Genomic DNA, 56,867 nt, shown 5'->3' with positions numbered 1-56,867 from the left:
CCGCTTCGGCCTGCGCGACGGAGAACTCCGCGCCCAGGCTGCGGGGCAGGTCGGTTCGGCGCATCCCGGCACCCTCGCACATCGCACGGTGGTCGCGCCGAAGTTGTCCACACACGGCGGCGCGACCGGAGCCGCCCGCCGGCGGAACAGGGCTGTTCACTCGGCGCAAATGGCGGGCCCCCGGCATCCTGACCCGCCATTTACGACGAGTGACTTCGGATTCGTCCGTTTCAGTCGTCGTGAATGGCGGGCTTTCGCACAATCAACAGCCATTCACGACGACTGAATGTTCAGATAGACGCTCGACAAGCGTGCAGGACAAGGGCGCGCAGAGTGAGACGCGCGGGGACGGCGCCGTTGCCGCTCCCCCGCGCGCGGTCTGAAAAAGTGGCGGTCTAGTTGGAGCCGTAGATCGGAACGCGGAGCCCGTCGAAGTCGTCCCCGACGAGCACGGCCGTGACGCCCTCGTCTTCGTCGAGGTCCGCCACCGAGGTGATCAGCGCGCGAGGCACCATGTCCATCGTGCAGATCTGGTCGGCCGGCGGGTCGACGAACGTGACCGTCACCTCGGATGGCGCCACGACTTCCGTGGAAGCGACGACGGGAACGCACGTCGAGCTCCCCCAGGTCACGAGCACGAAGGAGTCGTCATCGTCGATCCATCCGGCACTCGGCGCATACTCGGAGGCCGTGTTGGTGGGGTCTAGTCCCTGCACACCGTCGAGGTCGGTGTCGCCCGTGAATCCGTCACCCGCGACCGTGATCTCGAGGTCAACTGCGGGGTCCATGTCCGGGAGCGCATCGACGAGGGTCACGCGAGGGACCATGTCCGTCGTGCACACCTCGTCCGTGTCGGCATCGGCGAGGATTACCGCGAACGTGCCATTGTCTTGCAGCGCGGCATCTTCGACGACCGGGACACAGGTCGATGACCCGTACGTGATGATGCCGATCATCCGGCCGTCGTCGAGCCAGGTCGCGTCGACCTCAACCTCAACCTCAGAGACACTGCCATCGGCGGGTACGGAGCTGCTGCTCCCCGGCGACGCGGGCGTGGCCGTGCATCCCGCGAGTCCGAGGAGCACGACGGCTCCGGCGCCGAGCGCGATGAGTGCTTTGCGAACAGCCACGATGGAACCTCTCCGGGCGGGATGCCTCGTCCCTCATCCTGCGGACGTGCTGTCGTCCGCTCATCCATCCTGACCGATCGCTCCAGACCCACCATGCGAAGACGGTGACAGCGCGATAACGATCACCACTCAAGTCGGTAACGCTCGCGCAACCCGGAACACGGGCACGCCCTCTACTGCAGGGCCGAGGTCAGACGCGCGAGGTTGTCGAGCACCGTCGAGCGGAGGGGCTGCTGCTTCCACTCTTCGAGCGTCAGCTCGCGGCTCAGCGAGCGATAGCGATCCTCGACCGCACGCATCTGATCGGCGAACTCGCTGCCGCGCACCAGCAGCGAGATCTCCATGTTCAGGCCGAACGAGCGCATGTCCATGTTGCTCGAGCCGATCACGGCGGTCTCGTCATCGATCGTCAGGCTCTTGGAGTGCAGGATGAAGGGCTTGCGGTACATCCAAATCTTCACGCCGGCGCGCAGGAGTGCCTCGTAGTAGCTGCGCTGCGCGTGATAGACGATCGCCTGATCGCCCTCTTCACTGACGAAGAGTTCGACCTGCACGCCGCGGTGACACGCGGTCGTCACCGCCAGCAGCAGCGACTCGTCCGGCACGAAATAGGGGCTCACGATGATGACCTTGCGCTCGGCCGCGTAAAGCATGCCGAGGAAGAGGCGCAGGTTGTTCTCGGAATCGAATCCGGGACCGGATGGCACGACCTGCGCATCAAGATCGCCGGGTCCGGTGTCGAGGTTCTCGACGTCGAACTCGGCCGAGAGTTCTTCGTCGGTCTCGCTGTACCAGTCCGAGAGGAATACGGCGTTGACGCTCGCGACGACCGGCCCCTGCAGCCGCACCATCAGATCGACCCAGTGCAGACCGCGGCGAATATTCTTGGGCAGGTTGTAGGTCGAGTCGGTGACGTTCTGCGAGCCCATGAACGCGACATTGTCGTCGACGACCAGAAGCTTGCGGTGGTTGCGGAGGTCAGGACGTTGGTACTTGCCTTTGAACGGCTGCACCGGAAGCATCAGGTGCCACTGTGCACCCATCGCGTCGAGCCGCTTCAGCGTCGCCTTGTAGTTGGGCTTGCCGCGGTTGGCCCAGTGGTCCAGCAGCACGCGCACCGTGATTCCGCGGGCGCACGCCTCTTCCATAGCCCGGAACAGGTTGTCGGTCGCGGCATCCGATTGCAGGATGTAGAACTCGATATGCGCGTAGTGCTCTGCTGCGCGAACGGCATCCGCCATCGCGTCGAGGCTCTCCTGATACTCGGCGATCAGGGTGACCGTATTGTCACCGGCGAGGGGCATTGCTCCGAGGTTGCGGTTCATCGTGACAAGCGAGGTGAACCAGGCCGGAGCATCCGGGCGCAGCGAACCGAACTCGAGGTTTTCCGTCGCGTCGTGGATGTACTCGTTGATCTGCCGCTGCTTGCGACGGCGAACCCGCGGGAGCCGCGGATTACCGATCAGAAAGAAGAGCAGAAGCCCGACGAACGGGATGAAGTAGATGGCCAGCAACCATGCCGTCGCCGCTGTCGGGCGGCGATTGCGCGGGATGACGATGATTGCCCAGATGCGGATGGTCAGGTCGAAAATGAGGATGGCGACCAGCCACCACGTGATGTCGAAATTGAGGACGAGCACCCGTTTCCCTCCGCCGGCTCGTGCTCAGCGTAGCGGGGTGGGTCAGGGTGCCGCGGGACGCGGGTCTTCCGGCGCGGGGGCCATGCCCCGCTTCGCGCGCTCTTCGGCCTCGATCTGGGCGTAGACGCGGCGCTCCGTGCGGTCCATGCGAATGATGCCACGTAGCACGAAGAAGAAGACCACCGAGACGACAAGGGTCGGCAGAATCGACCAGATCAGTGCCGCCCAGTAGCCTTCCACCCCTCCAGGATACGCCCCGAGGGGGCATACCGGACACTCGGACGCTCCCTCCACAGCACGTCCCGGTGCCGGTCGTCCCCCGATTCCGCCTTCCCACCGGCCTCAGGACGGCGTCCAGGCCACGCTGGCCGCATGCCCACCATCATCAAGGCCTCCGACGCCGCAGACTTCCTCGCCCTCGTTCCCGCTCTGGCCGGCTATCGCCCTCGGCAGAGCCTCGCGCTCGTGCTGTTCCGCGGCAAGCGGACGGCGGGCGTCATGCGCTACGACCTGCCGGAGCCCGACGCGGTCGAAGCGATGGCCTCGACCACGATCGGACTCGCCTGCAAGGTCGACCGCATCGACGGCATCGCGATCGTCGTCTACACAGATGCAGGTTTCCGCGACGATGGCTCGGGCCCGATCGCCTGGCAAGATCTCGTCACTGCACTGGAAAAGCGGGCGCATGTCTGTGGCCTGCGAGTCGTAGAGGCTCTCTGCGTTGCGGGCGATGCCTGGGGGTCGTACGCCGACGGCGAGGCGCGACCCCTCTCCGAGGTACGCGAGCGCGAGGCCGATCTGCCCATGTCGGTTCCTGCGGGGGATCAGGGTGCGGGCGCTTTTCTGCCCGAGGTCGATCTGGCCGAGAAGGAGCGGATGGCACGCGCGCTCCTCACGATCGACGATGCGGCCGAGGCCCTGCTGGCAGCACCCTCGAACGTCGAGACGGCCAATGTTCCCTCGCTGGCACGCCTGGATCCGCGCGCGCTCGCGGCGGTCGTTGCCCTGGATGACGTACCTGAACTGTTCGAGGACGCCCTGACCTGGGACCCCGACACCCTGGACGCGTTCTCGGGCGCAGTACTGCTGTGGTGCCTGCGTCGCCCCGCGCTGCGCGATGTGGCACTGCAGCAGTGGGCCGGAGACATCCACGCGGGCGAACTCGCCCTCTTTGCCCAGGTGCGGTGGGAGGCCGGCCACGAGTATCCGGCCGAACTCGGTGCTCGCTTCTGCGGCGACGGTCCGCGGCCCGATTCGGGTCGCTTGCACCGCGCTCGAAATCTGGTGCGCCGCATCGCGGCGGCGGCCCCGCGCGACGCACGGCCGGGGCCCCTGGCCGCGGCGGCGTGGATCAGCTGGGCACTCGGTGGTTCGACGCACGCGGGCTGGTACGCCGAGCGGGCTCTCGAGATCGACCCCGAGCACGGCTTGTCTCAGATCGTGATGACGATGTGCACAGCCTCACATCTGCCAGAGTGGGCGTTCGCCCGCGAGTGAACGCAGTGGGCGTTCGCCCGCGAGTGAACGCAGTGGGCGTTCGCCCGCGAGTGAGTTCTTACTTGACGAGCGGGAACAGGATCGTCTCGCGAATGCCGAGGCCCGTGATGGCCATCAGCAGTCGGTCGATTCCCATGCCCATGCCCCCCGAAGGTGGCATGCCGTGCTCGAGCGCCCGCAGGAAGTCCTCGTCGATGCGCATGGCCTCGACATCTCCTCGCGAAGCGAGAACCGCCTGCTCGACAAAACGCTCGCGCTGGATCACGGGGTCGACGAGTTCGGAGTAGCCGGTGGCCAGCTCGAACCCGCGGATGTATAGGTCCCACTTCTCCACGACACCCTCGATCGAGCGGTGCGCCCGCACGAGCGGGCTCGTGTCGACCGGGAAGTCCATGACGAACGTCGGGCGCTCGAGGCCACCCTTCACGAAGTGGTCCCACAGTTCCTCGACGAGCTTGCCGTGGGTGACATGAGCGGGCTCGTCGACACCGGATGCCGCGGCGAGCGCGAGCAGTTCGTCGACGGATGTCTGGGGTGTGATCGTCTGCGTGCTGGCAGACGAAAGCGACTCGTACATCGAGATGCGGTCCCAGTCGCCGCCCAGGTCGTACTCCGTGCCGTCGGCCCACGTCACGACCGTCGAGCCCGAAACGGCGCGCGCGGCGTTCTGGATGAGCTCCTGTGTCAGGTCGGCGATGCCGTTGTAGTCGGAGTACGACTGGTACGCCTCGAGCATCGCGAACTCGGGACTGTGGGTCGAGTCGGCGCCCTCGTTGCGGAAGTTGCGGTTGATCTCGAACACCCGATCCAGGCCCCCGACGACCGCACGCTTCAGGAACAGTTCGGGCGCGATGCGTAGGAACAGCTCGGTGTCGAAGGCATTCGAGTGGGTCACGAACGGACGAGCCGCCGCACCGCCGTGCTGCACCTGCAGCATCGGCGTCTCGACCTCGAGGAAGTCGTGCTCCGCGAACGTCGCGCGCAGGCTCGCATTGACCGCCGCGCGGGCCCGCACCGTCTGGCGGGCCTGATCGCGCACGATCAGGTCGAGGTAGCGCGCGCGCACGCGGCTCTCCTCGTTGAGCTCGGAGTACATGTTCGGCAGAGGCAGGATCGCCTTCGCCGCGATCTGCCACTCGTCGAGCATGATCGAGAGCTCGCCGCGGCGGCTCGAGATGACCTCGCCCGCGACGAAGACGTGGTCACCCAGGTCGACGAGTTCTTTCCACCGCTGCAGGGACTCCTCGCCGACACCGGCCAGCGAGACCATCGCCTGGATCCGGCTGCCGTCGCCGGCCTGGAGCGTCGCGAAGCAGAGCTTGCCCGTGTTGCGGCTGAAGACGATGCGACCGGCGACCGCGGCGCGCACGCCCGTCGCGGTGTCGGCCTCGAGCTCGCCGTATGCCTCGCGAAGCGCCGCGATCGTGTCGGTCACGGGAACACTGACGGGGTAGGCGCCGCCCGAGGCATCCGTCCGCTCGTCCTGCAGGCGCTCGCGCTTAGCGAGCCGCACCGCCTTCTGTTCGAAGACGTCCTCTTCGGAGGCAGCGTCGGACGGCACGGAAGAATCGGTCATCTGCGGGGGCTCCTCGAAAGTCGACACAAGTCTATCCGCGCGCCCCCGCGCGCCCCGGCCCGCGGGGGCGCCCACGGAACGACACGCGTGTCAGCGGATGTAGACCTCGGCGTTGTCGATGAACCGATGCCCCGCGACCGTCGCGGCGATCAGCACGAGAGCGGTGCCCTGGTGTCCCTCGTCGGCGGGCAGGAAGGTCTCGGGATCAACGACGCTGAGGTACTCGAGCCGGATCCGCTCCTCGCCCATGAGAGACGACTGAGCGGCCGCGATGCACGCGTCGATCCCGCGGTCGGCGTTGGATGCGGCCGCTTCGAGCGCGGCGACGAGCTTGCTCGCCGCCTTGAGGTCGCGCTCCTCGAGCAATCCGATGCGCGTCGAGATGGGCAGGCCGTTATCGTCGCGGACGGTGTCTGCCTCGAGCACCTCGACATCGAGGTACAGATCACGCACCATGCGTCGGACGAGGAAGATGCGCTGCGCGTCGCGGCGACCGTAGACCGCGAAGTCCGGCCCCACGAGATTCAGGAGTTGCGCCTCGACCGTCAGCAGCCCATCGAAGTAGCCCGGGCGCGCCCGTCCCTCGAAGCGCAGGCCGAGGTCACCCGCGGTGACCTTCGTCGTCTGCGACCCGTGCGGCAGGAGTTCTTCGGCGCTCGGCGCGAAGACGATGTCGACTCCGAGAGATTCGAGCAGCGCAGCATCCGCGTCGGGCGTGCGCGGGTAAGCCTCGAAAGCGCTCGTTGTCGCGAAGCGGAGCGGGTTGACGAAGACCGAGACCACCACGATGTCGGCGCGTTCCCGAGCCCGGTGGATGAGGTCGATGTGCCCGTCGTGCAGGGCGCCGATGGTGGAGATGAGTGCGACGGTGGGCGCGGCGGATGTGTCTCGCGCCGCATCCCCCGCCGTCCGCGCTGCGCTTCTGGCTTCTGCCAGTCGGGTGCGCAGCTCGGCGATGGAGCTGATCATCCTTGGATGCTACCCCGGCAGCACATCCGGCTCGTCCAGGCCGTCATCCGGACCGCCGTCGAGGCCGCCGCCCCAGCCGTCGCCCAAACCGTCGCGGCTGACCCATCCGGCATCCCCCGTGCCGCCGCGCACGACGCCATCCCAATCGGGAGTGGTTTCGAGGGTGAGCGCCTGGTCGACCGTCGATCGGACGAGCGCCGACAGGTACCCACCGGGATTGTCGATCCCGATGCCGCGCAACAACGAGGTGGATTGCTGCACGACGGCGCGCGAGAACTCCGTGGCCGTCGCGATCGCCTCGGCATACGCGGGACGATCCGCCTCCGCGACGACGATCGGCTCGCAACCCAACTCGACCGCGAGGGCCTGCGCGATCGGCAGCACGGCCGCGGGTGCCGTGACGGCGGCGTAGCCCGCCTGTAGCTGACGCAGGTCGATGCTCGTGCCCGTGAAGGTGATTGCGGGGTGGACCGCGAGCGGGATGACTCCCTGCTCGACGGCCGGACGGAGGATGTCCGTGCCGAACCGCGCGTCCGTGTGCAGCACGAGTTGGCCCGGCTGCCAGGCCGATACCGCTGCCAGACCCGCGACCAGTTCGGCGAGCTGATCGCTCGGCACCGCGAGGACGACGAGCTCGCTGCGCCGCGCGATCTCGGGCGGATCCAGGTGCGGAACACCCGGCACGATGGCTTCGACCCGGTCCGGGTCGGACCCAGGCGTGATACCCGTCAGCGCGTGCCCGGCCCCGCCGAGCGCGGCACCGATGATCGGGCCGACGCGTCCGGCGCCGATAATCCCGACGCCGAGCCGCCCCGCGCGGTTCACGTCGCCTCCGGCGCCTGGCTGGACGCCGCCTCCGGCGCCTGGTTCACCATCGACTGCGGCTCACCTGTCGACTGCGCATCAGCTGTCGGCTCCGGTGGGTGGTCCGGCGTCTCTGCGACGACCGTTTCCGCCCACCGGTGGCTGCGATCCGCGGTGGAGGCGGCGGATGCTCGAGCCGTGACGTCCGCGAAGGCCGCCAGTGCATCGTCCCGATCGAGGGCGGCGACGGAGCCGTAGACGGGACCGGCGACCGTGTGCGGGCGCAGCGACGCGACGCGCAGCGAGCGATCGAGCGGACCCTGCTGCAGTCCCAAGCTCTGCATGCGGGCCAACGGGAAGATCGCGAGCGAACGCCAGATTTGCCCGCGCCGGAGCAGCAGCGCGTGCGGCGAAACGAGGAATCCGTTACGTCGCCACGACACCGGACGAAGGAACCATGCGCGCCGTGGCGTCTGCGAGAACGGGTCACCCTCACGCGGTCCGAGGATGCCGTCGTCGAAGAGCTGCGACCACTCCGCATCACGGGTCCCCGGCAACACCAGACGCAAGACGCGCTCGGCATCGGCACGGGTGCCGACGGGCAGGACCGTCGTGAACTGGTCGGTCGAGGTGTCGACCGAACTCCGCCCCGTCAGGCGGTTGATCTTGATCAGCCACCACCCGAAGGGGCGCCAGAAGATCGACTGCCGCACCTCGATCGCGTGCACGCGTCCCGGCGGGATGATCTCCGTCACCGTCGTGAAAAGTCCGAACGTGACGCGCAAACCGTGCCGCGTGGGTGCGATCGAGTACCGCAGCGACTTCACGATCTGCGACACCCAGTACGCACCGAAACCGAGGAGCGCGGGCACGATGCCCAGCAGCACCCACGGCGATCCCCAGATCCCGCCGGCGATCGCGACGCCCGTCATCACGAGCAGGGCCACCGTGCTGCCCCCGAGCACCTGCGAGGCGATCAGTCGCCCGGTCGGGATGTGGACGACGCTCTCGGGCTCGCTCGCCGGCCCCTCGGCCCCGGCGATGAGTCCCGTGATTCCCTGGCTGACCGCGCTCGAGACGCCGCGAACGCGGCTTCCGGATGCGGCGGCCCCGGCCGCCTCGGCGAGCTGACGACCCGATGCCAGGCGCAGGATGTCGGCGCGCACGCGCTCGGCGTTGCTCGTCGAGAGGTAGTCGAGCTTGACGTTCGCGTCCGTGCCCGCACCGACGACCTCGAGCTTGGCGAGTCCGACCAGACGCGCGACGAGAGGCCGCGTGAGGTTGACGCCCTGAACCCGGTCGAGGGGTGCGCGGCGTTGCGAGCGAAACAGGATGCCCTGCTTGACCTCGACGTCGTCCTCCGTGATGCGGAAGGTGTGAAACCGCCACGACAGGTAGAAGCCGCCGACGACCAACACGAGCGCACCCAGAACGGCGAGACTCGCCAGAAGCAGGAGCCCGTTGTCGAGCACCCAGTCGACGGGATCACCCGAATTCCACTCACCTCCGTCGGGAAGCTCGGGCAACAGCGAAGGCAGGAAGATCGCGACGAGCCTGTCGCGCAGGTTGGCGATCACGATGCCGATCACCACGACGAGGAAGAGGCCACCCCGGAAGATCGGGGACAGCGGATGCATCCGGTGCCACTCGCCGTCGCTCAGTTCGCTGCGCGCCTCGAACGGCTCACCGGGCACGGGCACATCCGTCACGGCCGCGTCTGTCATGGGCGCAGACACCTCAGGCGTCCCGCCGGGCGCGGCGGGTTCGCTCACAGCCCCGTCCGTCGCGACTCGGCGACCTCGACCAGCAGGTCACGCAGGTGCTCGGCGGTCTTCTGCTCGAGGCCGGGGATCGTCACCCCCGTCGCGGCGGCGGCCGTGACGAACTTGAGTTGCGCGATACCGAACCCGCGATCGAGGGGGCCGTGGGTGATGTCGATCAGCTGCATCCGTCCATACGGCACGGCGACCAGGCGCTGCCACAGGATGCCGCGGCGGAACACCAGGTCGTCTTGCCGCAAGCGATACCCGATCGAGCGTGCCTGGCGGGGGACGATGGCAGTGGTCCAGATCGAGATCACCAAGATGATGCCGCCCGGGATGTAGGCCCAGGTCTGGTTCAGGAACAGCGTCAGAAACAGCATGGCCGCAGCGACGAGGACGATCAGCACGCCGCCAGAGATGAGCTGTACCCAGACGTACTTCGGCGAGATCTGGTGCCATTCGCCGCCGTCCAACTCGAGCCGGCTGGGCGAGCGCGGCTCGACGAGCGCGGTGAAGGTGCCGGAGTTTAGCGAGTCGGAGTCGAGCGCATCTGTATCGCCCTCAGCCACCGGGCTTTCATCGACGCGGATCTCATTAACGGGCGCCGCAGCAAGCGTGCTCTGGGGGGCCAAGGGACCGGCGTCCTCACCAGGGGTGGGTGTCGCCTCCGGCGGCGGGCTCTGGGGGTTCGTCATCGTCGTCCTTCCGGATGATGCACATGTTCTCGGCGACGAGTGCCGCGGCGACGAGGATCACCCCCGCGACGGCGGTGGCAACGACCGCCGTGATCGAGCCTAACGGCGGCGGCACCGGGCGCGTCAGCAGGTAGAGGGCGAGACCGGCGCCGGCTCCGCCGATCGCCGCGCCCACGATGCTCGACGCCTTGGCCAGAATCGCGATCCGCAAAGCGCGGAAGGGATTGACCGGGGGGCCGGATGCGGGCTGCGATCCGGCCGCGACCGCGCCATCGCCGCGCGGGCCCCGGATCGCCCGGCGGATGGGCAACGCCAGCACCACGACGATCGCGCCGAGCAGCAGAAGCATGATCGGCAACGAGATGAACGGGGTGAAAGTCGGACGCCCCGAGACCGTCAGCAGGTGATCGAACAGGAATCCGACGAGCGCGCCGAGCACGGCGGCCGACACCAGGACGAGCGGACTGGTGCGCTTCACGCGCGGTCCCCACCCGAAGCATCCGGATGCGTGTCCGCCGCCTGCGCGCGGAGCCGCTCAACGAGATCGCGCACCGCACCGTAACCCACCAGCACGGCATCGGGATCCGCCTCGAGCCACGGCTCGAGCACGAAGTCCCGCTCGACAGCGCGCGGGTGCGGCAGCGTCAGATTCGGGTCGGCCGACTGCACGTCGCCATAGGCGATCAGGTCGAGGTCGAGAGTGCGGTCGCCCCATTTCTCGTGGCGCTCGCGTCCATGCTCGGCCTCGATGCGGTGCAGCAGCGCCAGGAGGACACTCGGTGCCAGCCGGGTCGAGACGAGAGCGACGGCGTTCAGGTAGGTGGGCGCCGAGGCATCCGGACCATCCGGGCGGAGGGCAACCGTCTCGCGCGTCGGCGACACCCGCACGTGATCGACAAGAGGCAGGCGGGCGATCTCACGCACCGCATCCTCGAGCGTGGTCCCGCGGTCGCCGAGGTTGCTGCCGAGCGCGACGACGGCCACGGTCGTCTCGTTCTCGGGCCGCGCGTCGCGAGGCGGGAGTTCTTCGGCCAGACGGCGGCTCATGAGGTGCTCCGGGGGAAGTCGATCGCGGCTCGTTCGATGCTGACGGAGACGTCCGAGAACTCGGCCTCGATGGGCGCGCTCGGCTTGTGGACGGTCACGCGGACGGACGCTAGCCGCCCATCGGCGAGCACCGCGACCGCGATCCGCTCGGCGAGCGTCTCGATCAGGTTGACCGGCTCGCCCGCGACGATCGCGACGATGGCGTCGGCGACCTCGCCGTAGTGGACGGTGTCGCGTACGTCGTCCGTGCGTGCCGCCTCGGCGGTGCGGAGCTTCAGGACCACATCGATCACGAAGTGCTGACCCCGCTCGCGCTCGAAGTCGAATACCCCATGTCGCCCGAACACCCGCAGACCGGTCAGCGTGATTTCGTCTAGGCCGTCCACGGCGCCCCCTCTCGCCATGCCGCAGCGATCGCGAGGGCATCGCGGGTCGCTGCGACGTTGTGCACGCGCACGCCCCACGCGCCGGCGCGCTCGGCCAGCACGCTGGTCACGGCGGTCGCCGCGTCGCGGCGCTCGATCGAAGGTTCTGCCGCGTCGCGGCGCTCGATCGAAGGTTCTGCCGCGTCGCGGCGCTCGGTCGAGGGTTCGTCATTGGATGCCCCACCCAGCGCCGCGGACAGGAACCGCTTGCGCGACGTGCCGACCAGAACGCGAGGCCCGAGCGCGACGAGGCGGTCAAGGCCCGCGAGCATCGCCCAACTCTGCTCGGGCGTCTTCCCGAAGCCGATACCCGGGTCAAGCACCACGCGCGAAGGCGCAATCCCCGCCTGCGCCGCGTCGCTCAGTCGCTCGGCGAGTTCGGCCGTGACGTCGCGCGCAACATCCGTGTAGGCCGCGTGTGCGTACATGTCGGACGAGGGCCCGCGCCAGTGACCGAGCACGAAGTCTGCGGATGTCTCGGCCACCGCCGCGAGCATTTCGGGATCGGCGAGCCCACCGGAAACATCGTTCACGATCCGGGCGCCCGCCTCGACCGCAGCAACGGCCGTCTCGGCGTTCATCGTGTCGATGCTGACCACGATGCCGCGCCCCGCCAGGGCGGTGACGACCGGCAGAATCCGCCGGATCTCTTCGGCGACGGGCACGCGTTCCGCGCCGGGCCGGGTGGACTCGCCTCCGACGTCGATCACGCCCGCACCGTCGGCGACGAGCTCGAGCGCGTGCGCGATGGCGACCTCGGGGTCGAGGTACTGTCCGCCGTCGCTGAACGAGTCGGGCGTCGCGTTGAGGATGCCCATGATCAGGGTGCCCTCTTTGTCCGCGCCGCTCACGAGCGGACGCCGCCGATCAAGGCGATCAGTTCGGCGCGCGCTGCGGGCTCGGCGAGTTCGCCCCGCGCGGCAACCGTGACGGTCGAGGCATCCGGTTGCCGACCGCCGCGCATGGTGACGCATCCGTGACGCGCATCGAGCACAACGAGAACACCGCGCGCGTCGAGCTCGTTCTGAATCGTGTCGGCGATCTGCTCGCCCAGCCGCTCCTGCACCTGCGGGCGTGCCGCGAGGATGTCGACGACCCGGGGCAGGGCGCCGAGGCCCACGACCGTGTCGCCCGGCAGATAGGCGACGTGCGCCACACCCCGGAAGAGCAGCAGGTGGTGCTCGCACACCGAGCGGAAGGCGATGTCGCGCAGCAATACCGCGCCCGAGGCAACCGTCTCGGGTTCCGGTCCGCGCGCAACCGAGATCGGGTTGCCGAGCGCCTCGGCAGGATCCTGATCCAGCCCTGAGAAGAACTCGGTGTAGGCCTCTGCGACGCGTTGCGGCGTCCGCTTCAGCCCCGGACGATCGGGGTCCTCGCCGATGGCGACCAGCAGTTCACGAACGAGCGCCTCGACGCGCCCGGAGTCGACAGCCATGGGCTACGCCGTAGCCGGGCGTGCCTGACCCGAGGGACGACGATGCGGCTGCTTCTCCGCGACAACCGCCTCGGCCGGCACATCGGCGGCGAGACCCTCGGGAAGCGTCTGCTTCGGAACCTCGACCGGAGGTAGGGCCGACACGGGCCGCTTCTCGCTCGAGAGCCACTGCGGACGTGGGGGTAGGCGACGCACCTCGGTGAAGATCTCGGCCAATTGCAAGTGGTCGAGTGTCTCCTTCTCGAGCAGTTCGAGCGCGAGCTTGTCGAGCACGTCGCGGTTGTCGCTGATGACCTGGTACGCCTCGTTGTGCGCCTGCTCGATGAGGGCGCGCACCTCGGCGTCGACGCGTTCGGCGATCGACTCGGAGTACTCGCGGCCGTGGCCCATGTCGCGGCCCATGAAGACCTCACCGCTCGCGGCGCCGAGCTTGACCGGCCCGAGCTGCATCGTCATGCCGTACTCGGTGACCATCTTGCGGGCGATGTTGGTCGCCTTCTCGATGTCGTTCGACGCACCCGTGGTCGGGTCGTGGAACACGATCTCTTCGGCCACGCGGCCGCCCATCGCATACGTCAGCTGGTCCTGGAGTTCGTTGCGGGTGACCGAGTACTTGTCGTCGAGCGGCAGCACCATCGTGTAGCCGAGGGCCTTGCCGCGCGGCAGGATCGTGACCTTCGTCACGGGGTCGGTGTGGTTCATCGCCGCGGCGGCGAGCGCGTGACCGCCCTCGTGGTACGCCGTGATGAGCCGTTCCTTGTCTTTCATGACGCGTGTGCGGCGCTGCGGTCCGGCGATGACGCGGTCGATCGCCTCGTCGAGCGCGCGGTTGTCGATCAGCTGCGCGTTCGAGCGGGCGGTCAACAGCGCCGCCTCGTTCAGCACGTTCGCGAGATCGGCACCCGTGAAGCCCGGGGTCTTGCGAGCGACGACCTCGAGGTCGACACCGTCGGCGAGCGGCTTGCCGCGGCCGTGCACCTCGAGAATCCGCTGGCGTCCCTTCAGATCCGGTGCGTCTACGCCGATCTGACGGTCGAAGCGGCCGGGACGCAGCAGGGCCGGGTCCAGGATGTCGGGGCGGTTGGTCGCCGCGATCACGATGACGTTGACCTTGGGGTCGAAGCCGTCCATCTCGACGAGCATCTGGTTGAGCGTCTGCTCGCGCTCGTCGTGTCCGCCGCCCATGCCGGCTCCGCGGTGACGCCCGACGGCGTCGATCTCGTCGATGAAGATGATGGCCGGCGAGTTCTCCTTGGCCTGGTTGAACAGGTCGCGCACGCGACTCGCGCCGACGCCGACGAACATCTCGACGAAGTCCGAACCCGAGATCGAGTAGAACGGCACACCGGCCTCCCCCGCAACGGCGCGGGCGAGCAGGGTCTTTCCGGTGCCGGGAGGGCCGTACAGCAGCACGCCCTTCGGAATGCGGGCACCGACCGCCTGGAACTTGGTCGGGTCCTTCAGGAAGTCCTTGATCTCCTGCATCTCTTCGATCGCCTCGTCAGCGCCCGCGACATCCGCGAACGTGACCGTCGGCGACTCTTTCGAGACCAGCTTGGCCTTGGACTTGCCGAACTGCATGACCTTGCTGCCTCCGCCCTGCGCCGACGAGAGCAGGAACCAGAACAGCAGACCCAGCAGTAGCAGCGGGATCATGAGAGAGAGGAAGCCGTCGAACCAGGATGCCTGGGGCACGACGTCGTTGAAGCCGTCGGACGGGTCCGCGGCGTTGATCGCGTTGACGACCTCTTCCGCGCGAGCTGTCACGTAGTAGAACTGGACGTCCGTCGAGCCCTCGTAGGCCTCGGACAGGGTCATGTCGACGCGCTGGTCGCCGTCGGTCGTGACGACCTCGGTGACGGTGCCTCCGCCGAGAAGCTCGAGTCCCTGTTGCGTCGAGATCTGCTTGGCTCCGCCGAGACTCGAGATCAGCGTGAAGCCCACGATGAGGAAGACCCCGATCAACAGCACATAGATCAGGGGATTGCGGGAGATCTTCTTGAAGTCCATGGTGGCGGGGCGAGCCCGAAGCCTTTCGTCGACGTGCCGCACCAGGGCGGTTCAGCCAGGGTATCGCTCCCCCGCTTTGCACCGGCTGTGCATTCGCCCACGGCGTACAGCCGTACCCCAGCCGACCGTGTCCCACTTTCTGCCTGTTTGGCGACCCCTTACCGGTCAGAAGTGGGACACACACCGGTAGGAGTGGGACACACAGCGATCAGGAGTAGACGTGGGGCGCCAACACCGCGACATCCCGCAGGTTGCGGTATTTCTCGTTGTAGTCGAGGCCGTAGCCGACGACAAAGTCGCTCGGGATGTCGAACCCGACGTAGCGCACGTCCACCGGTACCTTGACCGACTTCGGCTTGCGGAGGAGCGCGAGCACCTCGACCGACGCAGCACCGCGGACGCGGAAGTTGTCGAGCAACCAGCTCAACGTCAGACCCGAGTCGATGATGTCCTCGACGATCAGTACGTGCTTGTCGTGCAGGTCGGTGTCGAGGTCCTTCCGGATCTGCACGACACCGCTCGACTTGGTGCCGGCCCCATAAGAGGAGACGGCCATCCAGTCCATCGGCACCAGCATCGGCAGCGCACGGGCAAAATCGGCCATGACCATGACCGCGCCCTTCAGCACACCCACGAGCACCAGGTCTTTGCCCTCGTAATCTTTGGCGACCTGTGCGGCCAACTCCTGCAGCTTGGCGAGGATCTGCTCCTCGGTCACGAGGACATCGGTCAGATCATCGGCAATATCGGCGGCGCGCATGGGCTCGAGTCTAGGCTCCGGGTCTGGGTGGCCCGAAGCATCCGTCGTTCACGAGCGGGCGGTGAAGACCAATCGGATGCCTCGGCGCTCGGCCGCACACCCCGGCAGGTCGATAGGCGCCTGGCCGTGCCAATTGGTGACGAGCCGAGCGACCTCGAGGGTCTGGGCGCGGGTCAGGCTCACGCCGAATTCACTCTGCACGACGTGGCGGATCACGCGATTGCGAAGCGCGGCCGGGTTCGCCGCAAGCGCCGGGACCGAGACAGATATGCCCGCCTCGGCATGCTCCACGATGTCTTCGATCGTCTCGTCGATCATGTCGCGGAACGCCTCGGTGTCCTCGCGCAACTGTTCGGCTGTGCGCGCGAGGGCCTCGGCGACGCCGGGCCCGAGTTCGTCCTCCAACAGCGGCAGCACCCGGTTACGGACGCGCACACGGGCGAACCGGGGGTCGACGTTGTGCGGGTCATCCCACGGCGCCCTCCCCTCGGCCGCGCAGGCCGCACGGGTTGCTTCGCGACGCACCGCGAGCAGGGGGCGCATCCACAGCACACCGGATGCCTCGTCCGCCCGCACGGGCGCCATGCCCATGAGACTCGAGCCACCCGAACCACGCGCCAGGCCGAGCAGCACGGTTTCGGCCTGGTCGTCGAGCGTGTGGCCGAGCAACACCGCGCCCGCGCCGATGCGCTGGGCCTCGGCACGTAGCGCGTCATAGCGTGCGTCCCGGGCTGCTGCCTCGGGCCCACCCTCCGCCGCGACCTCGACCGCGATGACCGTCGCGGTGAGGCCGAGGGACCGTGCGGCCCCCGCTGCCACCGCGGCCTGTGCGGCCGAGGCATCCTGCAGCCCGTGATCGATCACGACGGCGGAGGCCTCGATGCCGAGCCGAGGGGCTTCGAATGCGACCGCCGCGGTCAGGGCGAGCGAGTCGGCACCGCCCGAGAGCGCCACGAGCACGCGGCGTTCCGCGGCGCCGGGTTCAGCCTGCAGGGGCGCCAGGGCCGCACGAACCGCGGACCGCACGGCCGCAACGGCGGGGTCGAGGCGTCCGCGGTGGGCGCTGTGTTCGGCAGTCTCGGGCACGCCCCCACCGTACCCGGGGCCGGTTCATACTGGCTCGCCGTAAATCTGAAAGGAAGAACGGCCCGTGCACGCCCAGAATCCAGCCGATCGGGACCCGCAGCCCTCGAGATTCCTTTCAGATTTACGCCGTGCGCCGGTTGACTAGGCTGGAACGCGGCGAGCAGCAGGTCCGCCACTCACTTTTTCGCACCATCTATATCGAGGAGCCACGCATGGGCGCGTACGACGCCGTCATCGAGATCCCCCGCGGCAGCCGCGTCAAGTACGAGGTCGACCACGGCACCGGCCGCGTATTCCTCGACCGTGTGCTGTTCACGCCCATGGGTTACCCCGCCGACTACGGGTTCTTCGAGAACACCCTCGGCGAAGACGGCGACCCGCTCGACGTGCTCGTGCTGCTCGACGTCACGCTCTTCCCGGGTGTCATGGTCACCGTGCGCCCGGTCGGCGTGCTGAAGATGAGCGACGAGGCCGGCGGCGACGACAAGCTCGTCGCCGTACTGGCGAAGGATCCGCGCTGGGCCCACATCCAGGACGTCGACGACATCCCCGAGTTCACGAAGAAGGAGATCGCGCACTTCTTCGAGCACTACAAGGACCTCGAGCCGAACAAGTGGGTCAAGGTCGACGCGTGGGGCGATGTCACCCAGGCCGAGCGCCTCGTTGCCGAGTCCATCGTGCGTTTCGAAGAGCACGAGGGTCGCACCAAGACGCAGGGTGAGGGCGAAGCGCCCAAGTCCGTCTGATCCGGTCCCGAGCCCGTCGGCGCGTCAGTCGTCGTCGCGGGCGGGCTCGAGCAACGGATGCTCGCGGCTCTGGCGCGCGTCCTCCTGAACGGGGATCGCCGCGGTGAACTCGGATGCCCGGGCTTCACCGTCGGCATTGCCCGAGAAGAGTCCCGCGCGGTCGCGTGCCTCGGCGGGCTCTGCTGTCTTCATGGCTGACGAGCCCTGCTGACCGGGATCGCCGATCAGCACGCGCTGCAGCGGCAGGGACGCAGCATCCTCATCGCGGACCCACTCTACGAGCGATTCGCGCACAACGCAGCGCAGATCCCAGAGCGCGGCCGAGTCCGCCGCGCTCACCAGCACACGCACGCGCACCATGCCACCCGTTGCGTCGGTCACCTGCAGGACTTGCGTGCGGCCATCCCAGAGCGATGACTCGGCCAACACCGCCTCGAGGCGGGCGCGCATCGCATCCGTCGAAACGCGCCAATCGACGTCCAACTCGACCGCTCCCACGATCTCGCTGCCGTACTTAGTCCAGTTCTCGAACGCGGTCGAGGTGAAGTAGTTGCAGGGGAGTACAACCGTGCGTTGATCCCAGGTCATCACGACGACGTACGTAAGCGTGATCTCGTGGATGCGGCCCCACTGCCCGTCCACCACCACCACGTCGTCGACGCGGATCGCTTCTGAGAACGCTAGCTGCACACCCGCGAACACGTTCGCGAGCACGGACTGGGCGGCGAGACCGGCGACGATCGAGGCGATACCGGCCGATGCCAGGACGCTCGCTCCGACGGCGCGCACCCCGTCGAAGGTCAGCAGGCTGGCCCCGATCGCGATGATCACGACGATGACGACGACGAGTCGACGGACGATCTGGAGCTGCGTATGCAGGCGGCGTGCGACGCGGTTGTCGGGTACGTCGAGCCGATACCGGCTGAGGCTGAGGTCGGCGATGAACAGCAGCAATTGGCAGACGAGCCATGCGCCTGACGAGATCAGCGCGATCAGCAGTGCACGATAAACGACCTCGCGCCATCCGGCTCCCGGAAAGCTGATCGCCACGGCGATCCGCACCCCGACGATGAGCAGGGTGACGCGGAAGGGCCACCGCGCGCGCGTGATGAGCGTGATCGCCCACTGCCGGTGGCGGGACGTCGTCCGGACGATGACGGACGCGACCGCCGAAATGATGAGGACAGCGATGAGCGCGCCGACGAGGGCGAGAGAAAAGGTCAGAAGCGTTGACCAGGGTTCGGGCACGGGATCTCCCATCGGGACTCTCCCAGGCTAGGCACGACCCCCCGACTCGACGCAAACCCAGAGCGGTCTCGTCAGGCTTTGCCCAGCTAGATCGAAATGCCCCGGGCGCGCATGAACACCTCGGGGTTGGTTCGAACGCCGTCGATCCCGACCTCGAAGTGCAGGTGGCACCCGTACGACAGGCCCGACATGCCCTCACGGCCGATGAGCTGCCCGGCGCTGACGTTCGCGCCGTAGCCGACCATGAATTCGCCGTTCTGGATGTGCGAGTACCGCGTCACGACGCCGCCGCCGCCACCGCCGCCTCCGCCACCGTGCGCAGCGGCTGCCGCAGCGGCTTCTGCGGCCAGGCGACGCGCCTCTTCCTCCGCGCGGCGACGAGCCTCTTCTTCGGCCTTGCGCTTGGCTTCGACGCCCGCCTGATACCCAGCGATCGTCTGCGCGGTCTGGTCCTTCAGGGCAGCGAGCGGCGCCTCGAGCACGACGAGGTGCTCGGATTGCGCATCCTGGGCGGCATCCGCTGCCGCCTGGGATTCGACCATCTTCTGCTCGGCGACCTGCTTCAGGCGGTCACGCTCATCGCGGGCGACGGATGCCTGGTCGCTCAGCGACTGCGCCGAGTTCGGGGCCGTGACGGCGCTGGCGAAGGTGTCTTTGTTGCGCTCGAGCACCTGGTCCATGCGGCCCAGGCGGCCGAGCAGATCGTCTGCTCCGGACGCGGACCCAGCGAAGAACAGTTCGAGCGAGGTGTCGTCGCCGCCGCTGCGGTAGAGCTGCGAGGCGACCTTGCCCGCACGCTGCGATGCTGCGGTCGCCGCTGCACCTTGGGCGTCGGCCTGCGCCTGCAGATCGTCGGCGATCATGACCGAGTTGAGGTATTCCTCTTCGGCCTCGAAGTATTCCATCGAGGCCTGCTCGGCGGCGGCCTGTGTGGCTGCGACGTTGGACTGGAGCTGATTGATGAGGCCCTCGACGCGAGTGACCTCGCTGGCCTTGGATGCCTCGTTCCCCTTCGCACGCTGGACGTCGTCCCACGAGGGGTAGGTCGCGGCGAACGCGGCGGGAAGCATCGGGCCGCCGAGCGCACCGGCGGCGACCAGACCGAGCGCGCCGGCGCCCAGCAGCCAGCGACGGGACACGGAGCGTTTCGCGATCGCGGCATTCGCCCGCATTTCGGCGGGCGTCGGGGCACATCCGCAGTCCGGTTCCGGCTCGGAAGCGTCGCGCACAAGGCATCGCCGTGCACAGCTGACACGTCGCCTCGCGATCGTTCCGCCAGTAACATAAATCACGCTAACAACATCTTTAACATTGGCAACATGCGATGCGTTGTCACTGCAAGTATTCGCCCAGTTCGGGGCGATTCCCAGCCCATACCGGTCGCAACTCATGTAGACGTAGACCCTTAGCATCCCTCGTCGTCGCGATCGGCACCGGTTGACGCGCCCGCGATTGGCGGTTTGGTCGGGGAATGCGTATGCTTGAGCGTCGGTAAGCGTGAGCCCCTGGGGTTCATTCGGCCCCATCGTTTAGCGGCCTAGGACGCCGCCCTTTCACGGCGGTAGCACGGGTTCGAATCCCGTTGGGGTCACTCCACAACTAAATAGCATGGCCCTGTAGCGCAGTTGGTTAGCGTGCCGCCCTGTCACGGCGGAGGTCGCGGGTTCAAGTCCCGTCAGGGTCGCTCTAAGCGACGGGCCCTTTCTTTTGAGAGGGCCTTTCGTCTAGATCGCGACAGTTTCGCTTTTCGAAGCGGATGCCGCGAGGCTCTGTAGCTCAGTTGGTAGAGCGCACGACTGAAAATCGTGAGGTCACGGGATCGACGCCCGTCGGAGCCACAAGGATGATCATTACGTCATCCCAGAAACCCTCGCGGAGCTTCTATCCGCGGGGGTTTTGCTTTGCCCTGGTCAGTGACGGTTTTTGTAGCGAGCGCATGAGGCTGCGCTGCCCGGTCGTCCGGCGAGCGCAGCGACGCGAACGGGTCGATGGCATGCCGGCTTTACGAGCTCGCAGGGCAGTTGGGCCGGGAATGGGCCGGGAGCTACTCAGAACTGATGTTCGGCCGACCCGGGCTTGTATTACAGTCCATGCTGACCCGACCAATCGGTTGGCGTTGAGGAGGCATCTGTGCAGATTTCAGACGGGCCAGCGAGCTTCGACGTGGAAGAAGCTGAAGTCCGCCGACTCATCAGGGTACAAGCGCTCAAGCAGCCCGGCGTGCCTGCGGAAGAAGGTCTTTGGCAGTGGCCGGACGTCCGGGAGAATGATCGGGCGGCGGTCCGGGAATACTGGGACGCCTTGCAGCAGGACAACACGCCTGCCTACGAGATTACCTTCTGGGGTCCGCGTGCAGTCCTTGAGCCGCTTTCCACGACCATTGGTGAAGCTCCTGATGAAGTCGACGGAGTGGGATGGCTGCGCGTCTTGCTCGAGCTAGTGGAGCAGCAGGGCCTGCAGTGGAGGGAGCACATTGATCCCGAGTCGGGTTACCCGTTCCGAGAGCACGACGACGGCATGCCTCCAGTGCCGCTGTCAAAACTACGCGCCGCGAAGCCAGAACAGATGCTCGGCCACAGCCCATTCGGTGATCGATCCAACCTCACTCTTGCGTTCAGAGGCAGCGACGACGTGGCGATTCTGCTGGAGGTCGTCGCGGAGCGAGTGCCGGGGTTTGCCGATGTGCAGATCAGACTGATCGCGAACGGCACGGAGTACGAATGGAAGCTTGCCAACGGGAAGGTTGCGCTTTCGTACGCCCGGGGGCTAGGCGCCGATGCATGAGCGAAGCAGCCGCGGTGAGCCTCGACGCCGAGCTGGTAAGCGGTCTCAAGGGGTGCATGGGGCAGCCCACGCAGATCCGGAGCGAGCCTCGATCGCTCACATGATGGAGCAGCGCCTGTGAAAAGCAGATTGGGCGATGCCGTCTTGAGGATTCAGCCAAGTCGCCTCGCGACGAACTTCTACCTGGATGAGAGCGATCTCGAGGAGGCGTTCGACACTGAGGAAGCATTCGACACTATTGCTGAGCAACGTCGAGACTCTTTAGTCGCGCATCTCCAGTCTGTCGAAGGTGGCGAGCTTGTCGTGGTGGGCGAAGCTGCCGGCTGGCGGGGCGCGAGACAGTCAGGAGTGGCATTCACCTCACCGGCGTCAGTCGGACTCGTAGGTACCACGGAGCCGAGCGCGAACGCCGTGCGCGGGCTCCTTACTTTGACCGGACGCCTGAGCGGCACGCTGCTGTGGAATGCGTATCCACTTCATCCCCACGAGCTAGACAAGCCACGGACCAATCGCGAACCTACCCAAATCGAGCTCGATGCTGGGGTAAGTGCACTCCGCCTGGCGATTGCTGGGCGGCGGGTCCTTTGCGTGGGCCGGAAGGCTGAACGTCAGGTCGCGCGGATCCTTGGTCACACGATCCCTACAGTCGAGGACGCAGCCATCGGTAGCAGAGCAATTCGCGTCAGGCATCCAAGCAAAGGCGGTGCTATTCAGTTTCGCGACCAAGGCGCCGAGGCCCTGCGGATCTGGAGGATGCACTAGCGGCTAAAGGACCACACCTCGTGCGGTTGACACTCGCCGAAAGCACGTCTGAGTCGCAGAGGTTCGCAAGTCTCAGGTTTGTCCGCGGAACGGCACGCAAAGGCAACCGAGCCGCTCACCGCCCGCCCGTTCAGGAATCCCGAGATGCGACCAGGGGCTCAGCTGAATCCGCCCTGCGTCTCTACATTGAGCGCGTCAATTACCTCAGAAACCAGGTTCAGCGTCAGGAGATCGATCGGACGGGCGCCGGCCAGGTGGGAGTTGTGGCCGCGGAGCCAAGCATCGGCCGCCTCAGGCCGGTAGAGACGATGGAGGAGCGCCGCGACCTCGCTCGGAATCTGCACCCGCGCGAACGAGGGTTCGCCTCCGAGCCACCGATCGATAACGTCCATCGCGACGGGGCGGAAATCGAAGGCATCGACGCCGACGTGGAACTGGTTTCCGTCTGGTCCATGATCCCGACTATGCGTGTGACCGTGCAACAGCGGGATGCCCTCATCGGTCGGGCGATGCTTGCTGTGCCGATCGATTTCCTGAGAGTCACCCCGGTACGGATAGTGCGATGCCATGACCCGGTGGTCTCGGCGTGTGCCCTCGATGATCTCAGGCAGGATCACCCAGCCCGCAGCCTCGTAGATCGGCGCGAATCTCTCGATCGCTTTCCGCGACTGCGTGGCCGACGAGACTCGATCGTGGTTTCCCGGCACCAGAAGCCGTAGCCCGTTGAGCTGAGCGGTCAACGCCACGCTGGCATCGATCGGCCCGAGCGCGACGTCGCCGAGGTGAAGGACGACCGCATCAGGAGGAACGGCAGCGTTCCACCGGTCAATGAGCGCGGCATCCATCTCATCGACAGTCGAAAAGGGCCGGCCGGCGAGTTCACTGATGCGAGAGTGGCCGAAGTGGTGGTCGCTCGTGACGAAGTCGACCGCGTCGAAGTCGAACCATCCACGTTCAGCGGGCATCCAATCCACTCCCTTCGATCTCAGGCGTTCCAGTGTGCGCTCTGCGGAGTCGCGCCGTCGGCGAAGCGTCGGATGAGCTTTCGACCTTTGCCCAAGCTTGCCTCCAGTCCGGAGTGATCCACGACGTACAGCGTGAACACCTCCCGTCCGAGATTGCGATCGAACCGCGCTTCGGTGGCCGCTTCGACAAGGTTCCAGCTCCGCACCTGAACGGACGTGCGTCCCGCGCGACCGAACGTGTATGCCGCCTCCAAATCGGAGAACCAGAACCACTGCTCCTCGAGGCGAACACCAAAGCCATTCGCGCGCTCTACGGTCGGCGTGCTCTTAGGCCGGTCGAGCCGTTTGACGCTGACGACCTCGTCATATTCGACGCGCATCACGACTCCTTCCTGAAGACGCTCAGCTCCCAGCCAGGTGACTGTTGATCTTCGGTGAGGGAATCACGGACCACGGACAGTGGCGGCGGCACAAGCCAATCCGACCAACGCTCCGTCTCCCCCTGATCACCGGTAGCGAAGCGATCGGGCCGCTTCCAGGCACCCCAAGCGAGCTCGAGAACGTGATGCTCTACGACGAGCGCAGCCCACCGATTTGCGACCTCGATGGAATCAACCAGGTGCCCGCGCCTGCCAGCCAAGCGGTGGACGCGCGTGCTGCCGATCCGGGTAAGACCCACCTTGAACGTCGCCTCGGCGGCGAAGTGAATGAGGTAGACCAGGTGCGGCTCCCACCACCCACGCTCCACATTCAAGAAGTTGCCCGGAGCAGCCAACTCGCGCCGCGCGAAGGCCAGCCAGGAGTCCCGCATCAGCTTCAGTTCGTCCAGCGATTGACCGCGCGTGAATACCTCGAACACGAACGTCACGGTCTCGGCGGGGAGGTCGACGTCCGCGCGACGATCGGCACGCAACCAGGCCCTGCCCTGAGGGGTCTTCGGTATGGGGCGCCACCAGTCCACGTTCGCGAGAGCATGCGTCGGGAGGGGGCAGCCGATGACCTTCTCAACCTCGGCGAACGACATGACGGCGCATTGATCCGGACTCACGCCGCTCAAGTAGTCGCTCAGCGGCGAGTACCTCTGCTCCTGACGCGTCAGCGCTCCTGAAGTGTCGGTCATGACATTCCCTTCTTGTGTGAGGCGCGGATTCGCCCACTGCATATAGGCCGCCGATCACAGCGTTCGCGGACATGGAAGCGTGAGATTCATTCCCAGAGCGCAGCGCGCAGTTCGTCGATCTGATCGACAGAACGGGAGAAGTAGTGAGCCTCTGGACCGTCAGCGAACGTGTCGCGATGGTCCAGCAGCGCCGCGCGGTAGTCATCAACGGCGTTAGCGAGGATGGCGAACAGCTCAGGATTCTCGAGCAGCGCCACAAGACGCTCGTTGCCGTTCATCGCTCAGGCTCCTCGAAGAGCGAGTCGATCGCGTTGGCGGCGCGCTGCGCGACGTCGGAGCGGGCGTGGCTATACCGCTCAGTCATCTGCATGCTCGAGTGCCCGAGGATCGCCTGAACGTCGTTCGCGGAGGCGCCGGCATCGAAGAGCAACGTGGCGAGCGTGTGGCGCAGATCATGGATTCGCAGATCGGTTCGGTGCAGCTCCTTGCGCAGAGCACCCCAATCGATTGCACGCCGCACGTTGGACGCGTTCAGTCGTCCACCTCGAGGTCCGGTGAAGACGAGGTCGCTGCGACCCTTGCCGAGGACAGAGGCCGCGAGATAGGGAACGAGCGCCGCAGGAATCGGCACTGCCCGCTCCTTGTGGCTCTTCGGCGTCACCTCGAGCGTCTTGCCGTCGTTGCCAATGGTGAAGGAGCGCCGCACATGAATCGTTCGTTGGCCGAGATCGATGTCTTCCACGCGCAGCGCTGTGGCCTCGTTCGCGCGCATCCCTGTATAGACAAGACCGGCGATGTAGCGACGGTGCGGCTCGCTCGCAATGGCCGCCAGCAGCAGCGGCACTTCCGAGGCCGTGAGCGCGCGTGAACGCAGACTCTTCGGAGCATCGTTGCGCGGCCGACGGGCAAGCCGAGCTTGGTTCAGAGGAACGATGCGCGCCCGCACGGCGCCGTCGAGAAGTCGGCTGAGCACAGAGAGCGCATCGATCCGCGTCGAGCTACTTCCCGACCATTCCGCCATCGCCGCTTCGATCTCACCGGCGGTCAGCTTCTCGAGCTTGACGTGACCCAGCCATGGCTTCACCCTCAGCCGCCATGCCCGCTCGTAGGCGCGGGAAGTAGACGGGCGGATGCTGTCGGCGATGACAGCCCAGTAGCGCGCGTGCCACCCGATCAAAGTCAGGCTGCCATCTGGGAAGCGCTGCGCCTGAGTCTCGACTCGGAGCTTCTTTGCCTCCGAGAGCGTTGCGACGTAGAAGCTGCGCTCCCGCCACTCGCCGTTCATCCCCACCGCCCACACGCGCACTTGGTACTTCTTGCGGTCTTCGCGGTATCGGATGCCGGCGGGTAGCGCGCGACGAGTCTTCGGATCGATCCGCCCGCCAGCGGCTTCACCCTCACCCACGCGTACCACCCGCCTCGAGGAAGTCGTCAACCGTCGACGAACGCCACAGCATGTGCTTGCCCATGTGCGCATCCGGGAACGGAAACCTGTTCTGCCGACGCAGAGAGTCGAACGTCGACAGCGGTACACGGCATCGAGCGGCGGCCTCTCTACGCGTCAGGTATCCCGTGGCATCTACCTCGGGCGTCGCCCCGGATTCGGCGACGATGGTGGCTCCTATGGTCATGGCGTTCTCCTTTCGTGGGTTTGGTATCGGGCACGTGCTCTGTCGTTGCGCCACTCGCGCGCGGCGTTTGCTGCTTCGGTCGCGAGAACTTTGTCGCCGTCCGTGAGCCACCCCATCCCGGCGTAGGACCATGAGCCGATGACCAGCACTTCATCCGGAGTGACGTCTTCCGTCGGCCTGACTTTGTCGAGCAGTGCGCTGAGACGCCACGCGCGTCGAGCACCCCTGAGTGCACCCAGAGTTACGGAGTAGCGACGCGACTTGGTCGAGAAGTGACCGCGGAATCCGAGCATCCCGTCCCACTTGTGCAGCTGCGCGTATGGCCCTTGTGCGTCAACAAACTTTGCGAGATGCCGCACGGTTTGCTTGACGCGCTGGATATGAGCGCGACCACCGCTCGCTGAGTCGAGATCCTCGGTAGCTTTCGTGGCGTACTTGGCGATGTACGCAGCGACGGCACGATCGGAGAGAGAACCGTCAAGTCCGTCGTGGCGAACGATCACGCGGGCATCGAATTGCTTGCCCCACCGGAGTTCTCGCGAACTGTCATCGCCAGGAGCCGGCGCGGCAACGACGTTAGTCTTCTTCACCGCGGCGCCGATCGCCTCGATGAGGTGAGCTGTCGTGACGGATGCCGGAGCCGGCGGAAACGGATCGACCGGGTCGACACCGTCGAGTCGAATGATGGCGTGGAAGTGCACCACTCCCCTGCGCTGAAACTCCGCAACCTTCGCGAACTGGACTCGCACAACTCGCGACGCGGCCCGCTGAGTGACGCCGAGGGTACGCGCCAGCTCGCGACGTAGACGGATGGTGAACCGGCGCCAGAGCTCGGGCGCGTGGTACTGCCAGACCACCTGTCCGACGTAGTCGTAGCAGTCAGGGCAGACGGCGTCGCCGCGTTGCGGATCATCCTCGGCATGGGTGCAGCGACAACCCCGCGTCATCCCGTGCTCACACGTTCTGTCACGACGATCAGTGGCGGTCGTGTGAACCGCGCCGAAGGATGGCGCTGTCAGCGTCAAGAACACCATCGGGTGGGTCGCGACCGCTTCAGGCACCTCCTTCATCCCGCCCGCGGCGCCGGCCATGATCATGTGCCACGTGTCGCCCTTGTACTCGTGACTGCACGACGCGCAGCGGATTGCGCGGCGATTGCCGCAGCGGGTGAACGTGATTCCATCCGGCTCTCGCGACGAGGCGTAGTCGGCGAGAATCTCGCCCGTCGGCTCGTGCAGCGTCGTGGACGAACCGACAAGCCGCACGGGGTTGTGGCAGTAGCCGGTGGCCGCTGCGTTGCCCATCCAACGGTCGTAGTCGGGGCTTCGCAGACGACGAGCGACAGATTCAGCGAGAGGCATCCGTCACCACCACCGGAACCGCGCAGCCGTTGTCATACGTGATGGCAGAGAAATAGTCGTCGTACCAGACGATCCGACAGATCTCGTCGCTCTCCCCCAGGACGCGGCGCAGCTCTTGCCATTTGAGGATCTCGGCATCCGAGCATGTGTCGTTCGCGATCATCGGGCCGTAGAGCTCGAGTTCGTCAGTGTCTACTGTCGGGGCCGTGAACTCTGCCCGTTTGACCTTCGCGCTGCTGTCCCAGTACTCGCCGAGGTTGCACGGAGCTGTGCGGAACGCTGGCTGCGGGTAGCCGACGGGTGCCGCTGAAGCGACCGATTCGCTCGGTGAGTGGGCACCACACCCGGACAGGGAGGCGGCGAGGACGATCGCGGCGGCGGCCGTGACGAGAGTTGCGGACCGGTTCATGATGCTTCCTTTCGTGGGGCGCGACGTGGTTGCCGCGGTGCGCGGGCCGGACGTTCCGGAGCCTCGGGCGTTTCGGGAATGACGACAGGGATCTGCCGCGGTGCGGGAAAGCGGGCGGACGCGTCACGGATCATGTCGTCAGTGATCAACCCAGCGCGCACCCGCTCGGGAGGCGTGCCGCCATCAGGGAGCACGTAGGCGACGCCGGGAGAGTCGGGTGAGATCTTGTGACAGAGAGCACCGGCTGCGACCGCCCCATCGCCGAGAACCATGGCTGTCTCCAACCCGTCGCGGAGACGAAGGCCGACGGTCTGCGTGAACAGGCCTCGCGCAGGCAGCGTCTCTTTGCGTGGGTCCTGAAGGCAGGCGAAGACGATGAAGCCGACAGCGCGTCCCTGAGAGGCGAGCGTCGCGATCGCGGAGTTCGCGCGGCGCATCAGCTCTCGGTCGGTCTCATACGCCGTGAGGGCGGCGAGCTCATCGATCAGGATGACAACCGTTGGACTACCAGGTGCGGCCACATGCTGCCGAGTGCGCCCGGCGAGCTCACGCGCTCGAGCTTGCATGGCCTCGACGGCTTCCTCGAGCAGAATGACGGAGCGCTGCGCGTCGGCGGCGAAGCGGGTCAGCAGGGCCTGACCCATAGCCAGTTCCATCCCGCCCTTGCGGTCGATCCCCCAGATCTCGACGATGCCGGCATGAATAGGCTGCGCGAGCCCCAGCAGAAGCCCCCACACAAGGGATGCTTTACCACTGCCCGATGCGCCAGCAACAAGGGTGTGTGGTCCGAGCCGCAGCCGCCATGCAGCGCCCGTGTTGTCGCGACCCATCACGACGGTCCGCCCGTCCCACGTTTCGCCGTAAGCGAGGCTGAAAGGCTGCGCCAGAGCATCCGCATAATCGAGCCGGAGCATCAGCTCACCGATGCGGGAGCCCTGAACGATCGCCTCGCGCGCGCCGAAAGCCTGCGCTAGAAGCCCGGTATGCAGTTGAAGGTGCTCGCGCCCGAGCCCCTGAGGAAGGGAGACCTGCACCACACAGGTCCACCCCTCCCACCTCGGATAGCCGACGCTCGCGAAGACCGCACCACCCGACATGCTGCGAGCAGAGAGCCCGAGACGCATCGCAATGTCCGGCCACGAAGCGACGATGTTCCGCGACACATCACGCCGCCATCTGTCGGCGTCGACGCGGGGCATCCGCTTGTAGGTGACCACCACCCAGACGACCAGGAGGCCCGCCACGATGGCGAGTGCCCAACTGAACAACGCTTGAACGGCTGGGATGAAGGCCAACCACCACATGCCCCAGAGGACAACGAGCACCCACCAGCCGCGTCGCCAGAGGAGACCGAACTCGTCTCCCCACGTGCGCAGGCCGCGCGGCGTGGTGGTAGCCATCACTCGCCGCCGCGCTGCTTCGGGGCGGGCTTCATCTCGCTGGCGCGAAGCGAGTAGGCCACACGCGGCCGGCCGTTGTTCTCCTTCACGTAGGGCGTGACCGTCAGCCCCTCGAAGATCGCCGGGCGGAACGGCAGGCCGTTCATCTCGGGCGGAAGCTGCGGCTCCACGATGCTGATGAGCTTGACGGTGACCTCGCCCTGCCCCTTCCGCGCCTCGGGATCGGCGTCGATCACTCGAACCTGCCAGAGCGGGTGACCGCTGTTGCGATCCGCGTCCTGACCGCCGAGTGTGCCGTCGTCGTTCCACTTCATGACTCGCTCGACCTCACCGACGACGAACGCGCCGCGCGGGAAGAACGCTTCAAAGTTGACCGGAATTGCTGACTGCAGTGCCATTTCTGGCTCCTCTCAATTGGAACTGTTAGCAGCAGTCTGCATCACTTTCGTTACGGTTGTCAACATTTGTTTATTGCCTAAGCAGACGTTGCCGAATTGCTCAAGCCGGAATGATGCCAACGGCCGCTGTAATCTCGGGTGAGAGGAGGCTGCCGTGGACGAGAACCTGGAGCTGTCATGGGGAACAGTCCCGACGGTGATCATCGACCTCGCGAGAGTCCTCGCAAAACGCGCCTCTGAGAACGCGCGCCGGGTCGAGCGCATGAAGTGGCCCGACGGTCCGGGAGACGTGCAGGAGGAGCTCCGGCTGGCAATCGGAGCCGCCCACAAGACCACGAAGGCCTCGAATGACGTCCGCGCGCTGCTATCGGCCTACGCGCACAAGTTTCACAATCCGCGCCCAGTGATCTCAGACCTTGCTCGAGCGCAGGAAACAAGCTCGCAAGGCTTCATCCGGCGCTACTCCGAGGGGACGGTGGATGCTGTCGCGTCGCTCCTGTCACCGAAGCCAGACATCGAGCCCATAATGCTCGCGTTCCCATCTGTCTCGATTGCCGATCTCGTAGACCTCGGTGGGACGGTCGGCGCCGAGGCGAAGCGTCTGCTCGACTCCGGCGAATGGGACGCAAAGGCTCGACGCATCCGCGACACCAAGGCCCGCAGTCGCGAGGACCTGTGAGAACTTTCCTTACTCGTTCAAGGCCGGCCTCCGGCCGGCTGGATGCGCGCAGCACTGCGGTGCGTCCGGTCCTCGCTCCGCTGCGGTCCGGGCGCTCCTCGGCTGCGCCCATCCACCGACGACTACCTGCGGCGGCACAGGCCTCATACGAGCCCGTCGCAAAGGAACTCGACGTGACGTCCTATGGAAACGAAAGGTCGCTTCGTGAGTAATGAACTCCGCGCGCTGCTCGCACGAGTGGAGAGTATCGACCCCGACACCGCCCGCGAGCTCCGACGCCATATCGACGTGCTACAGAGTCGCCGAAAGTTCGGGTTGAACTTTGAGCAGCATCTTCCCGAGTCAGTCGCCCTCGACGGGCGCCCCATCTCAGTAGGCGACAAGGTTCGATTCCTGCCACCGCGCGGCGAAACTGACGTAGAGTCGCGTGACAATTGGCTCGTCACTGGCATCTCGGGCGTCCCCGGTGAACGGGTGGCGAAATTGGTTGAACCAAGGACCGGAGAAGAGACGAGCCGCACGCTCACGGATCTCGTATTTGTGGCAGATTTTCGCGATCCGATCTACCCCGGCTTGGTCTCTACCGGCAAAGTCGAGCGCGATAGCGATGCCCCCGTCCACACTGTCATCAACGCTGAGAACTACCATGCGCTGGAGGCGTTGCTCTTCACACATCACGGCACTGTGGACCTCGTCTATATCGACCCGCCCTACAACACCGGCGGAAAGACGTCATGGCTGTACAACGATCGGTTCGTTGACAAGGAAGACGGCTACCGGCACTCCAAGTGGCTTGCTTTTATGGATCGCCGACTTCGCACAGCACGAGAGATCCTAAAACCAAGTGGCGCGATCATGATCTCGATCGGCGATGACGAGCAACACCGACTTAGGATGCTCCTCGATCAAGTGTTTGGCGCGGAGAACCAGGTAGCTCAGCTTGCTGTTGAGATGTCAACCACCTCGGGGCCGAAGACAACGAACGCGCAGCAGGGGACGATCGTCAAGAACGTAGAGTACGTACTGATCTACCGGAAGTCGGCCGCATTCGACACCGAGGTGCAGCACACACCGCTCTACGACTCGGTGAGGGGGTGGGACAAGGACTACTCGCTATGGCTGAACACCGATGGCACGATCACCAGCTTCTACGATGAGCTTGCGGCCGATCCAGCCGTTCACGCTGACATTGTCGCCGCCAAGCTCTTGCGGAAAGACGGAGGATTCGTCGGCGCAAGCGCGATGGACCGTCTCCTCGCGTTCTCTGACGCTGCAAATGCCTTCATTGAAGCAAACCTCGATCACATCGCACGGCGCGACACACCTCCTGTATCGGTGAAAGGAGTCGACGCACCGGTGCGGGGCTGGGTTGAGGTCGAGGCAGATCATCGAACGTACTTTGTCACCCGGCTGAAGAGCGGCACGATCAATCAGGTGTACACACTTCGCCGGAACTATCGCGTCCCCGACGAGAATGGCGGCACCCTTGGCCGCACCGTGATCAGGGGCGACCTCTGGCGAGGGTTTCACCAGGACATGGGCACCGTCTCCCGCGAAGGCGGTGTCGGCTTTGCGAACGGTAAGAAGCCGATCCGCCTCATCCGCCAGCTCATCAAGTGGGCAAACAACTCGCCCGACGCAGTCATCCTCGATTTTTTTGGCGGCTCGGGAACTACGGCTCACGCGGTGATGGCGATGAATGCAGACGACAACGGTCGACGCCGCTCCATTCTCATCACCAACAACGAGGTGAGCAAGGAGGCTTCATCGGCACACATTATGAAGGGCCTCCGACCCGGCGACGCGACCTGGGAAGCTACGGGAGTGTGCGAGGCCGTCACTACGCCACGCCTGATGAACGCGGCAGAGGAGACAGCCTCCAACGTCGAGTTCTTCAGACTGACGTACGAGAACCCGTCACTTGTCGAGTTGGACATGGCTTTTGAACGCGTCGCGCCACTTCTTTGGATGCGAGCAGGGTCTGAAGGCAGGTGCATCGACGTTCGCAGCGATGACTTCGACGTGGCTGACACATATGCAGTGCTCTTCGACGTGGACGCGTCGCGGCTGTTTCTCGCGACCGTTGAGAATCATGACCTCAGGCTTGCCTTCATCGTCACCGACGACGAAACACAGTTCCAGGCCGTTGCAGGACAACTACCCGACGGGGTTGAAGCCGTTCGCCTGTACGAGTCCTACCTCCACACGTTCCAGATCAATGCCGGGAGGGTCTGAGCGATGCTGTTCACGTTGATGGGCTATCAGAAGGTCGCAGTACGAGAGATCCTCACAACGCTCGGATATGCGAAAGAGGATTGGCACCGTCGGCAACGCCGTACAGCGTTCGCCCTTTCTTCGACGACGGGTTCGGGAAAGACAGTGATTGCGGCGGCGGCAATTGAGGCGCTTTTGCATGGGAGCGACGAGTTCGAGGTTGACTCGGACCCCTCAGCCGTCGTGCTCTGGGTATCGAAAGATCCTGCTCTCAACGAACAGACGAAGAGCCGATTCCGCCAGTGCGCGGACAAGATCCCTTCGAGTGATCTCGTCCTGCTCGACAAAAACTACTCAGGGGCTGCCCTGGAGTCAGGAAAGGTGTACTTCATCAACCCCGACAAGTTGCGCGAGGGCGCCGACTTTGTCAAGCACAGCAACTTCCGCAGTGTCACGTTCTGGGAGATCGTCAAGAACACCATCGAAGACCCGACCAAGACGCTCTACATGGTTCTGGATGAAGCGCATGAAGGGATGAGGAAGCCCACCAACGCTGAGCAGACCATCGTCCAGAAGATGATCAACGGAAACGGCGTCAATCCAGCGATGCCTGTGGTGTGGGGCATCTCGGCGACAGTCAGGCGATTCGATGAAGCGATGACAAAGGCTTCTGCGTTCACCAAAGAGAAAAACATCATCATCGATCCGAAAGACGTCCAAGACTCCGGCCTCCTAAAGAACGCCATCACTCTCGACATCCCTGACGAGAAGGGCGACTTCTCCACCACGATGGTTCGGGACGCAACGCTTGACTTCGTGGACGTCAGCGACCAGTGGGCTAAGTACTGCGAGCAGCAAGCGATCGAACCGGTCGTGCCGCTGATGGTCGTTCAGATTCCCAACAAGGTGGCCGGGGACAAGGACTCAGAGAAGGGGCGGCGCGACGAAGATGCTCTGATTCACCGTTATCTCGAGACGATTCGCAAGCACTGGCCGGATATGCCGGCGGACTGTGTTGCGCACGTGCTCGGCGATCGAGGGGCCATCGAAGTTGGAGCGTACACGATCCCGAAGGTCCCACCCCAGGACGTGCAACACGATTACCACATACGAGTGCTTCTTGCTAAAGACGCGGTATCGACAGGGTGGGACTGCCCTCGAGCCGAGGTCCTCGTATCACTGCGCCCAGGTAAGAACGACACGTATGTGACTCAGCTACTGGGCCGGATGGTGCGTACACCGCTTGCACAACAGACAAGCGTCGAACGGCTCAACGAGGCATCCTGCTACCTCCCTTATTTCAATAAGGACGACGCCACCCGTATCGCCGAAGAGATTATGGGTGAGCGAGAGCCGCGAGTAGGCGAACGAGGTGCTGCCGTCGCCAAGGTGATGCTAAAGCCAGTTTCGCTGCGACGGAACCCATCCGTTCCGGATGAAGTCTTCACCTTGATCGAGGGTTTGCCCTCCTTTGCCAAGCCGGCCGCCGTGCCCCGTCCGGTCAAGCGCATCCTGAAGGCCGCACAGGCATTGGCTCAGGACGAGCTCGTCCCGGGCGCCGACAAGATCGCGCACGAAACGATGTTTGCGGTGCTGGATGGGATCGCCGCCGAGCACGAGAGCGCGATCGAGGAACAGGCGAAGCTGATCATGACCGCCGATATCCGGAGAATCGTCGTTGAGCGCGGAAAGGGGGCGACTGTCGACTTCACGGTGACCAGGGATGCCGACGGTTCCACCGTCGACGATGCGTTGCGGCATCTCAACAAGTTGATCACAAAGTCGGTAGTCAACGGTTACCTTGGTCGCAACATCACCGTTGCCATAAACGAGGCAACGGAGCGTGGAGACGGCCCGTGGGATGTCGACATCACATACATCCGCGCGAAGGTAGCGGCTCTGGCGCTGGCAGACCTCGGTGTCCAATCGGGGGTGGAAGACGCTGCCGATGCGCTGACGCGTACCTGGCTTGCGACGAAGGTCAAGGCCATCGCGGCTCTACCTGACTCTCGTCATCCAACCTACGTGGCGATCCAAGAAATGGCGCGCGAGCCCGAGCCGACCGCAATCGAAATCAAGCCAGACGATCGCGTTGACAGCGTCGATACCGAGCGAAACGCGCTGCCAATCGAGACGAAGCACCTGCTGTCGACCGCCGACGGTGACTACCCGCTCGATGCCAAGGTGGCGAAGAACCGCTGGGAGCGCGCAACACTCAGGCATGAGCAGGGGCTCGGTACGCTGAAGGGCTGGTACCGCAACCCGTCAGCCGCGGGGAAGAACTCTCTGCGCATCCCGCATAAAGCTGGCGACAGTTGGAAGTCCGTCCAGCCGGACTTCATTTTCGTGCACTTAGTCGACGGTGCACTTCTGCCGTCAATCATCGACCCGCACAGTGTCCACCAAGGCGACTCCGCGCCGAAGCTGAAGGCACTCGCCGAGTATGCCGACGAGTACGGCGAGCGGTTCGACCGGATTGTGGCGGTCGGGGTTGAAAAGGACAGCGTCCTGTATGGGATCGATATGAAGAACTCGAAGGTCCGTCGAGCCGTATATGAGTCGGCCGCTGACAGTGACTCCATGAAATACCTCTTCGAGACCCATGGCGTCAGGTTTGCGTCTATCCCCGAGAGCTTTGGCGGCTAGTCGGCGGTGCTGCTCGAAAGCGCGGTGTGGAACTCAGAGATCGACCGCTTCGTCCTCGCTCGGTGAGCCTGCCCCACGGTCTGCGAGGTTGTTCACGTGTAGCGGATCGTCGAGGTTTCGCGGCTCACGGCTCACGCATTCCCAGAGACCGTCGATGTGCTCGTGCAAGGACTCCGAAATCTGCGCCCACATCGGATCCAGCACAAAATCGATCCCTGCTCGCCGAGCGTGCTTGGCGGCCGGCACAAAGTCACTGTCACCCGCGATCATGATGATCTGGTTTACCTGCCCGTTGGCAGCCAGAGTCGCGATATCCAGCCCTAGCCGCATGTCTACGCCCTTCTGCGTGATGTCGAGCGTGAAGTCCGACTCAGTGAGGTCGGCGAGCACGATCGAGCCGGCGAGAAGCTTCTTCAGCTTGTCGTGTTTGAGCTGGTAGCCAGACTGCGTCTCGAGAAGTTCTCCCCGCCGCAAGGCAACCTTCCGGCGCTTGACTAGCGCCTTGTGGAACTCCACCATCCAGTCGTGGTCCGCGGTCTTGGCCAGGTTGACGCTCGTCCGCGTGAGCGGATGAAAAACAACCTTCTCCGACGGAGGACAGTCGTAGTAGAAGATGCGGTAGAGACGCGACTTCGCTTTTCGAGTGTGCCGCCGGCAGTACTCGAGCAGTTCGTCGGCCCTCTGCTCAGGCTCCTTGTGGCCAAACAGACGCGCAGCTCGTCGACGGTAGAAGCCGCCATCGACGAGGATCGCTGTTACCTGTTCCGCGCGCACGGGAACTGGCGCGGAATCCGTGTGGCCCGTGACCGGCGTCAGGTTCCCATTGCGCTGGCGTCCAGCTGCCATTCGGCTACTCCCTTGTACAAAAAAGACCCTTGTCATCGGCCTGCCCACAATCGGTTGGGCGGTCAACGGCAAGGGCTCGTTATGCACAACCATATACCAACAGCGATGCAAGGCGCGACGAGGTGTCGCCCGCGTCGGCGCAGAAACTGCGATGGTCGCACCATCGTGGGAAGGTGGAGACAGCCAACGGCGCAACTCTGCACGATGGCCTTGGGAGGCATCGTTGGTGAGCGGCAAACAGATACGTGTCTATCTCGTAGACGGCACGCCCGGAGGGCTTCTGACCGCGGAAATCATGAACTGGACCGGTCATGTCGTCGCCGCACCGCGGTCTGACATCGCCGACCTGCTGGCCCGTGAGGAGGTGCGCCGAACAGGCGTTTACCTCCTGTTGGGCGACGATCCTGAATCCCAGTCGCCATCAGGGAAGGCCGTCTATGTGGGGGAAGGGGACGACATTGCCGTGCGCCTACGGCAGCACGCTCGCGCTGAGCAGGCCGGCGGCAAAGACTTTTGGGATCGCGTGGTTGTCCTCACTTCGAAGGACGCGAATGTAACCAAAGCCCATGCGCGGTACCTGGAGGCCCGTCTCATCAGCGCGGCGACAACCGCCAAGCGCGCAACGGTCATGAACGGGACGGCACCGGTTCCCATTCACCTCCCAGAGGCTGACGTGTCTGACATGGAGTACTACCTGAGCCAGGTGCAGATCGTGCTCCCCGTGCTCGGTATCACCGAGTTCCGTCAGACGCGAGCGACGATCGCTCCTGACAGTGCCACGGCCGTCACGATTCCGGTGAGCGAGCGCACGTCCCCGACCTTTCGTTTCGAGGTCCCGCGTCACGGTATCGCAGCACTAGCCCAGGAGATCGACGGAGAATTCACCGTCCTGGAGGGGTCGATCGGTCGCGCGGATTGGGTTGGAACGCATCGCCATCCGGGATATCAGCAACAACACACCGCCCTCCTCAGCGAGGAGACCCTCCACCGGGAAGAAGCAGGACTCGCTCGCTTCGTCCAGGACGTGGTCTTCTCCTCTCCCTCCGCTGCGGCCGCTGTCGTGGCGGGTCGCTCCGCGAACGGCCGGACTTCCTGGATCGACACCTCCACCGGAATGAACTTTGGCGAGTGGCAGAGCCGAGGGCTTGCGGAAGAGGGGCCGGTCCCGGGCCGGGAACTCGGTTGAAACCATCGAGAACCAGTCATCACTAACGAGCACGACTTCCGCGGAATCACGCGGCAATCGAGCACCAACTGACACCCACAAACCCGTGTCACACAACTGAAAATCGTGAGGTCACGGGATCGACGCCCGTCGGAGCCACAGGGTGATCATTACAGTCACCTGAGAAACCCTCGTCTAGCTTCTACATGGCGGGGGTTTCGCTTTTCCTTGGTGAGGTTGGCTTTCTGTGCCGTTCGCGAGCGAGCGAAGTCCCGGGCGTTGAGCGAGCAAAGCGAGACGAAACGCTCCAGTCGGATGCCCTCCAGGCACCCATCGGTAGCGCTTGGGCCGGTCTGGGACCGGTCGGAGCCACAAAAGTGCGTGCGAGGGCACTCCGCGTCACACGCCGGTAGCCTCGCTCTGTGACTGACGTGACCGGCGCCCACTCGGCTCGGGCAGCGGAATACGCGGAGCTACTCGGCTCGATGGATGCCGTGCACCCCGCCGATCGCTTAGTCATCTGCGGGCAAGACGAAACCCCGGCGATGTGGCTAAGCCAGTGATCGTTCCGGGGTCTTCGTTGAAGAGCTTACGTCATGGAGGCCAAGTGTCAACGGCTCAGCTCTCGAGCACCCGCGGTCGGCGCGCGAGGACCAGGACCAGGGCCCACATCGTCACGAGCACGCCGGTCAAGATGAACCCAAGGTCGTCGATGCCGAACGATGCCAGCCAGGGGAGTGGGCCGCCGAGCCCGAGGTTGTCGACGAGGACACCCGCAAGCTGAACGATCGCTATCAGCACCGCGGCGACGACCGAGAGTACGGTCATCGCGATCGCGTACGCCGCACCGATATGGCGACGGCCGGGCTGCAGGGTGTACGCGCGACGCATCACCGCGCCCTGCGTCGTGTCGAAAGCGCTCATCCCAGCAGCGAACAACACCGGCAGAGTGAGCGCCGCCCACCACGGGACGGCCACGAGGGTGGCGGCGCCCGCGAGAGCGAGCAGCCCGATCTCGGTCGCGGTGTCGAAGCCGAGTCCGAACAGCAACCCGACGATGTACATGCGCGATGGACGATCGACTGCCTTCTCGAAAGGTCCGAGCAACCGGAGCACGGGCCCTCCCACCGCCTGGTGGCGATGGCGCAGCGAGGCGATGTTGATGGCGGCGATCGCGAGGAGGAAGACGCCTGAGACCGTGGGGCCGATGATCCCCGTCCACGTGCGCAACGCGGACGAATCGTCTGCAAGCGACGAGCCGATCGCGGCGATCCCGAGAGTGAGAAGGATGCAGAGCACCACCACGATCGTGGAATGCCCGAGCGAGAACCAGAAGCCGACCGTCGTCGCGGGGCGTCCACGTTCTGCGAGCCGCCGGGTGGTGTTGTCGATCGCCGCGATGTGGTCGGCGTCGAAGGCGTGCCGCACTCCGAGCGCGTAGGCCGTGAGCCCGACCCCCAGGGTCACGAGTGCGCCACCCCCACCACCGAGCGGAATATCGGCCGGGATCACGATCAGCACGAGGACACCCCAGCCGAGCATGTGCAGCAGCACAATCAGCGCGATGACCGCGATCGTGCCGCGCTGGGGCCCCGTCCGCGTGCCCGGTTCAGGCGATGAGGTCACTTCGGTTCCTTTCGACGACTTCGTTCGCTCGTTCGTCGACGTGCCCTGCCGTTTTCTGTCGCGCCACATCCGACCAGACATCCCACACGCGGTCAAGGCGCGAGGTATGCGTCTCGATACCCAGGTGCCGAGCGATCGCGCCGGGCTCTTCCAGCACGAGATCGCCGGGCGTGGTGTCTGGCGTGAAGCCCAGCGCGATCACCGCGTCGAGCACCCGGTGCTCACCCAGCACGCCAGGCTCGGGCGCGACGCCGTCGAGCGCCAGTTGCTCGACGAGCACGGGGCCCCCGGCATCCCGCGCAGAGAAAGAGGACTCGACGCGCCCGCCCCGCTCACCATGACGCCCGAGCACGAGCGTCTCGCGGATCACCGCCCGCGCACCCGTCTCCAACTCCAGCGACGTGCGACGCTCGACATCCGCGCCCTCGGACACGACGAAGGGAAGACCCCGCCAAAGCAGCGTGGCCCCCACCCCAACCCGCGCGGAAAGCGTCCAGGCGGATCGTTCCGCATCGGCTCGGTACGCGATCGTGCCGCCGACATCCTCGAGGTCGAGCACGCAGCCCGCGCCGACATCGACCTCGACGTGCACGCGATCGCCGCCGAGCAGAATCATGCCGGCGGACGCCAGCGCGATGTGCGCCGACCGCTCGCGGCGCGAGATCAGCCGAGGCGCGAGCGCGCCGACGCGCAGGTCGACCCGCGCTCGGGGGTCGCCTGCCGCGACGGCGATGCGGGTGGGGATCACTCGTGCGAGTGCGTCCCCGCGCCCGCGCCCGCGTGCGAGTGCTCGTCGTCGGAATAGTCGTGGGAGTGCTCGTGCTCGTCGTGCGCGTGCACGAAGCCACCCTCGGGGTGCTCTTCGTCGGCGTGGAAGTGCGGCGCCATCGGCCCCGGATCCTGCGGTACGTGATTGCCCGAACGGTGCGACGCGAGAACGCTGAGCACCCACGAACGCAAGGAAGCGATGGATGCCTCGTCGTGCTTCGAGAGCGCCAGCACCGCTCGCCCTTCGCGCGCCGCCATAGCGTCCGCCACCATCTGCGGCACGTCCACGCCGACATACGGAGCGAGGTCGGTCTTGTTGACCACCAGCAGGTCGGCGCGCCCGATGCCGGGCCCGCCCTTGCGTGCGACATCCCCCCCACCGGCCACGTCGAGCACGAAGATCTGGGCATCGACGAGCGCGGGCGAGAAGGTCGCCGTCAGGTTGTCGCCGCCCGATTCGATCAGCACGACATCGAGCGGCGAGAAGTCACGCTCGAGGTCTTCCGCCGCGAGCAGGTTGGTGGTGATGTCGTCGCGGATCGCCGTGTGCGGGCACGCCCCCGTCTCGACGGCACGGATGCGCTCGGGCTCGAGCACCCCCGCGGAGCGGAGGAAGCGGGCATCCTCGTCCGTATATATGTCGTTCGTGATGACGCCGAGGCGAAGCTCGCCGCCGAGTGCGCGGCACACCGTGGCGATGAGCGACGACTTTCCGGTGCCGACGGGGCCAGCAACGCCGAGTCGGAGGGCGCGGGTGGGCGCGGGGGAATCAGGCACGAAAGAGCCTCCTGTTGCTCTGGGCATGGACTTCGGTCCACGCCTCGGTCTGGGGAGCGCTCGACGCGGGGATCGCATCGGGCAGGGTGAGCGCCGCGAGCTGCGGCACGTAGGGGCCGATGGTGGCGCACGCATCCAACACCAGTCGCACGCCGTCCACGGGGTCGCCCGGCTCGAGCTTGAGCATGGCCGCGGCGGCACACGCCATGTCGTCGTATACCGCGAGGCGCACGAGTGCTTCGGCCGACAGGCCAGCGTGAGCCGCGATCGCCCCCAAGACGACCGGACGAGACCATCCGAAGGAGGGCGCAAAAGAGGCACCGGATGCCTCGGCCACCAGGGCCGCGATCGGCGGCGAATCGGGCCACAGGGTGCTCGCGAGCCGTAGCAGCCCGCGGCCGAGCTCGCGCACGGCCTTGCGTGCCGCAGAACTCGGGGTCCGCGCCGCCCATGCGCGCTCCACGGGGGCGTAGGGCCCTCCGGTGAGCCCGGCCGAACGCGCCACGGCGGCGGTGGCGGCATCCACCATCGTCGTCGTCCGGGCCCGAGCTCGCAGGAACGCGCCCACCTGCGCCGGTTCGAGCCCACCCTGGAGCGCGGGTTCGAGCCCCGACGAGAACGCGTAGCCCCCGGAGGGCAGGCGAGCATCGGCCAGCAGCATCGTGATGGTGTGCGCGGTGGGGTTCATAGCAAGCAACTCAGAAGAGGTTGTACAGCTGTGCGAGGGGGAGGGATGCCGCGGGCGCCGGCTCGACGCGCTCGCCATCGATCGCGATCTCGAACGTGTCGGGCTCGATGCGGATCGAGGGGAGCAGGTCGTTGTTCTTCATGTCGGCTTTGCCGATGTGCCGGGTCGGCTCGACCGCCGCCAATCGCCGCCGAAGACCGAGGGTCTCGGCCAGACCGTCGTCGAGCGCTGCCGGCGACACGTACGTGATCGAGAGGTCAGCACCGATCGTGTCACCGAACGAGGGCCGCATCATGACGGGCTGGGGCGTCGGGATCGACGCGTTCGGGTCGCCGAGCGCCGCCCACACGATGGCGCCGCCCTTCACCACAATCGCAGGGCGCACGCCGAAGAACTTCGGGTCCCAGACGGCCAGGTCGGCGACCTTCCCCACCTCCACCGACCCCACGTCATAGGCGATGCCGTGCGCGACCGCGGGGTTGACCGTGTATTTCGCGACGTACCGGCGGGCCCGCTCATTGTCGGCCGGCATCCCTCCCCCGAGCGGCCCGCGGCGGTGCTTCATGACGTGTGCAACCTGCCACGTGCGCGTGATCACCTCGCCGATCCGGCCCATCGCCTGCGCGTCCGAAGAGGTGACCGAGAGCGCGCCGATGTCGTGCAGGATGTCTTCCGCCGCAATCGTCGTTGCCCGGATGCGGGACTCGGCGAACGCCAGATCTTCGGGAACCGCGGGGTTCAGGTGATGGCAGACCATCAGCATGTCGAGGTGCTCGGCGACCGTGTTCACCGTGTGCGGCAGCGTCGGATTGGTCGAGCCGGGGATCACGTTCGGCAGCCCCGCGATCGAGAGGATGTCGGGGGCATGCCCGCCGCCCGCGCCCTCGACGTGGAACGCATGGATCGATCGGCCCGCCATGGCCGCAATCGTCGACTCGACGAACCCGGCCTCGTTGAGTGAGTCGGAGTGCAGCGCAACCTGCAGACCCCAGTCATCCGCGGCCTGCAATGACGCGCCGATCGCCGCGGGTGTCGATCCCCAGTCCTCGTGCACCTTGTACCCGGCCGCTCCGGCGAGCGCCTGCTCTCTCAGCGCCGCCACCGAGACGGTGTTGCCCTTGCCGAGCAGCAGGATGTTGATCGGCAACGGATCGAGCGCGCGATGCATGTTCGTGAGATGCCAGGCACCGGGGGTCACCGTCGTGGCTTTCGACCCCTCCGACGGCCCCGTGCCGCCCCCGACGATCGTCGTGATGCCGGTCGCGAGCGCCTCGTGGATCTGCGACTGCGACAGCAGATGCACGTGCGAGTCGATCGCCCCCGCCGTGACGATCCGGCCCTCGCCCGCGATCACGTCGGTCGAGGGCCCGATGATCATGTCGATGCCGTCGCTGATGTCGGGGTTTCCGGCATGGCCGATCCCGACGATCCTGCCGTCGCGGATGCCGATATCCGCGCGGACGATCCCCCACCAGTCCAGGATGATCGCGTTCGTGATGACGGTATCCAGGGCACCATCCGCCCGACTCACGGTCGACTGCGCCATGGACTCGCGAATCGACTTGCCCCCGCCGAATACGGCCTCCTCGCCGCCCACGGTCAGGTCTTGCTCGATCTGAATCCAGAGGTCGGTGTCGCCGAGGCGCACCTCGTCGCCGACGGTCGGCCCATAGATCGCCGCGTATCGCTGCCGATCAATCCACACCATCGAGATACCCCTCGCCCTCGGTCTTCAGCTGGATACCGGGAACACGGCGAAGACCACGGATGGCGACCGCATCCAACTCTCGCGAGGCACCCGGTTCGAATCGTTGGGACGTCCCCGAGGGGATGTCGAGGCGAAACCCGTGTGCCGCTGCCCGGTCGAACTCCAACCCGGCATTCGCGTCGGGCAGGTGCAGATGCGATCCGATCTGGATCGGTCTATCGCCCGTGTTGACGAAGACGAGACGAAGGCGCTCATCTTCGCGGCGATCGGCGTTGAGCTCGATCTGGCCCGGACGGATTCGGAAGGCCCCGGGGCCTTCACTCGACACGGATGCCACGGCATCCCCTTTCGCGCGGTTCGACTCAGTCGATCGGATGGTGGATGGTGACGAGCTTGCGTCCATCCGGGAACGTCGCCTCGACCTGCACGTCGGCGAGCATCTCGGGCACACCCGGCATGACCTCGTCGCGGGTCAACACACTTCGTCCGGCCTGCATGAGGTCAGCCACGGATCGCCCCGAGCGCGCGCCCTCGATCACCCAGCTCGAGAGCAGTGCGACGGTCTCGGGATGGTTGAGTACCACCCCGCGCTCGAGCCTGTCGCGCGCGACCATGGCGGCCACCGACAGCAGCAGCTTTTCGGTCTCGGCTGGGGTGAAGTGCATCGCATCCCTCCGGCATCAGGTTGATGTCAGAAGTGTGCCACAACGGCACCTCCCAAAGAGGCCCGAATCCTGCTCCGACTACCCGGGTTGCGCCTAGTTGCCAGTAATGACGGGCAACTAGGCGCACGCGCCCCGAGACGGTTAACAAGATCGGAACAATCGAGAAATGTCAGAGCAATGTCATGGCTCCATGCTGACAACTACCGCAGCAGTCGGCGGCCACTTCCGCAGTATCGGCACTTCCTGCTCCACGCACTGATCTGACCAGATCAGCCTGCTCCGCTCCCTTCCGGGTCAGCACCGCCCATTCAGCACCGCCATTCGGCGTGTCCGGATCCCTCGCGGAGCGACACCGCTATTCGGCGTGCCCGCGCAAACGTTCACCCGAACGCACCATCCCTGCACCACACAGAAACGGAGAGTCCCATGAGCACCATCCGAACACGACGGCTGAGGTCCACCCTCGCCATCCCCGCCATACTCGCCACCGCGGCGCTGGTTCTCGCGGGCTGCGGCTCCCGAGCCGGCGACGCCGAAACGACCGAATCGGCCGCGGCATCCGAAAGCTGCATCGACACCTCCGGCGACACGATCAAGCTCGGCTTCCTCAACTCGCTCACGGGCGGCATGGCCATCTCCGAACAGACGGTCTCAAACGTCCTGCAGATGGCCGCCGCCGAGATCAACGAGGACGGTGGCATCCTCGGAAAGCAAATCGAGTACATCCAGGAGGACGGCGCCACCGACTGGCCGACGTTCGCCGAAAAGACCGAGAAGTTGCTCACCCAGGACTGCGTCGGCGCGATCTTCGGCGGCTGGACCTCTTCTTCCCGCAAGGCCGTCAAGCCGGTCGTCGAAGAGAACAACGGCCTGTTCTTCTACCCTGTGCAGTACGAGGGCCTCGAATCGTCGCCGAATATCTACTACACAGGCGCCACGACCAACCAGCAGATCATTCCGGCCATGGACTACCTCGCCTCGCAGGGCGTGAAGACGCTGTTCCTCGCGGGATCCGACTACGTCTTCCCTCGGACCGCGAACGCGATCATCAAGCTCTACGCGGCCGAGCTCGGCATCGAAATCGTCGGCGAAGAGTACGTGCCGCTCGATCGAGACGACTGGACGACCCAGGTCGCCAAGATCGTCGAAGCCGACCCGGACTTCATTTTCAACACGATCAACGGCTCGTCCAACGTCGGCTTCATCAAGGCCTACTACGACGCCGGCCTCACTCCGGAGACAAACCCGATCATCTCGGTCTCGATCGCCGAAGAAGAAGCGCCCGCCATGGGCCGCGAGGTCACCGGCAATTACGCATCGTGGAACTACTTCCAGTCCATGGATACTCCGAACAACCCGGGCTTCATCGAGCGCTGGCAGGCCTGGCCGGGCAGCAGCGGAGTGACGAGTGACCCGATGGAGGCCGCGTACATCTCGCTGTACCTCTACAAGGCTCTCGTCGAGGCGGCCGGCTCGTTCGAGGTCGACGACATCAACGCTGCGGCGCTCGAGAACGAGATCACCGTCGATGCGCCCGAGGGTGTGGTCACGCTGAACGGTGAGAACCATCACATCTCCAAGCCCGGGAACATCGGGCGGATCAACGCCGAGAACCAGTTCGACATCGTCTGGTCGTCCGACGGATTCATCGAGCCCGATCCGTACCTCGAACAGTACGACTGGTTCCCCGCTGACGTCCGCGACGCTCTCGTAGCCGCCGCGGGCTGATCGCCCAGAGCGCGGGGCCCCGTTGCCGAAACGCAACGGGGCCCCGCGCTCCACCTCCTCCTCTAGTACCCCAACCTCGAAGAGAGGGACAGCACGTGGATGCACTCCTCCCCCCGCTTCTGAACGGCTCCGCGCAGGGTGCGCTGCTGTTGCTCGCGGCGCTCGGGCTCACCCTGACCTTCGGTCAGATGGGGGTGATCAACATGGCGCACGGCGAATTCATCATGGCCGGCGCCTTCATCGCCTATGTGACGCAGTTGGTCGTCGCCTCCACCAACATCTCGATCCTCGTCGCCCTGCCGCTCGCATTCCTCGGCGCGGGTCTCCTCGGTCTCCTCCTTGAGATCGGCATCATTCAATGGATGTATCGGCGACCACTCGACACCCTGCTCGTCACCGTCGGTGTCAGCCTGATCCTGCAGCAGGTTGCGCTGCAGGTCTTCCCGGCGCAGGGTGTCCCCGTCGTGAGCCCCGGCTGGCTCGACGGTCAGATCGACATCTTCGGCTACGGATGGCCGATGCGCCAGGTCTTCACGATCCTGCTCGCGGCCCTGTGCCTGGCTGGCCTCGCCGCCTGGCTGAAGTACTCCTCGTTCGGCCGACGGATTCGGGCCACGGTCCAGAACCGCGACCTGGCCGAGACGAGCGGTATTCCGACGCGCAACGTCGACCGCATCACCTTCTTCGTCGGTTCGGGCCTGGCCGGCGTCGCTGGCGTCGCGGCCTCCCTCATCGGCGGCACGAACTCGCAGATGGGCACGCAATACATCATCCCGGCGTTCCTCGTGGTCGTCGCCGGCGGCGTCGGCCAGATCAAGGGCACCGTGATCGCGGCCTGGGCCGTCGGCGTGGCCCTGGCCTACTTCGCCGATTGGACGACCGGCAGCATGGCGCAGGTTCTCGCCTTCGTTCTCGTCGTCGTCTTTCTGCAATTCCGCCCGCAGGGCCTGTTCACCGTACGCACCAGGGGGCTGACATGAGCGGGACGAACGCCACGGAAACCAAGACCGTCATGACCAAGATCAAGCCATGGCTGCCCCTCATCGGCATCGGGGTCTTCGCCATCCTCCTTCTCGTCGTCGCACCGGCCGTGCTGTCGATGCACTGGATCAACAACCTCGGCAAGTACGCCTGCTGGGCCATCGCGGCCGTGGGAATCGGTCTCGCGTGGGGACGCGGGGGCATGCTGGTGCTCGGCCAGGGGGTGTTCTTCGGTCTCGGTGCGTATGCCATGGCGATGCAGCTGACGCTCGAGTCCGCCGGGCCGGACAGCCTGCCGATCTTCATGATCCTGTACGACCCGGCGGCGGCACTCCCTGCGTTCTGGGAGCCGTTCCGCAGCCCCGTTTTCACCCTGATCGCCATCGTGGCGCTGCCGGTGATCGTGGCCTCGATCCTCGGCTACGCGCTGTTCAAGCGTCGCGTGAAGGGTGCGTACTTCGCCATCCTGAGTCAGGCCCTCGCCGTGGCGCTGGCCGTGCTCATCAGCTCGACGATCCGCGAGACCGGCGGGGATACCGGGCTGAGCGACTTCAAGTTCTTCTTCGGATTCGTCCTGACCGATGACGCGAACAAGCTCATGGTCTTCATGATCGCGTCGTCGCTCCTGATCCTCTGCCTGCTGGCGGTGTGGCAACTGAACCGCAGTCGCTACGGGGAGTTGCTCATCGCGACGCGGGATGCGGAAGAGCGCGTGCGCTTTCTCGGGTACGACCCCGCGAACATCAAGCTCGTCGCCTACGTGGTCGCGGCGGTGATGGCGAGCATCGCGGGGGCGATGTTCGTCCCCATCGTCGGCATCATCACACCGGCCGAGATCGGGGCATCCGCGTCCATCCTGATGATCGCGGGCGTGGCGCTCGGGGGACGCGCCTCGCTCTTCGGCCCGGCGCTCGGGGCGATGGCGATCGGCTGGGGGCAGTCGAGCCTGGGATCCAGCTGGCCGGATGGCTGGGTCTACATCCTCGGGCTGGTCTTCATCCTGGTCACCCTCTTCCTGCCCATGGGGCTGTCGTCCCTGTTCGGGAAGGCAAAGGACGCCCTCTGGCACTCTCGCTCGGCGCCAGCCGAAACCGCACCCGCCGAGGCGGCACCCGAACTCGACGAGGTGAAGAAATGACCGGAATGGATGGCTCGCTCATCGTCACCGATCTGCACGTCGAGTTCGACGGTTTCGTCGCGGTCGGCGGTGTCTCGTTCGACGCCCACCCGGGCGAAGTCCGCTTTCTCATCGGCCCGAACGGCGCCGGCAAGACCACCTGCATCGACGCCATTACCGGGCTGTCGAAGGGAACGGGGTCCGTCAAGCTGGGAGATCAGGAACTCCTCGGCCGACCCGTCAACAAGATCGTGCGACTCGGTGTCGGCCGAACCTTCCAGACCGCGAGCGTGTTCGAGCAACTCACGGTGCTGCAGAATCTCGATATCGCCGCGGGCCTGCACCGCTCTCCACTGTCACTCCTGCGAGCGCGCCACGGCATCGAGCCATCGATCGAGCAGGCGCTCGAAGAGACGGGGCTCGGCAAAGAGCGCGAGACGCCCGCCGGCATCCTCTCGCACGGCCAGAAGCAGTGGTTGGAGATCGCGATGATGCTGGTGCAGGACCCGCGGGCCCTGCTGCTCGACGAGCCCGTCGCCGGCATGAGTCAGGACGAACGCACCGCCACGGGCCGACTGCTGCAACGCATCGCCGAGCGCCGCATTGTTCTCGTCGTCGAGCACGACATGGACTTCATGCGCCGCTACGCCTCGCGCGTCACGGTGCTGCACCAGGGAAAGGTGCTCTCGGAGGGCACGGTCGCCACGGTGCAGGCCGACCCGAAGGTGCAGGAGGTCTACCTCGGCACCGCGGCTGCCCCGACCACGACCGGCATGATGGCGGTGGCCGACCCCACGATCGAGTCGGTGCACTCGACGTCGGATGCCGGCTCCCCGAAGGAAGGTGCCTGACATGCTCGAGATGAACGACATCCAGGCGGGTTACGGCCGCACTCTCGTCCTGCACGGAGTGACGCTGCCGAGCGCCGACGTCGTCGCCGTGCTCGGTCACAACGGTGCGGGCAAGTCGACGCTGCTCAGGGTGGCCATCGGGCTGATCAAGCCGCGAAGCGGCCGCGTGCTTTTCAACGGCGAAGACATCACACAGCTCTCGCCCAATAAGCGCGTCGCTCGTGGCCTTGCGTACGTGCCCCAGGGGCAACAGGCCTTTGCACAGCTCACCACGATGGAGAATCTGCAGCTCGTGGCCGATGGTCGCAAGGGCGGCAAAGCGCTGATCGAGCAGCAGCTCACGCGCTTTCCCGCGCTCGAGAAGTTCGCCACCCGCAAGGCGGGCCTGCTCTCGGGCGGTCAGCGCCAGCAGCTCGCGATCGCGCGTGCGCTCATCACCGAGCCGAAGATGCTGATCCTCGACGAGCCCACCGAGGGCATCCAGCCGACGATCGTGGCTGAAATCGAACACACCATCATGCAACTCGCCAGCGAGGGCCTGTCTGTCCTTCTTGTCGAGCAGCACATCGGTTTCGCGCTCGAGGCCGCCGACAAGTATCTGGTGCTCGCGAGCGGTTTCGCGTCGAGCACGGGCGAGGGCGGAGCATCTGCCGCCCAGGGCGTGCGCGCGGCCATGGCCATCTAGCGTCGGAGACGGATGCGGCGGCCCAGCACCTTGGTCGTTGAGCGAGCCGCAGGCGAGACGAAACGCCCCGCCTATGGGCGATCGGGAGCGCCGCAATGCGGTTGTAACACGGTGCGGCCACAATGGGCGCACGCGTGCGGCGCAGGGAGTTTCGACGATGACCAGGGCAGACAACGCACGGGCGGCGGCCGAGGACAGCCTCGAAGACTACGCCTTCCGTTATGTGCCGCGCTCGTTCCGCCGTTGGAGCGCGAGCGCCGTCGGCATCACGGCGCTCGGGTCCATCGCCTTTCTCGCGGACTTCTCGATCGGCGCCAGCATCGGCATCGAGCACGGCACCAACAACGCCGTGCTCGGCATCCTGCTCGCGTCGGTCACGATCTTCATCGTCGGGCTTCCGATCGCGTATTACGCCGCCCGCTACAACCTCGACCTCGACCTGATCGCCCGCGGGTCGGGGTTCGGCTACTACGGATCGTCGATCACCACCGTGATCTTCGCCGTCTTCACGTGCATCTTCTTCGCGCTCGAGGGCGCGATCATGGCGCAGGGGCTGCTGGTGGCCACGGGTATCCCGCTCCCGATCGGGTACCTCATCTCGACCGTCGTCGTCATCCCCATCGTCATCTATGGGATGCGAGCGCTCGAACGCCTGCAGTTCTGGACGACACCGCTCTGGCTGGCCCTGGCGCTTCTCCCGCTGCTCTGGGTACTGGTGTCGGATCCCGATGCCGTGCGCGCGTTCGTGTCGTTCACCGGCAACTCCGATGGAGACATCCATTTCGGCGCCATCGTTTCGAGCGCCGCCGTCTGCTTCGCCCTCACCCCGCAGCTGGCCGAGCAGATCGATGTCATCCGGTGGATGCCCCCGCGCACGCGCGCCAACAGCCGCACGTGGTGGACGTCACTGTTATTCGCGGGGCCGGGCTGGGTGCTCTTCAGCGGCATCAAGCAGGTGGTCGGAGTGTTCCTCGCGGTGTACCTGTTCACGCGCATCGACCCCGACCTCGGCAACCTCGCCACCGAGCCCGTCCGGCAGTTCGTCGGCCTCTACTCCTCGATCATGCCCGAGTGGCTCGCCATCGGCCTGGCCCTGATCCTGGTCGTGATCGCACAAGTCAAGATCAACGTCACGAACGCCTACTCGGGCTCGCTCGCCTGGTCGAACGTCTACACCCGCCTCACGAAGACGTATCCGGGGCGCTCGGTATTCATGTTCTTCAATCTGGCGATCGCGCTGGCGCTGATGTGGATGGATGTCTTCAGCCTCATCTCCTTCGTCCTGAGCCTCTACGCGAACGTCGTCATGGCCTGGCTCGTGACGATCGCCGCCGACATCGTGATCAACAAACACCTGCTCCGTATCTCACCGCGCTACCCGGAGTTTCGTCGCGGGATGCTGCACGACTGGAACCCGGTCGGACTCGTCTCGGTGGGACTCGCATCCCTGCTGTCGTTGTCGGCGTTCGCGGGCATCTTTGGCGCAGACATCCGACCGTATTCAGTCCTGATCGCGATCGGGGTCGCTCTCATCACGACACCGGCGATGGCGATCGCGACGCGCGGTCGGTTCTACCTCCGCAGACAGAGCGACGGCATCGCGTCGCCGATGGTCGACGCCGACGGCAACCCCTCGGGTGAACGACTTCGCTGCCACGTCACGGGCTATACGTTCGAACGCCCGGATATGCTGGTCTCGGCGGAACGCGGCCCCCACGGCGAGACACAATACGTCTCTTCGCTGGCGCTCACGTTGGACGACTCGGACAGGTATGTCCTTCCACCAGAACCGCCACCAGCGAGATCAAGAAAAGCACCGCGCAGCGCTCCCTCAGAGACCGCCGCAACGGGTTCGGCGGCGAATCGAGACGCCGAGAGGGAAAGAAGGCCGTGATGGCGGAGACGGTGGACACACCGACCGCGATCCTGGCGAGCGCCGCGGCGATGCTCCGCGAGCACCCGTTCGACGACATCTCGTACCGCTCGCTCGGCGACGCAGTGGGAGTTTCGGAGCGGACCGTCTACCGGCAGTTCCCGACCCGGTCGCACCTGCTTGAGAGCCTGGCAGCGTGGATAGAAGAGGACGAATTTCCTCTGCCTGCATTCGTCACGATCCCGCAGTTCCAGATGGCCGTGCGCGATCGCTTCGCCCAGTTCGATGCGTCACCGGCGTTCGCGTTCGTCTGCGCCCGGGCGGCGTCGATCTCGCCGACGGGCGAGTCGGAACCGACCTTCCTCACCCGCACTGTTGAGGCCGTGCTGCAAACGAGCCACCCGACCCTGAACACCCGCGACCTCAGACGCGCCGCGGCGACACTCCGGTACTTTTCGTCAGCGCAGTTCTGGGCGCGCATGCGGACCGGTTTCGATATGAGCGCGCACGATATCGCGGATGTCTTCGACCGCACCGCGGCCGTGACCCTCGAACGCCTGCCCCCGGGCAGCCGGGCGGTCGGCCTCACTGTCACGACCGACCCGAAGAGCTCCGCGTGAATGCCGCCGATGGTGACGAAGACACCACCTCGGCCGCGGATCTCAACCGCACACAGGAAGCCATCCTCGCCGCTTACGCCGAACTGATAGAAGAGCTCGGCACCGACGACGTCTCGTTTCGCCTCATCGCGCGTCGCGCGGGTGTTGGCGAGCGGACCGTGTTCCGCAACTACGCGACCCGCGTCGATTTGCTGCTCGCGACCGCCGCGTGGATCGAGCGGAGCATCTTCATCCGTAAAGATTCTCCGTCGGTCTTCGATACGCCCCTGTCGATCCGCGAGGCCATGGACGCGTACGACCGGCGCCCCGAGCTGGCACACGTCGTGGCCGAGACGACGATGCGGGGAGTGAACGGGACGGCCCCTACCCCTCGCCGGGAACGGCTCGAACAACTGCTCCGCGCCGAGGTTCCCTCGTTGGATGACACCGACCGCCGATCCATCGTCGCGGCGCTCTCGCACATCGATTCCGCGGCGACGTGGGTCACGCTCCGCCGCGAACTCGGGATGGACCGGCGCGGCATCGCGGATGCCGCCGCGTGGGCAGCGGAGGCCGTACTCGACCCGATCCGCGGTCGCGTCGGCTGACGTTCCACGCCGGCAGTTGCTCAGCGCGCGGCGACGGGAAAGTCCGGGTAGACACTCCAGCCCGCTTCGCGCTCCAACGCGGCGGCGAGCCCGAGCGCCGACAACCGCGCGTGGTCGAGCCCGAGCGGCGAACGCACATCGATCGCGAGGGGCGGCGGCTCGCCGAACTTCGGAATGTCGACCTCGGCCCACGCTCCCCCGTCGAGCTCGATGCGGGGCCGCGCGGAACCCGCGGCGAGCACCGGGCTGTCGGCGGACAACGAGATCACGCCCAGCGCGTCGATCTTGTTGAGCGCCACCTGCACCACGAGCGTCGCCACGGCGCCAAGCGTCGGGTCCACGGCCTCGGAGGGAGTCATCGAGACCGAGCGTATCCCGGCTCCCGCGATGCCGGGATCGATCGGAACAGATCGGATTCCCGCCGCATCGATCCTCGAGACCGTGTCGGCCGGCAGGACATCCCAGCCGGCTTGATCGACCCCGGTCGTCGCGACGACGAACGCTCCGGATGCCCCGCGCACAACGCGCAACGCGTTGTAGTCCGGTCCGTGCCCCGGCGGCAGGGCCCGGGGCGTGAAGCCGCGCTCCGCAAACGCAGCCGAGGGCGTGGCCGCGCGGCCCGCCGAGTGCACCACGTAGAGACCGGACGCGTCGAGCAGGAAGGCGTTCAGGCACGCGTCGGGGTACACGGCCCGCACCTCGTTCACGGCCGCGGCGATCGCCGCAAGACGCTCCGGCTCAGCCGGGCCTGCAGCGCGGAGGTGCCGCCGGACCACTCCGAAGTAGACCTCGCTATCGGTCGTGCCAACGAGCTCTGCAACATCGGCGGGCGCCAGCAGGTGCAGCGAAAGGTCACGAGGCGCGAGCAACCCGTTGTGCTGGAACGCGAGCCCATCTCGCACGAAGGGTTGTGTGTTCTCGGGCAGGGCGGGCGACCCCTTGCTTGCGAAACGCAGGTACAGCAGCCGCGCGGTGCTGGACTCGGCTCCGTCGAGATCCGACGGGACGAAGGGCTGGACTCCTCCCTCTCCCGCGAGGTCGCCGGACGGACCGATCCACGCGGACCCCCACCCGTCCGCGTGCAGCCGCGCCAGGTCGGCGAAGGACTCGAACAGCTCGTCACCCCAGGCCTCGCGCGGGGTGAGCGTGCGATCGGCGACGTGCGCCAGCATCCGGGACATCCTGCGATCCTCTTCTTCAGACGTGCGCGGGGTGCGCGGCGTGGTGGCAGCAGGCCGGTGGCCCCATCGCGCGCAGCTTCTCGAATGATGCGTGATCGACCTGACCGGATGCCTCGACGAACTCGGTCACGTCGATCCGCTGCCCGCCGAGCCAGGTGCCGTGCACGCGGATCTCAGCGATCCTCTCGGGCGCGACGGCGTAGGGGTCAGCCGAGAGCTCGACGAAGTCGGCGAGCTTGCCGGGCTCGATCGATCCGACGTCACCGTCCGTGCCGAGCGCGTATGCGGCGTTGATCGTCTGCGCGCAGAGCGCCTCCCACAACGTCGCGGCTTGATCCGCTCCGTGCACAGCCCCCGAGCTCGTGCGCCGCGTGACCGCGGTCTGCACGTTGAGCAGGGGCGTCGGCGGTGAGACGCTGCCGTCGTTGTGGAATGACGGATGCACGCCCGCGTCGAATGCGTCGCGGAAGCGCTGCCAGCCGGCGCCCGTCTCGGTCGAGAACAGCTCGCCGTCGAGCAGGTCGCCCCAGTAGTAGTACTGGAAGGGGCCCATCGACGCGACGACGCCGAGGCTCGCGGCCCGGCGGAACTGCGCACCGCGAGCCCCGCCGACGTGCTCGACGCGCCAGCGATGATCGGTGCCGAGCAGCTGGTGTTTGTCGAGCGCGCGGCCGAAGGCGTCGAGGACGATGTCGAGACCGATGTCGCCGTTGACGTGGAAGGCCATCTGCCAACCTTCGGGCGCGTGCTCGTCGAGCAGCGCGTCGAGGCGTTCGCGCGGGTAGTTCATCATCTTCTCGCCCGCGACGCCCGGGGCGATTCCGGCCGCTCGGGTCGATGGAGAGTCGAGGTACGGCTCCGACATCGCGACGTTGCCGACCCAGGGCGAACCATCCGCCCAGAGCTTGATTCCGCGCTTGTGCAGCATCGTCGCGGGCACGTCGGAAACAAAGGGTTCGCCACAGTCGGCCTCGGTGGACATGTGGTACAAAGCGACCCGCAGCGGCGAACTCGGCAGAGCCGCGAGAGCCTCGTACGCGGGCTTGAGGCTCGTCTGATACGTGTGCTCGGACGTCGAGGTGATGCCCGCGCGCGACATGTAGGCGTAGTACTCGACAGCGCCCTGCAACGGTTTGCCCGGCAGGGCGGCGAGCACCGGATGCGCCAGGGTCAGGCATGCCGGGACCTCGGTGGCCGAGCCATCCAGGCTGCCATCGGGGAGGCGCCCGTAGCGGCCTCCGGGCGGGTCTGTGGGCGGGTGGTCGATCCAGTCGAGGGCGCGCAGCACAGCGGAGGTCACGTAGGCCGTGTGTCCCGAGTTCCCGAAGACGAGCACGAGCCGGTCGCCGAAGATGGCATCGAGGGATGCCGCGGTCGGCGCTTCGTGGTTCTGCAGGAGCCCGTCGTATCCGAAGAACGACAGTGCGGTGCCCGCCGGCGTCCCGTCGATGGCCCGCTGAAAGATCTCGAGCACCGCGTCCCAGGTCGGCGCAACCCATGGCGCTATGTAGTACCCGGGCGGCATCGTGGCCATGCCGCTCAGCACCGGGTGCGAGTGGGAGTCGATGAAGCCGGGCATCAGGACGGCGGCGCCCGAGTCGCGGACCTCGGCATCGGGCAGGGCCGCCTCGCATTCGTCGAGCGAGCCGACCGCGACGATCCGTTCGCCCGAGACCGCGACGGCTTCGGCGCGCGGCTTCTTCGGATCCATGGTGAGGACCGAACCGGCCGTGAGTACGTAATCCGTCATCTCGACTCCTCCAGGGTGAGCCAACGAGCCTTTCGGACCGCCGCAGGATCATCATGGCTCACGGCGGACCCGGAGGACAGTTTGGTCCTCAGTTTCGCGACACGGTGAACGATCGGTGAACCGAAGCTTCCTATTCACCTTTGTCTATGGGTAAAGTAGGCCTTGCGCTGGCGGCTTTGCAGCCGGGAACGGTCGATTTGGGGTTGACCGAACGCACTGGGGTGGATGGATCCTTTTTTGTGATCCGAAAAGTTGTGGGGACAACATGGTAATTGGGGACGTACTTCTGTACGCGCGGGCAACCGCGGATCTGGGATGACCGCCGTCGATGACGCTCGGGTTCGTGCGTCGGCGAAAACGCCACTCTCGGCGTACGCGCCAATCGCCGCAGTTCGACCGCGAGAGGTGCTACGGAGCGCGCCGGGGGAGGCACGCGAACGCACGTCGGCATACTCATCACACGATGCTGCACCTCAAACGGTCGTCGCACCACGAGTGCAGCCGAGTCTCGAAAACCGGCAACTCTGGGAACGCCGGTATGCCAGGCGAATTCGCTGGACCGACAGCGCGATCGTCATTGCCGCTGTAACGCTCACCGCTGTGGGACAGCTCACGGTGCTGCATCCGGGGCTGCTGGGCGAGGATCCGTGGATCCTGACCAGAGTCCCCGTCGTGGCAGGACTCCTTTGGCTGGTGATGCTCGCCGGCTTCCTCACGCGGTCTCCGCAGATCATCGGCGCAGGGACGACGGAGTATAAGCGGGTCGCACATGCCTCGGGGCTGGCATTCGGGATGCTGGCCATTGCTTTCATCATCTTCCAGTGGGATGGTCTGCGCTGGCAACTCATCGTCGCTTTGCCGACGGGACTTTTCGCACTTCTCGTCGGCCGGTGGAGTTGGCGCAAGTGGCTGCTCCGTCAGCGCGCTTTCGGTCACTTCGCCTCGCGCACGCTCGTCGTCGGGAGCGCAGCGGATGTTGAGTACGTGGTGTCACGACTGCAACGTCATGGCAGCCGGGGCTACATCATCGTGGGGACGACTCTCGTGGAGAGCGATCATGAGGACACCATTGTCGTGGATGGGCTGACCTATCGCGTAAGCGGCACCGTGAATACCGTTGCTCAGGTCGCTCGCGAGCTCAGCGCCGACTCGATCATCATCGCGAGTACACCGACTGATGACCCGGACTTCGTCCGGCGCCTCAGCTGGCAGCTCGAAGGTGCTGCATCCGAGCTGATTCTCTCCAGCCGTCTCGTCGATGTTGCGGGTCCCCGCATCTCATTGCGGCCGATAGACGGCCTCCCTCTGATCTCAGTGCGCATCCCCACTTTCAGCGGCGGGCAGCACCTGATCAAGCGCGCATTCGACATTGTGCTGTCCAGCATGGCGATGGTGACGATCAGCGTGATTGCGCCGCTCATCGCGATTGCGATCAAGCTGGACTCACGTGGCCCAGTGTTCTTCCGTCAGTCTCGTGTAGGACGAGACGGACGCGAGTTCCACATGGTCAAGTTTCGGTCAATGTGCACGGATGCCGAGCGGCAGCGGGAGTCTCTGGTCGCCTCGAACGAGGGCGCCGGTCCTCTGTTCAAGATGAAGAGCGATCCGCGCGCGACCCGTATCGGACGCGTTCTGCGAAAGTTCTCACTGGATGAACTCCCGCAATTCTGGAACGTCTTCGTGGGTGACATGAGCATCGTCGGGCCTCGACCGCCCTTGCCGAGCGAGGTGACCGCATACGACGGAACTGTCTACCGTCGCTTGTACATCAACCCGGGCATCACCGGACTCTGGCAGATCAGCGGGCGCAGTGACCTCTCGTGGGAGGAGAGCGTGCAACTTGACCTGCGATACGTCGAGAACTGGTCATTGACCGATGATCTGCGCATCATGTGGCGAACTGCGAAGGTCATGATCAGTCCGAGCGGCGCCTACTGATTCTCTCGCCCCACCATCTACGGGACTCAGTCGAGGGCGGGCGTCAGGCGTGAGACTCAGGGGGCCCGTCTCGACACAGATAATCGGGGATCATCAAGGTCCACCACCAT

General features: G+C 65.8%; 57 protein-coding genes and 3 tRNA genes (1 of these 60 only partly in view). 21 read left to right on the top strand and 39 right to left on the bottom strand.

All coding sequences use genetic code 11. The features are described from left to right. From ACT9TC_RS10005 to ACT9TC_RS09990, 4 genes are all read right to left on the bottom strand, one after another. Positions 1–64, bottom strand: partial view of an endonuclease domain-containing protein gene (locus ACT9TC_RS10005; protein WP_458040375.1) — the 5' end (the start) only. 899 nt of this gene lie to the left of the window's left edge; only the first 64 of its 963 coding nucleotides appear in the window; its start codon is at positions 62–64; its stop codon lies off the left edge, out of view. Positions 65–395: 331 nt separating this feature from the next. Then, complete coding sequence (locus ACT9TC_RS10000) at positions 396–1,130, bottom strand: hypothetical protein (protein WP_458040374.1); 735 nt, start codon at positions 1,128–1,130, stop codon at positions 396–398. A gap of 173 nt (positions 1,131–1,303) precedes the next feature. Continuing rightward, positions 1,304–2,770 (bottom strand): cardiolipin synthase, encoded by a 1,467-nt coding sequence (gene cls, locus ACT9TC_RS09995; RefSeq protein ID WP_458040373.1) that lies wholly within the window; start codon positions 2,768–2,770, stop codon positions 1,304–1,306. Positions 2,771–2,812: 42 nt separating this feature from the next. Then, complete coding sequence (locus ACT9TC_RS09990; protein WP_458040372.1) at positions 2,813–3,010, bottom strand: hypothetical protein; 198 nt, start codon at positions 3,008–3,010, stop codon at positions 2,813–2,815. Between the two features lie 132 nt (positions 3,011–3,142). On the opposite strand from ACT9TC_RS09990, the gene ACT9TC_RS09985 reads away from it, so the two are divergent. After that, positions 3,143–4,267: a DUF4192 family protein gene (locus ACT9TC_RS09985; RefSeq protein WP_458040371.1), complete on the top strand. Its 1,125-nt coding sequence runs from the start codon at positions 3,143–3,145 to the stop codon at positions 4,265–4,267. 58 nt (positions 4,268–4,325) lie between these two features. Here the strand turns inward: ACT9TC_RS09985 and lysS are convergent, their stop codons facing one another. The 13 genes from lysS to tilS form a co-directional block, all read right to left on the bottom strand. After that, on the bottom strand, positions 4,326–5,843 hold the full coding sequence (lysS, locus tag ACT9TC_RS09980) for a lysine--tRNA ligase (RefSeq protein WP_458040370.1): 1,518 nt from the start codon (positions 5,841–5,843) through the stop codon (positions 4,326–4,328). 90 nt (positions 5,844–5,933) lie between these two features. Next, a complete protein-coding gene (gene panC / locus ACT9TC_RS09975) occupies positions 5,934–6,812 on the bottom strand; it encodes a pantoate--beta-alanine ligase (RefSeq protein ID WP_458040369.1) in 879 nt (292 codons plus the stop codon). Between the two features lie 9 nt (positions 6,813–6,821). After that, entirely contained in the window at positions 6,822–7,637 is an 816-nt protein-coding gene (locus ACT9TC_RS09970; RefSeq protein WP_458040368.1) for a DUF2520 domain-containing protein, read from the bottom strand. Next, on the bottom strand, positions 7,634–9,340 hold the full coding sequence (locus tag ACT9TC_RS09965) for a PH domain-containing protein (protein ID WP_458040367.1): 1,707 nt from the start codon (positions 9,338–9,340) through the stop codon (positions 7,634–7,636). The genes ACT9TC_RS09970 and ACT9TC_RS09965 overlap by 4 nt, the downstream gene beginning before the upstream one ends. A gap of 44 nt (positions 9,341–9,384) precedes the next feature. Beyond that, the gene (locus ACT9TC_RS09960; protein WP_458040366.1) at positions 9,385–9,948 is read right to left on the bottom strand and encodes a PH domain-containing protein; all 564 of its coding nucleotides are present in this window, start codon (positions 9,946–9,948) and stop codon (positions 9,385–9,387) included. 76 nt (positions 9,949–10,024) lie between these two features. Further along, a complete protein-coding gene (locus ACT9TC_RS09955) occupies positions 10,025–10,552 on the bottom strand; it encodes a DUF3180 domain-containing protein (protein WP_458040365.1) in 528 nt (175 codons plus the stop codon). Further along, the gene (folK, locus tag ACT9TC_RS09950; RefSeq protein WP_458040364.1) at positions 10,549–11,121 is read right to left on the bottom strand and encodes a 2-amino-4-hydroxy-6-hydroxymethyldihydropteridine diphosphokinase; all 573 of its coding nucleotides are present in this window, start codon (positions 11,119–11,121) and stop codon (positions 10,549–10,551) included. Before folK ends, ACT9TC_RS09955 begins: the two co-directional genes overlap by 4 nt. Beyond that, complete coding sequence (folB, locus tag ACT9TC_RS09945) at positions 11,118–11,507, bottom strand: dihydroneopterin aldolase (RefSeq protein ID WP_458040363.1); 390 nt, start codon at positions 11,505–11,507, stop codon at positions 11,118–11,120. Before folB ends, folK begins: the two co-directional genes overlap by 4 nt. Further along, positions 11,495–12,364 (bottom strand): dihydropteroate synthase, encoded by an 870-nt coding sequence (gene folP, locus ACT9TC_RS09940; protein WP_458042911.1) that lies wholly within the window; start codon positions 12,362–12,364, stop codon positions 11,495–11,497. The genes folB and folP overlap by 13 nt, the downstream gene beginning before the upstream one ends. A gap of 29 nt (positions 12,365–12,393) precedes the next feature. After that, positions 12,394–12,984 carry a GTP cyclohydrolase I gene (gene folE / locus ACT9TC_RS09935; protein WP_458040362.1) on the bottom strand — a complete coding sequence of 197 codons (591 nt, stop codon included), beginning with the start codon at positions 12,982–12,984 and terminating at the stop codon, positions 12,394–12,396. Between the two features lie 3 nt (positions 12,985–12,987). Then, positions 12,988–14,994 (bottom strand): ATP-dependent zinc metalloprotease FtsH, encoded by a 2,007-nt coding sequence (gene ftsH / locus ACT9TC_RS09930; RefSeq protein WP_458040361.1) that lies wholly within the window; start codon positions 14,992–14,994, stop codon positions 12,988–12,990. A 208-nt stretch (positions 14,995–15,202) separates the two neighbouring features. Next, entirely contained in the window at positions 15,203–15,754 is a 552-nt protein-coding gene (gene hpt / locus ACT9TC_RS09925) for a hypoxanthine phosphoribosyltransferase (RefSeq protein ID WP_458040360.1), read from the bottom strand. A gap of 48 nt (positions 15,755–15,802) precedes the next feature. Beyond that, on the bottom strand, positions 15,803–16,840 hold the full coding sequence (gene tilS / locus ACT9TC_RS09920; protein ID WP_458040359.1) for a tRNA lysidine(34) synthetase TilS: 1,038 nt from the start codon (positions 16,838–16,840) through the stop codon (positions 15,803–15,805). Between the two features lie 212 nt (positions 16,841–17,052). Between tilS and ppa the strand changes: the two genes are divergently transcribed. Beyond that, positions 17,053–17,586 carry an inorganic diphosphatase gene (gene ppa / locus ACT9TC_RS09915; RefSeq protein WP_458040358.1) on the top strand — a complete coding sequence of 178 codons (534 nt, stop codon included), beginning with the start codon at positions 17,053–17,055 and terminating at the stop codon, positions 17,584–17,586. Positions 17,587–17,610: 24 nt separating this feature from the next. Here ppa and ACT9TC_RS09910 read toward each other — a convergent pair whose 3' ends face one another. Both ACT9TC_RS09910 and ACT9TC_RS09905 read right to left on the bottom strand, forming a co-directional pair. Then, complete coding sequence (locus ACT9TC_RS09910) at positions 17,611–18,846, bottom strand: mechanosensitive ion channel family protein (RefSeq protein ID WP_458040357.1); 1,236 nt, start codon at positions 18,844–18,846, stop codon at positions 17,611–17,613. A 74-nt stretch (positions 18,847–18,920) separates the two neighbouring features. Further along, positions 18,921–19,973 carry a M23 family metallopeptidase gene (locus tag ACT9TC_RS09905; protein ID WP_458040356.1) on the bottom strand — a complete coding sequence of 351 codons (1,053 nt, stop codon included), beginning with the start codon at positions 19,971–19,973 and terminating at the stop codon, positions 18,921–18,923. Between the two features lie 379 nt (positions 19,974–20,352). Between ACT9TC_RS09905 and ACT9TC_RS09900 the strand changes: the two genes are divergently transcribed. The 5 genes from ACT9TC_RS09900 to ACT9TC_RS09880 all read left to right on the top strand — a co-directional run bounded on the left by ACT9TC_RS09900 (position 20,353) and on the right by ACT9TC_RS09880 (position 22,380). Beyond that, positions 20,353–20,425 (top strand) — tRNA-Glu (locus ACT9TC_RS09900). Between the two features lie 19 nt (positions 20,426–20,444). Beyond that, positions 20,445–20,518 (top strand) — tRNA-Asp (locus tag ACT9TC_RS09895). Between the two features lie 81 nt (positions 20,519–20,599). Next, positions 20,600–20,672: transfer RNA gene (locus ACT9TC_RS09890), tRNA-Phe, on the top strand. Between the two features lie 292 nt (positions 20,673–20,964). Then, complete coding sequence (locus ACT9TC_RS09885; protein WP_458040355.1) at positions 20,965–21,618, top strand: hypothetical protein; 654 nt, start codon at positions 20,965–20,967, stop codon at positions 21,616–21,618. A 117-nt stretch (positions 21,619–21,735) separates the two neighbouring features. After that, complete coding sequence (locus ACT9TC_RS09880) at positions 21,736–22,380, top strand: uracil-DNA glycosylase (RefSeq protein WP_458040354.1); 645 nt, start codon at positions 21,736–21,738, stop codon at positions 22,378–22,380. A gap of 158 nt (positions 22,381–22,538) precedes the next feature. Here the strand turns inward: ACT9TC_RS09880 and ACT9TC_RS09875 are convergent, their stop codons facing one another. The 10 genes from ACT9TC_RS09875 to ACT9TC_RS09830 all read right to left on the bottom strand — a co-directional run bounded on the left by ACT9TC_RS09875 (position 22,539) and on the right by ACT9TC_RS09830 (position 29,664). Continuing rightward, positions 22,539–23,345 (bottom strand): hypothetical protein, encoded by an 807-nt coding sequence (locus ACT9TC_RS09875; protein WP_458040353.1) that lies wholly within the window; start codon positions 23,343–23,345, stop codon positions 22,539–22,541. A 20-nt stretch (positions 23,346–23,365) separates the two neighbouring features. Then, positions 23,366–23,725 (bottom strand): hypothetical protein, encoded by a 360-nt coding sequence (locus ACT9TC_RS09870; RefSeq protein WP_458040352.1) that lies wholly within the window; start codon positions 23,723–23,725, stop codon positions 23,366–23,368. Then, on the bottom strand, positions 23,725–24,465 hold the full coding sequence (locus ACT9TC_RS09865; protein WP_458040351.1) for a hypothetical protein: 741 nt from the start codon (positions 24,463–24,465) through the stop codon (positions 23,725–23,727). The genes ACT9TC_RS09870 and ACT9TC_RS09865 overlap by 1 nt, the downstream gene beginning before the upstream one ends. 86 nt (positions 24,466–24,551) lie before the next feature. After that, positions 24,552–24,743: a hypothetical protein gene (locus tag ACT9TC_RS09860; protein ID WP_458040350.1), complete on the bottom strand. Its 192-nt coding sequence runs from the start codon at positions 24,741–24,743 to the stop codon at positions 24,552–24,554. Beyond that, positions 24,740–25,870: a tyrosine-type recombinase/integrase gene (locus ACT9TC_RS09855; RefSeq protein ID WP_458040349.1), complete on the bottom strand. Its 1,131-nt coding sequence runs from the start codon at positions 25,868–25,870 to the stop codon at positions 24,740–24,742. Before ACT9TC_RS09855 ends, ACT9TC_RS09860 begins: the two co-directional genes overlap by 4 nt. After that, entirely contained in the window at positions 25,863–26,096 is a 234-nt protein-coding gene (locus ACT9TC_RS09850; protein ID WP_458040348.1) for a helix-turn-helix transcriptional regulator, read from the bottom strand. The genes ACT9TC_RS09855 and ACT9TC_RS09850 overlap by 8 nt, the downstream gene beginning before the upstream one ends. Then, on the bottom strand, positions 26,093–27,457 hold the full coding sequence (locus ACT9TC_RS09845) for a replication initiator (protein WP_458040347.1): 1,365 nt from the start codon (positions 27,455–27,457) through the stop codon (positions 26,093–26,095). The genes ACT9TC_RS09850 and ACT9TC_RS09845 overlap by 4 nt, the downstream gene beginning before the upstream one ends. After that, positions 27,444–27,866, bottom strand: coding sequence for a hypothetical protein (locus ACT9TC_RS09840; RefSeq protein WP_458040346.1), 423 nt, complete (start codon positions 27,864–27,866; stop codon positions 27,444–27,446). The genes ACT9TC_RS09845 and ACT9TC_RS09840 overlap by 14 nt, the downstream gene beginning before the upstream one ends. Then, complete coding sequence (locus ACT9TC_RS09835; RefSeq protein WP_458040345.1) at positions 27,863–29,266, bottom strand: FtsK/SpoIIIE domain-containing protein; 1,404 nt, start codon at positions 29,264–29,266, stop codon at positions 27,863–27,865. The genes ACT9TC_RS09840 and ACT9TC_RS09835 overlap by 4 nt, the downstream gene beginning before the upstream one ends. Beyond that, positions 29,266–29,664 carry a plasmid replication, integration and excision activator gene (locus tag ACT9TC_RS09830; RefSeq protein WP_261606236.1) on the bottom strand — a complete coding sequence of 133 codons (399 nt, stop codon included), beginning with the start codon at positions 29,662–29,664 and terminating at the stop codon, positions 29,266–29,268. The genes ACT9TC_RS09835 and ACT9TC_RS09830 overlap by 1 nt, the downstream gene beginning before the upstream one ends. Before the next feature lie 154 nt (positions 29,665–29,818). Between ACT9TC_RS09830 and ACT9TC_RS09825 the strand changes: the two genes are divergently transcribed. From ACT9TC_RS09825 to ACT9TC_RS09815, 3 genes are all read left to right on the top strand, one after another. Further along, positions 29,819–30,343 (top strand): hypothetical protein, encoded by a 525-nt coding sequence (locus tag ACT9TC_RS09825; RefSeq protein ID WP_458040344.1) that lies wholly within the window; start codon positions 29,819–29,821, stop codon positions 30,341–30,343. Positions 30,344–30,547: 204 nt separating this feature from the next. Next, on the top strand, positions 30,548–32,578 hold the full coding sequence (locus ACT9TC_RS09820) for a site-specific DNA-methyltransferase (protein ID WP_458040343.1): 2,031 nt from the start codon (positions 30,548–30,550) through the stop codon (positions 32,576–32,578). Between the two features lie 3 nt (positions 32,579–32,581). Further along, complete coding sequence (locus ACT9TC_RS09815) at positions 32,582–35,203, top strand: DEAD/DEAH box helicase family protein (RefSeq protein ID WP_458040342.1); 2,622 nt, start codon at positions 32,582–32,584, stop codon at positions 35,201–35,203. A 33-nt stretch (positions 35,204–35,236) separates the two neighbouring features. Here ACT9TC_RS09815 and ACT9TC_RS09810 read toward each other — a convergent pair whose 3' ends face one another. Continuing rightward, entirely contained in the window at positions 35,237–36,136 is a 900-nt protein-coding gene (locus tag ACT9TC_RS09810) for an NYN domain-containing protein (protein WP_458040341.1), read from the bottom strand. A 139-nt stretch (positions 36,137–36,275) separates the two neighbouring features. On the opposite strand from ACT9TC_RS09810, the gene ACT9TC_RS09805 reads away from it, so the two are divergent. Beyond that, positions 36,276–37,235, top strand: a complete 960-nt coding sequence (locus ACT9TC_RS09805; protein ID WP_458040340.1) for a GIY-YIG nuclease family protein — start codon at positions 36,276–36,278, stop codon at positions 37,233–37,235. A 401-nt stretch (positions 37,236–37,636) separates the two neighbouring features. Then, positions 37,637–37,777 carry a hypothetical protein gene (locus ACT9TC_RS09800; RefSeq protein ID WP_458040339.1) on the top strand — a complete coding sequence of 47 codons (141 nt, stop codon included), beginning with the start codon at positions 37,637–37,639 and terminating at the stop codon, positions 37,775–37,777. A 55-nt stretch (positions 37,778–37,832) separates the two neighbouring features. Here ACT9TC_RS09800 and ACT9TC_RS09795 read toward each other — a convergent pair whose 3' ends face one another. The 7 genes from ACT9TC_RS09795 to ACT9TC_RS09765 are packed head-to-tail and all read right to left on the bottom strand — an operon-like array spanning position 37,833 to position 43,446. Then, positions 37,833–38,840: a HoxN/HupN/NixA family nickel/cobalt transporter gene (locus ACT9TC_RS09795; RefSeq protein WP_458040338.1), complete on the bottom strand. Its 1,008-nt coding sequence runs from the start codon at positions 38,838–38,840 to the stop codon at positions 37,833–37,835. Then, complete coding sequence (locus tag ACT9TC_RS09790) at positions 38,824–39,588, bottom strand: urease accessory protein UreD (RefSeq protein ID WP_458040337.1); 765 nt, start codon at positions 39,586–39,588, stop codon at positions 38,824–38,826. Before ACT9TC_RS09790 ends, ACT9TC_RS09795 begins: the two co-directional genes overlap by 17 nt. Then, entirely contained in the window at positions 39,585–40,385 is an 801-nt protein-coding gene (ureG, locus tag ACT9TC_RS09785; RefSeq protein ID WP_458040336.1) for an urease accessory protein UreG, read from the bottom strand. The genes ACT9TC_RS09790 and ureG overlap by 4 nt, the downstream gene beginning before the upstream one ends. Next, a complete protein-coding gene (locus ACT9TC_RS09780; protein WP_458040335.1) occupies positions 40,378–41,073 on the bottom strand; it encodes an urease accessory protein UreF in 696 nt (231 codons plus the stop codon). The genes ureG and ACT9TC_RS09780 overlap by 8 nt, the downstream gene beginning before the upstream one ends. Before the next feature lie 10 nt (positions 41,074–41,083). After that, positions 41,084–42,781 carry an urease subunit alpha gene (locus tag ACT9TC_RS09775; protein ID WP_458040334.1) on the bottom strand — a complete coding sequence of 566 codons (1,698 nt, stop codon included), beginning with the start codon at positions 42,779–42,781 and terminating at the stop codon, positions 41,084–41,086. After that, a complete protein-coding gene (ureB, locus tag ACT9TC_RS09770; RefSeq protein ID WP_458040333.1) occupies positions 42,768–43,118 on the bottom strand; it encodes an urease subunit beta in 351 nt (116 codons plus the stop codon). The genes ACT9TC_RS09775 and ureB overlap by 14 nt, the downstream gene beginning before the upstream one ends. 25 nt (positions 43,119–43,143) lie before the next feature. After that, positions 43,144–43,446 carry an urease subunit gamma gene (locus ACT9TC_RS09765; RefSeq protein ID WP_458040332.1) on the bottom strand — a complete coding sequence of 101 codons (303 nt, stop codon included), beginning with the start codon at positions 43,444–43,446 and terminating at the stop codon, positions 43,144–43,146. 426 nt (positions 43,447–43,872) lie between these two features. On the opposite strand from ACT9TC_RS09765, the gene urtA reads away from it, so the two are divergent. From urtA to ACT9TC_RS09725, 8 genes are all read left to right on the top strand, one after another. Then, on the top strand, positions 43,873–45,174 hold the full coding sequence (gene urtA, locus ACT9TC_RS09760) for an urea ABC transporter substrate-binding protein (RefSeq protein WP_458040331.1): 1,302 nt from the start codon (positions 43,873–43,875) through the stop codon (positions 45,172–45,174). 95 nt (positions 45,175–45,269) lie between these two features. Continuing rightward, positions 45,270–46,154 (top strand): urea ABC transporter permease subunit UrtB, encoded by an 885-nt coding sequence (gene urtB / locus ACT9TC_RS09755; protein ID WP_458040330.1) that lies wholly within the window; start codon positions 45,270–45,272, stop codon positions 46,152–46,154. Next, the gene (gene urtC / locus ACT9TC_RS09750) at positions 46,151–47,293 is read left to right on the top strand and encodes an urea ABC transporter permease subunit UrtC (protein ID WP_458040329.1); all 1,143 of its coding nucleotides are present in this window, start codon (positions 46,151–46,153) and stop codon (positions 47,291–47,293) included. Before urtB ends, urtC begins: the two co-directional genes overlap by 4 nt. Further along, the gene (gene urtD / locus ACT9TC_RS09745) at positions 47,290–48,123 is read left to right on the top strand and encodes an urea ABC transporter ATP-binding protein UrtD (RefSeq protein ID WP_458040328.1); all 834 of its coding nucleotides are present in this window, start codon (positions 47,290–47,292) and stop codon (positions 48,121–48,123) included. Before urtC ends, urtD begins: the two co-directional genes overlap by 4 nt. A 1-nt stretch (position 48,124) precedes the next feature. Further along, a complete protein-coding gene (locus ACT9TC_RS09740; RefSeq protein ID WP_458040327.1) occupies positions 48,125–48,808 on the top strand; it encodes an ATP-binding cassette domain-containing protein in 684 nt (227 codons plus the stop codon). 157 nt (positions 48,809–48,965) lie between these two features. Then, complete coding sequence (locus ACT9TC_RS09735; protein ID WP_458040326.1) at positions 48,966–50,702, top strand: purine-cytosine permease family protein; 1,737 nt, start codon at positions 48,966–48,968, stop codon at positions 50,700–50,702. After that, positions 50,702–51,301, top strand: coding sequence for a TetR/AcrR family transcriptional regulator (locus tag ACT9TC_RS09730; protein ID WP_458040325.1), 600 nt, complete (start codon positions 50,702–50,704; stop codon positions 51,299–51,301). The genes ACT9TC_RS09735 and ACT9TC_RS09730 overlap by 1 nt, the downstream gene beginning before the upstream one ends. Continuing rightward, positions 51,298–51,888, top strand: a complete 591-nt coding sequence (locus tag ACT9TC_RS09725; RefSeq protein WP_458040324.1) for a TetR/AcrR family transcriptional regulator — start codon at positions 51,298–51,300, stop codon at positions 51,886–51,888. Before ACT9TC_RS09730 ends, ACT9TC_RS09725 begins: the two co-directional genes overlap by 4 nt. Before the next feature lie 20 nt (positions 51,889–51,908). On the opposite strand, the gene ACT9TC_RS09720 is transcribed toward ACT9TC_RS09725, so the two are convergent. Together ACT9TC_RS09720 and ACT9TC_RS09715 are read right to left on the bottom strand one after the other, a co-directional pair. After that, positions 51,909–53,069: a class II glutamine amidotransferase gene (locus ACT9TC_RS09720; RefSeq protein ID WP_458040323.1), complete on the bottom strand. Its 1,161-nt coding sequence runs from the start codon at positions 53,067–53,069 to the stop codon at positions 51,909–51,911. A 16-nt stretch (positions 53,070–53,085) separates the two neighbouring features. Further along, complete coding sequence (locus ACT9TC_RS09715) at positions 53,086–54,819, bottom strand: amidohydrolase (RefSeq protein ID WP_458040322.1); 1,734 nt, start codon at positions 54,817–54,819, stop codon at positions 53,086–53,088. Between the two features lie 315 nt (positions 54,820–55,134). Between ACT9TC_RS09715 and ACT9TC_RS09710 the strand changes: the two genes are divergently transcribed. Then, a complete protein-coding gene (locus ACT9TC_RS09710) occupies positions 55,135–56,757 on the top strand; it encodes a sugar transferase (RefSeq protein WP_458040321.1) in 1,623 nt (540 codons plus the stop codon). Positions 56,758–56,867: the final 110 nt, after the last annotated feature.

It is taken from the genome of Microbacterium sp. HM-570, assembly GCF_054165885.1.
This window is presented reverse-complemented; position numbering and strand designations above follow the sequence as displayed.

What these genes read in the sequence shown, in the direction of transcription:
- ACT9TC_RS09985 (WP_458040371.1), top strand. Translation starts at nt 3,143, where the DNA reads ATGCCCACCATCATCAAGGCCTCCGACGCCGCAGACTTCCTCGCCCTC.
- lysS (WP_458040370.1), bottom strand. Translation starts at nt 5,843, where the DNA reads ATGACCGATTCTTCCGTGCCGTCCGACGCTGCCTCCGAAGAGGACGTC.
- panC (WP_458040369.1), bottom strand. Translation starts at nt 6,812, where the DNA reads ATGATCAGCTCCATCGCCGAGCTGCGCACCCGACTGGCAGAAGCCAGA.
- ACT9TC_RS09965 (WP_458040367.1), bottom strand. Translation starts at nt 9,340, where the DNA reads ATGACAGACGCGGCCGTGACGGATGTGCCCGTGCCCGGTGAGCCGTTC.
- folK (WP_458040364.1), bottom strand. Translation starts at nt 11,121, where the DNA reads ATGAGCCGCCGTCTGGCCGAAGAACTCCCGCCTCGCGACGCGCGGCCC.
- folP (WP_458042911.1), bottom strand. Translation starts at nt 12,364, where the DNA reads ATGGGCATCCTCAACGCGACGCCCGACTCGTTCAGCGACGGCGGACAG.
- folE (WP_458040362.1), bottom strand. Translation starts at nt 12,984, where the DNA reads ATGGCTGTCGACTCCGGGCGCGTCGAGGCGCTCGTTCGTGAACTGCTG.
- ftsH (WP_458040361.1), bottom strand. Translation starts at nt 14,994, where the DNA reads ATGGACTTCAAGAAGATCTCCCGCAATCCCCTGATCTATGTGCTGTTG.
- hpt (WP_458040360.1), bottom strand. Translation starts at nt 15,754, where the DNA reads ATGCGCGCCGCCGATATTGCCGATGATCTGACCGATGTCCTCGTGACC.
- ppa (WP_458040358.1), top strand. Translation starts at nt 17,053, where the DNA reads ATGGGCGCGTACGACGCCGTCATCGAGATCCCCCGCGGCAGCCGCGTC.
- ACT9TC_RS09910 (WP_458040357.1), bottom strand. Translation starts at nt 18,846, where the DNA reads ATGGGAGATCCCGTGCCCGAACCCTGGTCAACGCTTCTGACCTTTTCT.
- ACT9TC_RS09875 (WP_458040353.1), bottom strand. Translation starts at nt 23,345, where the DNA reads ATGCCCGCTGAACGTGGATGGTTCGACTTCGACGCGGTCGACTTCGTC.
- ACT9TC_RS09870 (WP_458040352.1), bottom strand. Translation starts at nt 23,725, where the DNA reads ATGCGCGTCGAATATGACGAGGTCGTCAGCGTCAAACGGCTCGACCGG.
- ACT9TC_RS09865 (WP_458040351.1), bottom strand. Translation starts at nt 24,465, where the DNA reads ATGACCGACACTTCAGGAGCGCTGACGCGTCAGGAGCAGAGGTACTCG.
- ACT9TC_RS09860 (WP_458040350.1), bottom strand. Translation starts at nt 24,743, where the DNA reads ATGAACGGCAACGAGCGTCTTGTGGCGCTGCTCGAGAATCCTGAGCTG.
- ACT9TC_RS09850 (WP_458040348.1), bottom strand. Translation starts at nt 26,096, where the DNA reads ATGACCATAGGAGCCACCATCGTCGCCGAATCCGGGGCGACGCCCGAG.
- ACT9TC_RS09845 (WP_458040347.1), bottom strand. Translation starts at nt 27,457, where the DNA reads ATGCCTCTCGCTGAATCTGTCGCTCGTCGTCTGCGAAGCCCCGACTAC.
- ACT9TC_RS09840 (WP_458040346.1), bottom strand. Translation starts at nt 27,866, where the DNA reads ATGAACCGGTCCGCAACTCTCGTCACGGCCGCCGCCGCGATCGTCCTC.
- ACT9TC_RS09835 (WP_458040345.1), bottom strand. Translation starts at nt 29,266, where the DNA reads ATGGCTACCACCACGCCGCGCGGCCTGCGCACGTGGGGAGACGAGTTC.
- ACT9TC_RS09830 (WP_261606236.1), bottom strand. Translation starts at nt 29,664, where the DNA reads ATGGCACTGCAGTCAGCAATTCCGGTCAACTTTGAAGCGTTCTTCCCG.
- ACT9TC_RS09815 (WP_458040342.1), top strand. Translation starts at nt 32,582, where the DNA reads ATGCTGTTCACGTTGATGGGCTATCAGAAGGTCGCAGTACGAGAGATC.
- ACT9TC_RS09780 (WP_458040335.1), bottom strand. Translation starts at nt 41,073, where the DNA reads ATGAACCCCACCGCGCACACCATCACGATGCTGCTGGCCGATGCTCGC.
- ACT9TC_RS09775 (WP_458040334.1), bottom strand. Translation starts at nt 42,781, where the DNA reads ATGGTGTGGATTGATCGGCAGCGATACGCGGCGATCTATGGGCCGACC.
- ACT9TC_RS09765 (WP_458040332.1), bottom strand. Translation starts at nt 43,446, where the DNA reads ATGCACTTCACCCCAGCCGAGACCGAAAAGCTGCTGCTGTCGGTGGCC.
- urtA (WP_458040331.1), top strand. Translation starts at nt 43,873, where the DNA reads ATGAGCACCATCCGAACACGACGGCTGAGGTCCACCCTCGCCATCCCC.
- urtC (WP_458040329.1), top strand. Translation starts at nt 46,151, where the DNA reads ATGAGCGGGACGAACGCCACGGAAACCAAGACCGTCATGACCAAGATC.
- urtD (WP_458040328.1), top strand. Translation starts at nt 47,290, where the DNA reads ATGACCGGAATGGATGGCTCGCTCATCGTCACCGATCTGCACGTCGAG.
- ACT9TC_RS09740 (WP_458040327.1), top strand. Translation starts at nt 48,125, where the DNA reads ATGCTCGAGATGAACGACATCCAGGCGGGTTACGGCCGCACTCTCGTC.
- ACT9TC_RS09735 (WP_458040326.1), top strand. Translation starts at nt 48,966, where the DNA reads ATGACCAGGGCAGACAACGCACGGGCGGCGGCCGAGGACAGCCTCGAA.
- ACT9TC_RS09730 (WP_458040325.1), top strand. Translation starts at nt 50,702, where the DNA reads ATGGCGGAGACGGTGGACACACCGACCGCGATCCTGGCGAGCGCCGCG.
- ACT9TC_RS09720 (WP_458040323.1), bottom strand. Translation starts at nt 53,069, where the DNA reads ATGTCCCGGATGCTGGCGCACGTCGCCGATCGCACGCTCACCCCGCGC.
- ACT9TC_RS09715 (WP_458040322.1), bottom strand. Translation starts at nt 54,819, where the DNA reads ATGACGGATTACGTACTCACGGCCGGTTCGGTCCTCACCATGGATCCG.
- ACT9TC_RS09710 (WP_458040321.1), top strand. Translation starts at nt 55,135, where the DNA reads ATGACCGCCGTCGATGACGCTCGGGTTCGTGCGTCGGCGAAAACGCCA.